This window comes from Microbacterium sp. HJ5, assembly GCF_054824025.1.
Genome location: NZ_JSYE01000035.1, coordinates 1 through 57,671, shown reverse-complemented (window position 1 = coordinate 57,671; position 57,671 = coordinate 1). Strand labels below are relative to the sequence as shown.

Below are 57,671 nucleotides of genomic sequence, written 5' to 3'. Positions count from 1 at the left end.
TCCACGGCGTCGGTGTCGCCGAACCGCTTGGAGACACCGCGCAGGACGAGGACGTCTCCGGCGCCCGCCGGAGCGGTGAGGACTTCGGGCACGTCGTCCTCGTGCGCGGGCGCGACGTCTGTCGGCGCCGCCTCGGACTCGGGAACGGGCCGGGGCTCGGGCGCGGCCTCTGCGGGCGGCGCCTCGGGCGCGGGAAGCGGGGGCTTGGGCGGGATGATCAGCTCGTCCGCGGACGCGGAAGCGGCATCGAGGCCGGTGGGAAGCGGCGGCGGAGGACCGGGGACGGCCTGATCGCCGTCGGCCGGAGCATGCTCGACGGCCGGAGCGGGAACCTCAGGTCGCGTGCCCTTCGCCGCCTTCTTCTTCTTGGACGGACGCGGCGCGGGGCGCTCAGCGGGCGCAGCCTTCGCGATCGACGGCAGCGACACGATCCGCGCGCTGTCGTGACCGTCCGGTTCTTCCGGATCGATGTCGTTCGGCACCGGTAGAGAGGCTGTCACCGATCCAAGGTATCAAGCGGTCCTGCGGAAGGGGCAATGCGCCGGCCCGAGTCCCGCGAACACCGTTATGTCACGAAACGGCAACGGCGGGGCATCATTCTGCACGTTCCCAGGTGCCATCGCTACCATGGTCCCGGCACGAAGGGGTGTCGAGTCGGTGAACCGACCGTGAATCACGCACTTCAGGGAGCAGACCTTTGACCCTTCAGACCGTCATCCTCGCAGCCGGAATGGGCTCGCGCCTCGGCCGCAGCCTGCCGAAGCCGCTGACCGAGCTCAGCGACGGCCGCAGCATCATGCAGCAGCAGCACGACAACATCCGCGCGGCGTTCGGCGCCGGGGCGAAGATCACCACCGTCGTCGGCTACCGCGCAGAGACCATCGTCGAGGCGTTCCCCTCGGTCGACTACGTCTACAACGACCGCTACGACCAGACCAACACCTCGAAGAGCCTCCTCCGCGCCCTCGCCAAGACGGGCAAGGGGGGCGTGCTCTGGATGAACGGCGACGTCGTCTTCGACCCGATGGTGCTCGGCCGCGCGATCGAGCTCATCGAGCGCGACCAGTCGTTCGTGACCGTGAACACCTCCAAGGTGAGCGACGAAGAGGTGAAGTACACCGTCGACTCCGAGGGCTTCATCAAGGAGCTGTCCAAGACCGTCAAGGGCGGCATCGGCGAGGCCGTCGGCATCAACTACATCTCGAGCCGCGACAAGAAGGCGTTCATCCGCCACCTCACGCGCGTCGACGACCAGGACTACTTCGAGCGCGGCCTCGAGCTCGCGATCGCCGAGGACGGCGTGCTGCTCGAGCCCCTCGACATCTCCGACCTCTACGCCGTCGAGGTCGACTTCGCCGAAGACCTCGAGCGCGCGAACCTCTTCGTCTGACCTGTCAACCCCGAGCGCTCGCTCAGGGTTCGGAGCATAGGATCGGCCCGATGGCCGACAAGGTGCACCGCATCCACTCCCTGCCCACGGATTCGCCGTGGCAGGGCGGGCTGCCGCCCGCAGGTTCCGACGAGCACCCCCGCACCATCCGCGCCCTCGACCGTGTGCTGGCGATCCAGCGTCCGGTCGTGCTCGCGCACCTGCGCAGCATCCGTCTGCGCCATCCGGATGCCTCGACGGCCGACATCGTGCGGATCCTCGAGCGGCGCTACCTCACCGCCGTCACGACCGGCGGCGCGGCCGTGGGCGCGACCGCCGTGGTCCCGGGCATCGGGACGGGTGTCACGCTGGCGCTGAGCGGGGTCGAGACCGTGGCGTTCCTCGAGGCCACCGCGCTCTTCGCCCAATCGGTGACCGAGGTGCACGGCATCCCGGTCGCCGACCCCGACCGCGCACGGGCGCTCGTGCTGACGCTCATGCTCGGCAAGGAGGGGGTCGACCTGGTGTCGCAGCTCGCCGGCCAGGCGATGGGCAAGGGGCCGACGCGCGACCGGTACTGGGGCGAGCTCGTCACCAAGACGATCCCCCGCGCCGCGATGGGGCCGCTGGTGGATCGGCTCAAGACGTCGTTCATCCACCAGTTCGCCGCCCGCGGCGGGGCGTCGTGGATCGGTAAGGCACTCCCGTTCGGCGTGGGCGCCGTCATCGGCGGAGCCGGGAACAACATCCTCGGACGCCGCGTGCTCGTCAACTCGCGCCGTGCCTTCGGCCTGCCGCCGGCGATCCTGCCGCCCGAGCTCGAGCCGCGGCCGGGCGCGATGCGCCTGGAGCGCGCCGCGAGCCGCACGATCCGGCATGCCGGCGAGGCGATCGTCAAGGGCGCGAAGAAGCTCCGGCCCGCAGCGCGTCGCGCGCTGCCCGCGGGAGCCGACGACGCCGACGACCTCGGCGACGACTGAACCCCTCCGCACGTACGCCTGTATCAGGCATCCGCTCACCGCCCTCGATCTGGTGAACACGTCCCGCGCGGGAGTACTCTCGCCGCGGGGAGAGAGGGTGAGGGGCAATGGCGTCCGCTGAAGATCGTCAGCACCTTCCGAAGGAGTTCCGCGCGGTCGAGCCGGAGCCGGACCTCGTGCCGGACGCGCCGAAGCCGATGCCGCAGGGCGAGAAGGGCCCGTCGCGCTCCCGTGCGAAGAAAGGGCCCGCGCCGACCTCGGAGCCCTCCGCAGGACCCCCTTCCGAGTCCTCCCCCGAGCCGCCGCAGGGCGCCACCGCGCCGCCCGCCTTCTCGCTTCCCGACATGCCGACGACGGTGTCGCTGGTCACCGACTCCGTCGTCACGCGGCCCCTCGCCGAGCGCATGGCGTCGGCCGCCGCCGACGAGCCGATCGGCGTCGTCATCGAGCTGCGCACAGACAGCGGCATCCCCCTCGACGACGCGGTCGCGGAGCTGCTCGGGCTCGTGCGGATCGCCGCGGCGGGGAGGGATGCCTCGGCCTGGCGCACCGGCAGCTACGTCATGGCCGCTCTGACCTCTGCCGAGATCCACGCCCTCGTGCGCATCGACGCCGACAAGGGCTCGAGTCCCCGCTCGAACCGGCAGGAGGCCAAGACTGCGCCGCGCAGCTTCATCAACCGCGTGTGGCCGAACTTCGAGGTGCGGGCGACGATCCACCGGTCGGTCATCACCACGAAGGCCGACGCCGCCGTGCGCTCGTTCGACGCGACCGGCGACGGCATCGTATGGGCGGTCCTCGACACCGGGATCGACGCGAAGCACGCGCACTTCCGCACCTACGACACCCTCGGGCTGCCCGAGGGGCTGCGGCCGCGCAGCTTCGTGCCGGGCACGACCGACGCCGCCGCCCTCCAGGATCCGAACGGCCACGGCACGCACGTCGCGGGAATCATCGCCGGAGGGCAGACCGCGACGCCGCGAGGCAGGAAGATCGCGGCGGCGACCTGGTACCGCACGGCGGAGGGCGCCACGGGCGTGGAGCGGGTCGCGCTCGACCGCATCAGCGGGACGGCGCCGGAGGCGAAGATCCTGCCGATCAAGGTGCTCCGCGACGACCGCACCGGCGACCTCGCCTCGCTGCTCGAGGCGCTCGAGTACATCCAGGAGCTCAACCGCTGGGGCCGCGAGCTCAACGTCCACGGCGTGAACCTGTCGCTCGGCTACCCGTTCGACCCATCCTGGTTCGCCACGGGCCTGTCCCCGGTCTGCCGGGAGGTCGACCGGCTCGTCGCCAACGGCGTATGCGTCGTCGTCTCGGCGGGCAACACGGGCTACGGCGCGGCGCGCGACACGTCGGGACGCGAGATGCGGCTCGGGTTCGGCATGACCATCAACGATCCCGGCAACGCCGCGCGCGCGATCACGGTCGGCTCCACCTCGCTCAAGCCCTACTCGACCGGCGTCTCGTACTTCTCGTCGAAGGGTCCGACGGGCGACGGCCGGCTCAAGCCCGACCTCGTCGCTCCCGGCGAGCGCGTCGTGAGCGCCGGTGCCGGCGAGCTGCTGGCGAAGGCGCGCGCGAACGTGCGGCTGAAGGCCGGCGAGAAGGCATCCGACATCACCTATGTCGAGGACTCGGGCACATCGATGTCGGCGCCGCACGTCTCGGGCGTGGCCGCCGCGTTCCTGTCGGTGCACCGCGAGTTCATCGGCAAGCCGGACGAGGTCAAGCGGGTGCTGATGGATTCCGCGAGCGACCTCGGCCGCGAGCGCACGTTCCAGGGCCGCGGCCTCGTGGACGCGATGCGCGCGATCCAGAGCGTGTAACCCGCCCCGTGAGGGCACGAGAAGACAGACCGGAGGCATCATGAAGCTGCCGTACGCCGACGTGGAGTTCGACGACAAGGGCGCACTCGTCCATCCCGAGCAGGTCGAGGAGGTCGAGAAGCTGCTCGCCGACAGGCGGCCGACCGACGTGATCGTCGTGTCGCACGGCTGGAACACCACCGCGGGGCAGGCCCGCGAGCTCTACGACCGCCTCGTCGACTCGATCGTCGCCGTCCGCCCGCGCGTGGCCGGCGCCGGAGACCGGCGCTTCACGGTCGTGGGGGTGGTGTGGCCGTCGATCCAGTGGGCGCCGGACGAGAACTCCGGTGCGGGCGCCTCTGTCGGCGGCGACGTGGCGGCGCTCGAAGCCGAGATCGGTCAGCGCATCGAGGACCCGGCGGTGCGGGCGAAGCTCACCGCGCTCGCACCGCGGCTCGAGTCCTCCTCCGACGCGCAGGAGGAGTTCGTGGCCGCGCTGCGCACCACGCTGCCCCGCTCGACGAAGGGCGAGGACAAGGCCGGCTTCGACGCCCTCAAGAAGGCGCCGCCGGCCGAGGTGCTCGACGCGGCGAGAGGAGGGGGCGAGACGGATGCCGCGCCCGCGGCGGTCGGCGGAGCGGCATCGATCGATCCGGCAGGACTCGCGCCGCTCGACGACGGCGGCGGCGCCGGGTTCTTCGACAGCATCGTCGGCGCCGCGCGCAACCTCGTCAACGTGTCGACCTATTACACGATGAAGGAGCGTGCCGGCGTCGTCGGGCAGAAGGGCATCGCGCCCCTTCTCGAGCGCATCCATGCCGAGGCGAGGGGTGCGCGCCTGCACCTGGTCGGCCACTCGTTCGGCGGCAGGGCGGTCACGGCCGCCGCGCTGGCCACGTCTGCGCCCATCGCGTCCCTGTCGCTGCTGCAGGCCGCATACAGCCACTTCGGCATGGCGAAGGACTGGGACGGCTCGGGCAAGAGCGGAATGTTCGCCAAGGTGCCCGCCAAGGTGTCGGGCCCGATCATCGTCACGCACACCCGCAACGACAAGGCCGTCGGGATGGCGTACCCGGTCGCCTCGCGCCTCGCGCGCCAGATCGGCGTGGCCCTCGGCGATGCCGACGACCCGTACGGCGGCATCGGGCGCAACGGCGCCCTCAAGACCCCGGGCGGCGTGGCGGCGACGCTCCTCGACGTCGGCGGCACCTACGATTTCAGCGCTCACGACGTGTGGTCGCTGAACGCGGACGCGTTCGTCTCGGGCCACTCCGACGTCACCGGCAGGCAGGTGGCGTACGCCGTGCTGTCGGCGATCGTGAGCGCCTGACAGCGCCGCGGCGCGCACAATGGTCGTATGGGACTGTTCATACAACGACCCGAGCAGAACGAGGAGTGGGCGGGACTGCCGTCCGAGCCCGCGCGTGCGGAGACCGAGGCGGAGCGCCTGGCCGAGGCGGCTCCGATGGTCGACGCGCTGGGACTGGACGGCTTCGGCAGCACGGCCGGCGGGGCGGTCGAATCCATCGTGATCCCGGTGACGCGCACGGTCGAGGTCGCGCAGCCCGCGGTCACCGACGGCGACGGCGACGACGCTGAGGGCGACGACGACACCGACGAACACGCCGACACCGACGCCTGACGCGGCGCTGCTGGCCCCGCGCCCGCCGTCGGGCCTACGCTCGGAGCCATGGACAGCACTCTGGCGTGCCTGGCGGCGTGGATGCCGCGGCAGCGGTGGTACGCCGCGAAGGGACGCCTGCCGAGCCTGAGGCTCGTCTCATGGTGGGATCTCGAGCCCGCAGCCGCCGAGGACGCCGGCGCGCGCATCCGCACGTTCCTCGTCGCCGACGAGGGGGCGTTCCCCACGGTGCTCTATCAGCTCCCGGTCGTCTCGCGCGCGACCGAGACGGTCGACGCCCCGCCCGATCACCTCATCGGCAGCCCTGAGCCGGGCACCACATTCATCGACGGCCCGTTCGACCCCGCGTACGCCCGGGCCCTCATCAGGCTGGTCACGCTGGGCGGCACCGGCAGCGGTCCGCGCACGGTCGCGACCGGCCATCCGGGCGGCGACGTCCCCGCCGACGAGCCCCGCAGCGCGAGCGTCGTGACCGGCGAGCAGTCCAACACATCGCTCATCTACCGCAGCAGCGGCATGCCGATCATCTGCAAGGTGTACCGGCAGCTGCACGCGGGGCTCAACCCCGACATCGAGCTGCCGACCGCACTCGCCGAGTCCGGCTCCGTCCACGTGCCCCGCGCGGTCGGCTGGGTGGAGGGCGCATGGCCGGATCCGGCGACCGCGCAGGGCACCGTCACCGGATCGCTCGCCTCCGCGCAGGAGTTCCTTCCCGATGTCGAGGACGCGTGGCGCGTGGCGCTGCGCGCCGCGGCACGCGCGGAGGACTTCCGCGGACCGGCACGCGCGCTGGGCGCGTCGACGGCCGAGGTGCACGTGTCGCTGGCGGAGCTGTTCCCCACCCGCGAGACGCTGCCCGCGGACCGCGAGGCGACGGCGGCGTCCTGGCGGCGACGGCTCACGATCGCGATCGCCGAGGTGCCCGAGATCGCCGAGCGCCGCGAGGCGATCGAGGCGGTCTACGAGCGCGCCGCCGGAGAGCCGTGGCCCGCGCACCAGCGGATCCACGGCGACTACCACCTCGGTCAGGTGCTGCACGTGCCGCGTCGCGGGTGGGTGCTGCTCGACTTCGAAGGAGAGCCGTTGCGTCCGATGGTCGAGCGCACGCGCGCGGACCTCGCGCTGCGCGACGTCGCGGGGATGCTCCGCTCCTTCGACTACGTCGCCGGCTCCATCCGCCTGGACGATCCCGACCGCTCCCCCGAGGCTGCGCGCGAGTGGGCGCGCGCTGCGCGAGATGCGTTCCTCGAGGGGTACGCCCTCGCCTCCGGCGCGGATCTCGACCACGACAGCGCGCTCCTCGCGGCGCTCGAGCTCGACAAGGCCGTGTACGAGGCGATCTACGAGGCCCGCAACCGACCCACGTGGGTCACGATCCCGCTGCGCGCCATCGCCCGGCTCGTCGAGCGCCCGGCGCCGGTCGGCTGACTCAGCCCTCGACCGCGTCGTCGAGCTCGGCCTCGTCGGGATCGGGCTCGTCGTCGTCGGCCTCCTCGACCGATCGCGCGTACCAAAGGTCCCACTCCTCCATGAGGTGCCGGACGGCGCCGTGGAAGCGCTCGGTCGCAGCACCCGGCGACGCGTCGCCGAAGTAGTGGCGCACCCACTGCTCGAGCCGCTCGACGGCGTCGGGGTCGGCGAGCACGCGCTCGGTCTCGGCGACGATCGACGGCGCGGCCGAGGCATCCAGCCATTCGCATGCCGACAGGTAGCCGTGCGTGTCGATCGCGGCGGCGGGGTCGGCGGGGCGCGTGATCATGAGCGGCCGATCGGCGGCCAGCCTGTCGTAGACCATCGCCGAGATGTCGACGATCGCCACATCGGCCGCGGAGAGCTGCCACCCGAGGTCGGGACCGTCGTCGTAGACGTGGCGGGCGGACGGGTCAGCGGCGTTCGCCGCCGCGATCGCGGCGACGATGCGGCGATTGGCCGCGCCGTACTCGGGGTCGACGACGCCGGAGCGCGGGTGCGGACGATAGATGAGGCGATGCCGGCCCGTCGCGAGCAGGGCCGACGCGAGCGCCTCACCGTGCGTGATGACCGATCCGTAGTGGGCCGAGGGCCGATCGCCCTCCCACGTCGGGGCGTACAGCACGACGGTGCGCTCGTCGGGCGTGTAGGGCAGGGTGCCCGAGTAGTGGTCGGCCTGCGGGCGCCCGATGGCGATCGTGCGGCGCTCGATGTCGTAGTCCCACAGCACCCGTGACAGGCGCTCGCGCGCCGCGTCGCCCGCGATCAGCGCGTAGTCGTACGCCTTGTACTGGTTCGTGGTCATGTACATCTTGTCGGACTCGCCGTGGTTGATGAACACGTGCCAGCGCCGGCCGTACCGGAACATCTGGAAGTTGCGGGTGTTCTGGTTCACGTAGAGCACGACGCGGATGTCCTGCCTCGCGATGAACCGCTCGAGATCGCGCACGGTGGGCACGAAGGCCACCGGCGGGGAGTCCTCGGCGAGCAGCGCCTGAGCGCCCGTGGCCGCACGGCTCAGCACGACGACGGGCCAGATCTTCGACAGCTCGGCGAGCGGCTTGTACCACTGCCGCATCTGGTACATGTTCACCGCGCCGTCGGCGAAGTACACCGCGACGCGGTAGTGGAATCGCGGATGCTGCGGCCGTGACGCCAGGGTGCGGCGAACGTCCTTCACAGCCGACCGGCTGCGCACCGCCTTGCGGACGAGCGCCACCGCCTTCTTCGCATCCGAGACCAGACCCACGCTCCCAGCCTACCCAGGCGACACGTGACATGATCGACCCGTGCAGGTCGAGCAGCGTGGGCGCAGGGACGCTCCAGAGGTCCCACCCCGCGCCGGAGTGACCTACGTCATGCCCGTGCTCAATGAGCGCGCGTACCTCCGCCGCGCGGTCGAGACGGTGCTCGCGCAGGATGCCGAAGGCCCCGCCGAGCTGATCCTGGCCCTCGCGCCCTCCACCGACGGCACGACCGCGCTGGCGCGGGAGCTCGCGGCGGCCGACGAGCGCATAGTGCTCGTCGACAACCCCGCCGCCGACATCCCGGTCGGGCTCAACCGCGCGATCGCGGCCGGCCGCTACCCCACCATCGTGCGCGTCGACGCCCACTCCGAGCTCGAGCCCGATTACGCCCGGCGTGCGCTCGCCACCCTGGACCGCGTGCGTGCCGCGAACGTCGGCGGCGTGATGCGGGCCGACGGACGCACGCCGTTCCAGCGCGCGGTCGCCCGCGCGTACAACTCCCCGATCGGACTCGGCGGCGGCGCCTACCACGGGGGCACCCAGGAGGGTGAGGCCGAGTCGGCGTACCTGGGCGTCCTGCGGCGCGCGGTGCTCGACGAGGTCGGTCTCTTCGACGAGTCGATCCGCCGCGGCGAGGACTGGGAACTCAACCTCCGCATCCGGCGTGCGGGGTATCGCGTATGGTTCGATCCGACGCTGTCGGTGACGTACTGGCCTCGCGAGAGCTGGTCGCGCCTCGTCCGGCAGTTCTCGGCGACGGGGCGCTGGCGCGGAGAGCTCGTCCGCCGCTTCGGGCGCGGCAATTCGCTGCGGTTCTTCGCGCCGCCGCTGCTCGTCGTCGCGATCCTGCTCGCCGTCGTCATCGGCGTGCTGCAGGCGACGGGCGTGCTCTCGGGGTGGTGGGCGGTCGCGGCATCCGTCGCCTATCTGCCCGTCGTCGCCTATGCGGCCCTCATCGTCGTCGTGGCACTCGGCCCCGGCGGCGGCCGGGGGTGGCGCGACAAACTGTGGACGCTCGCGGTGCTGCCCACGATGCACTTGTCGTGGGGCTGGGGGTTCCTCGTGGGCGTGCTGCGGGGCGCCCACGACACCGTCGACACGTCGCGGCTCGGCTCGCGCAACACCCCGCTGCCCTGACACCGGCGCGAGAACGCGATGTGCGTCACGGCCCGGGCGCGCGGATCAGTCGGCGTCGACGAGCCCCTGATCGATGATGCGAGACACGACGCGCTCCGCCGCGTGGCCGTCGTCACGCGCGTTGAACTTCTCGCGCCACTGCGCATACCGGCCGGCGTGCTCGCCGGTGTCGGAGGAGAGAGCGGCCACCAGGTCGTCCTGCGTGCGGACCACCGGGCCCGGCGCGTGCGCGGCGAGGTCGAAGTAGAACCCCCGCAGCTCGCCCCGGTAGTGCTCCATGTCGGGGACGAGGAAGTACATCGGCTTGCCGGTGACCGAGAAGTCGAACATGACCGACGAGTAGTCGGTGATGAGCGCATCGGCCGCGAGGAGGAGCAGCGAGGTGTCGGGGAAGCCCGTGACGTCGATCACGCGCGGGCCCTCGGCGTCGCGACCGGGCAGAAGCGTCCGTGAGTGGCCCCGCACCAGCACGACGGCGTCAGCGGCCTCGGCGAGCGCCGCCGGATCGACGAAGTCGACGATCTCGTCGCGGTCGTCGCGCCAGGTGGGCGCGTACAGCAGCACGCGCTCGTCGTCACGGATGCCGAGCGCGGCGCGGGTGACCGCGCCGTCGCCGTCGACGAGCACGTCGTTGCGCGGATAGCCCTCCACCCAGACGGGCCGCGACAGGAACGCGTACGCCTTGCCGAGGATCCGCGCGGCGTAGGGGTTCTGCGCGAGGAGCACGTTCCAGCGCCGCGACTCCCGGACCACGGCGGCCACGCGCCGCGGGTCGAAGCCCGGCCGGTGCAGGGCGAGCCGCTTGAGGGGTGTGCCGTGCCACGTCTGCAGCACGACCTGTCCGGCGCGCCGCGAGTACCGACGGCGCAGCCAGTCGTTGACGACGAGGAGGCGCGCCGAGCCGCGTGCCCGCCACCACTCGGGGCTGCCCTCGACGATCGGGATCGCCCCCTCGGGCACGGCGACCGAGAGGTCGACGACGCTCCAGTAGCGCGTTACGCCCGGGGCACGGCGCGCGAGTTCGCGGTCGATCGCGAGCGGGTTGCAGCTGGCGTTGCGCCCGTAGAAGCTCTCGAAGAAGACGGCGTTCTCGAGCCTGGCGCCGCGGTGGGCGTAACGCCGCTCGAGGGCGTCCTGACCCTCGCCGGAGTCGTAGGCCGGGTCGACGGGGGGCCCGATGCGCAGCGTCCATCCGTCGAGCTGCGCGCGGACGGTGCCCAGCTGCGTCAGCGCGAGGGGCGACGGATCGGCCGCAGGTGCGTCGTCCGCGCCCGTCACGGCGACCTGGTAGACCCCGGTCGGGAGCGGCAGCGCCGGACCGCCCCAGCGGGATGCCCGCAGCGGCAGGACCGCGCGCCACGTCTTGCCGCGCCCCGTGAGCGTCGCGCTCACGCGGGCGCGAGGCCCGACGAGCTCGACCGCCGTCGGTCGCGGCCCGTCGCCGGTGAGGGTGAGGGCCGGTCCGCCGTCGGTCGTGAAGCGGGCGTCGGTCATTCGGGTCCTTTCCTCGGCCGGGCGTCGTCGCCGACCCCGGCCAGGATCGCACGGTACACCCTTCGGGCGCTGCCGCCGTCGTCGAACGTGTGGACGCGCGCGCTGAGAAGCCGTGCGCGATCGAGTCGGCGCTCGCGTTCGCCGTCGTCGGTGAGCGTCGCCTCGAGCTGCGAGAGCACGCCGCTCCAGTCCGTCGCCCAGTCGTCGCCTGCGACGTCGGCGTAGCGCCCGTAGAACCCGCGGCGCTGCGCGTACTCCTCGACGTCGGGCGCGAAGAACACCACCGGCAGCGGGACCAGCGACGAGTCGAACGCCAGCGAGGAGTAGTCGGTGACGAGGACGTCCACCCCCGCGAGCAGCGGCGTCACATCCGGGGCGAGATCGCTGCCGAGTGCTCGCACCCGGTCGGTCCCGCCGGGCGGCAGGTACTCGCCCGCGCCCAGAGGGTGCGATCGCACCAGCAGGACGACGTCGAGGCGCTCGAGCGTCTCGGCGATGCGCTCCCACTCCCCGGGCGTCGGCACCGCGGGATCCTCCGCGCCGTCGCGCCACGTCGGCGCGTACAGCACCGCGCGCGCATCCGCGCCGATACGGCCGGCCAGGCGCTCGAGCTCCGCCCGGGCGGCGGTGCGCCGCTCGTCCGCGGCGCCGGCGGAGAGCACGTCGACGCGCGGCTCGCCGGTCACCGGGACGCGCGAGTCGGGCAGGGCGAAGGCCGACTCGAGCCGGCCGCGCACGAGATGGGATGCCGCGGGCAGCAGCGCGATGCGACGAGCCGCGCCGCGGAACATGGCCCCCAGCAGGGCCCGGGCCGGGGCGGCGAGGCCCAGCCGCGCGACCGCCCGCGGAACCCGGAGGGTCACGGGCGAGTCGAGGCCGATGCGCTTGAGCGGGATGCCGTGCCACAGCTGCACGATGTAGGCGCCCGAGACGGCGTAGCGGTTGACGTCGCCGAACCCGTGCGTGACCACGACGATCCGCGCGCGCGCCGTGCGCCACAGGCCGCGCGGCGAGGACTTGCGCGCGGTGGGGATGCCGCGGGCCGCGGCATCCGTCGCCTCACGCTCGGATCCGACGAGCCAGACCGCCTTGCAGCCGTCTGCCGCGGCGACCTGCCACAGGGCGAGCGCCCCGTCGCCGATGCCCGCACCGCAGCCGAAGACCCACTCGTCACGGGACCGCGGCACGAGGAGGGTGAGCATGCGCCCGGCGGCATACAGCGGGAGGGCTGCGAGCTTTCGCGCATTTCCCGCGCCGAACGAGAAGGACGCCACCCCGCGAGCCTATCGTCCCGCTTCGCGGGAGTGCTCTCGTGGGGTGGCGTCCTGCGCCGTGCGGCGCGTTACTGCTCGAGGGTCCCGAGCGTGACGTCGACCGTCTTGGTCTCGCCGTCGCGGACGAACGTGACCGTCGCCTCGCTGCCTGCGGCGGCGGCGCGGACCTGGGCGGTCAGGTCGACCGAGTCCGTGACCGGAACGCCGTTGAAGGCGGTGACGACGTCGCCCTTCTGCAGGCCCGCCTCGGCGGCGGCACCGCCCGAGACGGCCTCCTGGATGTAGGCGCCCGTGATGGTCGAGTCTTCGACCTGAGCGGCCGAGACAACGTTGGCGCCGAGCAGGCCGTGGCTCGCCTCGCCGTTCTCGATGATCTCGTCGGTGATGCGCTGGACGATGTCGGACGGGATCGAGAAGCCGACGCCGATCGAGCCGGAGCCGTCGGACGAGCCGCCCGCCGTCGCGATGGCGACGTTGATGCCGATGAGCTTGCCTTCGGAGTCGACGAGCGCGCCGCCGGAGTTGCCGGGGTTGATCGCGGCGTCGGTCTGGATCACGGCGATCTTGATCGACTCGCTGGGCGTCTGCTGCGCCTGGCCCTGGCCGAAGTCGAACTGGAACGGGCTGCCCTGCTCGCCCTCCGGCTCGCCTTCGCCCTCGCCCTGGTCGCCGCCGGCGTCGCCGCCTTCGGGCGCGGCCGACGAGGCGATCTCGATCGAGCGGTTGAGTGCGCTGACGATGCCGGTCGTGACGGTGTTGGCGAGGCCGAGGGGCGCGCCGACGGCGATCGTCGCGTCACCGACGTTGAGCTCGGACGAGGCGGCGAACTCGATGGGGGTCAGGTCTTCGGCGCCCTCGAGCTTGATGACGGCGAGGTCGTACGTGGGGTCGGTCCCGACGACCTCGGCGTCGAAGACGCGTCCGTCGGAGGTGGTGACGCGGATCGTCGCGTCGCCGGTCGCGCCGTCGAGGGTCACGACGTGCGTGTTGGTGACGACGTAGCCGTCCTCGGAGAGCACCACACCCGAACCTGTGCCGCTGCCGCCGTCGCCGGTGGCGGCGATCGTCACCACGCTCGGGACGGTCTTGGCCGCGATGGCGGTCGTCTGGTTGACGGCGTCGGTGTCGTTGACGGTCACCGTCGCGGGGCCGGCGGCGGGGACGACGCTCGCCGGGGGGAAGAGCTGCGCACCCGCGAACGACGTGCCGATTCCGGCCGCACCGCCCACGAGCGCCGCGGCGACGATGATGCCCGCGATCTTGCCCGCGCCGGACTTCTTCTTGGGTGCTCGGGGAGCCGCGCCCTGCGCGAGCGCGACGGTCGGCTGCGTGCCGGTGGCCGCCTGCCCGAAGGAGGCGCCCTGCTGCTGACCGGCGTACGCCTGCGGGTAGGCGGCGGGCTGGCCGGCGTAGCCCTGCGGGCGGGCGTAGGCCTGCTGATGGGCCGGGTACCCGGCGGGAGGGACGGGCTGCGCGGATGCCTGCTGCGCCGCGTGCCATGCGGCGGTCGTCGGCACGGCGGGCTGCTGCGGCGCGGGATGCTGCGCCGCGACGGGCTGCTGCGGCGCGGGCTGCGCAGGCGCGGCGGGGGTGGTCTCGGCCGAGGGCGCGACGGCGGGCGTGGTGTCGCCGGCCGCGTCGGCGGGGGTCTGGTCTGCGGGGGCGTTGCCCTGGTCGTCGCTCATGATTGCTCCTTCTGGTGCCAAGCACTCACCACATTGCCCACCCATGCTGTGCGTTTCTTATGCCGCCGATGGGATCCGTCTATGCAATCGTCCTGAGCGGGTCGAGTACCGTGAGTCCGATGCGACACATCCCCGGAGCATGGCACCGCACGGCGGCGGGCGCAGGGCTCGTGGGTTCCGACGGGACCATCCACCCCACCATCTTCGCCGAGATGTCGGCACTCGCGGCCGAAACCGGGGCGATCAATCTCGGGCAGGGCTTCCCCGACGAGGACGGTCCGGCCGAGGTGCTCGAGGCTGCACGCGAGGCGATCGCCCGCGGCGTCAACCAGTACCCGCCGGGTCGCGGCATCCCGGATCTGCTCTCGGCCGTCGCGGAGCACCAACGGCGGTTCTACGGGATCTCCCTCGACCCGGGCACCGAGGTGCTGGTCACGGCCGGGGCGACCGAAGCGATCGCGGCGGCTCTGCTCGCCCTCGTCGACGGGCCCGACGACGAGATCGTCGTGTTCGAGCCGTTCTACGACTCCTACGCCGCGATCGTGGCCCTGAGCGGGGCGCGGCTCGTGACCGTGCCGCTGCGCTGGCCGGACTTCCAGCCCGATCTCGGCGAGCTGCGTCGCGCCGTGGGCGACCGTACGCGGGCGATCCTCGTGAACGACCCGCACAATCCCACCGGCGCCGTGTTCACCGCCGAGGTGCGCGACGAGATCGTGCGCCTCGCGGAGCGTCACGATGCGATCATCGTCACCGACGAGGTCTACGAGCACCTCGTGTTCGACGGACCCCACGTTCCCATCGCCACCCTGCCGGGCGCGCGGGAGCGCACGCTCACGATCTCGTCGGGCGGAAAGACCTTCTCGACGACGGGCTGGAAGATCGGGTGGATCACCGGGCCGGCCGCCCTCGTGTCGGCCGTGCTCGCGGTGAAGCAGTTCCTGACGTACGTGAACGGAAGCGCGTTCCAGCCCGCGATGGCGACCGGCCTGCGCCTCGGCGACGCGTTCTTCGAGGGGATCGCCGAGCGCCTGCGGGCCAAGCGGGATCTGCTCGGCCGCGGTCTGCTCGCCGCCGGCTTCGAGGTCTCGATGCCCGCCGGCTCGTACTTCACCGTCGCCGACGCCCGCGCCCTCGGAGCGTCCGACGCCTCGGCGTTCTGCCGTGAGCTCCCCTCGCGCGCCGGCGTGGTCGCCATCCCGCTCACCGCCTTCACGACGTCCGAGCACCGATCCGACTACGCCACCCTGGTGCGGTTCGCGGCCTGCAAGCGGGTCGAGGTGCTCGAGGAGGCGGCATCCCGCCTCTCGCGCGCCCACTGAGGTCGCGGCCCGGCGCCGCTCAGTCCTCCCGCGGGACGACGCCGAACCGCCGAAGCCGCAGCGAGGGATTCACCCTCCTCACGCGCTGGACGGCTGAGGGGTCGAGATGCGCGACCGCCACATCGGTCGCGGTGCCGACAGCGGCGAGTTCCACACCCTGCGGGTCGACGATCATGGAGCACCCCACGCCCAGCGGCGGCGGGTGATCGGCGGCCGCCACGAACACGGTGTTCTCGATGGCGCGCGCATGGAGGAGGGTCCGCCAGTGGTGCTCTTTGAGAGGTCCGCGCACCCACTCGGCCGGCACCACGAAGACGTCCGCGCCGGCGTCCACCAGCCGCCTGGCGACTTCGGGGAAGCGGAGGTCGTAGCAGGTCATGAGCCCGAATCGCAGGCCGTCCAGGTCGAAGGTCTCGGGGACCGTGATCTCTCCCGGCTCGACCCAGTCCGACTCCCGCTGCCCGAACGCGTCGTAGAGGTGCAGCTTGCGGTAGGTCGAGAGCAGGCCCGATCCGTTCACGGCGACCACCGCGTTTCGCACGCGAGCGGGGTCGTGCGCCTTCTCGAGCAGGCCCGCGACGATGTGCACGTCGTGCTGCGCGGCGAGCGCCGTCAGGGCATTCACGAACGCGCCGTCCGCTTCCTGCGCGTTCTCCGCAAGGGACGCGTCGAACGGGTCGACGAAGTAGCTCGAGTACTCCGGGAACACCACGAGCCGTGCGCCGCGGGCGGATGCCGCCGCCGTCAACTGCGCGATCGAGGCGAGGTTGGCGTCGGTGTCGGCGGTCGGGGCGAACTGCGCGACGCCGATGCCGATCGCGTCCGCGGCGCTCATCGCGTCGTCCCGGATTGAAGGCGGGCGCGGATGATCGCGGGCGCGATCAGCCACAGCACCACGATCAGGGTGCCGAGGACGCCGAGCGCCCACCACGCGGCCGACGTGCCGACGACGACATCGAACACGAACGCGACCACGCCCACCACGAGGACCGACACGGTGAAGAGCGCGGTGATGAGCGCGGCATGCCCGTACGAGACGACCTCCGCCTTGGCCCGCTGCTGGAACAGCACGCGGTGCAGCGCGACCGGTGCGAGTGCGATGATCGCGCTCAGCGCCGACATCACGACCAGGGTGAGGTAGATCGCGCGCTGGCCCTCGGTGAGGTCTGCGAACGCGGGCTGGAAGGCGAGGGCGAGGAGGAAGCCGGTGAGGATCTGCGTGCCGGTCTGGAGGACGCGCAGCTCCTGCAGCACCTCGTTCCAGTTGCGGTCGGCGCGCTCCGTGGGCGTCTCGTCGCGACCGTCGTCGCGGTCGTCGCGGTCGTCGCGAGGGTGCTGGTCGCGGGGCGTCGGCATGCGTTCATCCTCGCCCTCCGGCCCTGCGCGGAGCAAGCGAAGGCACCCCGCGTCGCGACCCGCTCGAAAACCGTGCTAGGCTAACTTCTTGTGCCGCGGGGTGGAGCAGCTCGGTAGCTCGCTGGGCTCATAACCCAGAGGTCGCAGGTTCAAATCCTGTCCCCGCAACAGAAAAGAGAAGGGCCCTCCGATTCGGAGGGCCCTTCTCGCTTTCCGGATCGATGCGCCGCGAAGGCTCACTCCTCGATGAGCACGTCGCCCATCTCGTCCAGGAATCGCGCGATGACCTGGAGTTCTTCGTCGCTGTAGCGCATCGCCACCCCGCGCATCGACTGCAGCCGCTCCCCGAAGTGCCGGAAGAACGTGCGACGCGACTCGTCGGTGAGGACGATGACGCGCGCCCGCCGATCGCTCGGGTGCGGCCGCCGTTCGACGTGCCCGGAGGCCGTGAGGCGGTCGAGCAGCTTCGTCGTCGAGGCCGTCGTGATCTTCAGATGCGACGCCACATCGTGGGGGCTGACCGACTCACCGCGCTGCTCGCGCATGATCAGCATCCGAAGCGCCGAGAGGTCGGACGCGTTCATCTCCATGTCGTCCTTCATGCCGCCGTGCATGCGGTCCATGGCGTCGCTGAAGGCGCGGACCGCCTGCAGCACCTGCAGCACGGCCCGGTCATGCGCCGTCTGCGGCGCCCATGGCTGGACCAATGTGGACACTCCCTACGTACCCTTGTATCATCGGAGCCACCAGATCGCTAGCTAAACTAGCGAAATAGAAGGAGGATCCCATGACCGATGCTGACCACGTGGTTCTCCTCGATGACGAGGGCCAGGCGATCGGCACGGCCCCGAAGAGCAGTGTGCACGGCACCGACACCGCTCTCCACCTGGCCTTCTCCTGCCACGTTGTGAACGAGAACGGAGAGGTGCTCGTCACGCGGCGGGCGCTCGACAAGAAGACCTGGCCAGGAGTGTGGAGCAACTCCTTCTGCGGGCATCCCAAGCCGGCCGAGCCCGTGCTCACCGCCGTGCACCGGCGCGCCGAGTTCGAGCTCGGGATCACTCTCACCGAGATCGAGCTCGCCCTCCCCCTCTTCCGCTACCGCGCAACCGACGCGAACGGCATCGTCGAGCACGAGGTGTGCCCCGTGTACACGGCGCTGACCTCCGACGAGCCGGTGCTCAACCCGCTCGAGGTCGTCGATGCCCGCTGGGTCGACCCCGCCGAGCTCGCGGCGTCGCTGCAGACGACGCCCTGGGCCTTCAGCCCCTGGCTGGTCCTCCAGGCAGAGCAGCTGCACCTCTTCGACACCGTCTCGCAGCGACTCCGCGCGTCATGATCTCCGTTCCCGCCGACCCGGCCATCGACGCCGCGATCGAGGCATCCGTCGCCCGCATCACGGCGCGCGCGAGCGCGCTCGGTCCTCGGTTCGGTGCGCTGGGCGAGGCGCTCTCCCGTGCAGCGCAGGGCGGCAAGCGATTCCGGCCCGCGCTCGTCGCCGCATCGTTCCGCGCCTTCGGCGGCGACCCGTCATCCGCGCCGGGCCTGTACCCGGTGGCCGCGGCGTTCGAGCTGCTGCACACGGCGTTCGTCGTGCACGACGACGTCATCGACCACGACATCGAGCGGCGCGGCATCCCGAATGTGGCGGGCGAGTTCCGGCAGCGGGCTGAGGCGCAGGGAGCGGATGCCGCCGGCGCGGCCCTCCTCGGGGACGCGGCCGCCATCCTCGCGGGCGACCTGCTGCTGCACGAGTCGCTGCGGCTCATCGCGTTCGCCGACGTCGATCCGGTCGCCCACGAGCAGCTGCACGCCCTCGTCGACGACGCCGTATACGTCTCCGCCGCCGGCGAGCTCGCCGACGTCGAGAACAGCGTCGTCGCGGCCGATGCGACCACCGAGGACCTCTTCGACGCCGCTTTCAACAAGACGGCGGTCTACTCGTTCCAGGCGCCTCTGCTCGCCGGGGCGGTGCTGGCGGGCGCACCCGACCGCGCGCGTCGCCTCCTCGAGTCCGCCGGCGGCCGGCTGGGCCTCGCCTTCCAGCTCGTCGACGACCTCATCGGCGCCTTCGGCTCGGCCGAGCAGGCCGGCAGGGAGTCGGGCGGCGACCTGCGCGAGTCCAAGCGCACCCCGCTCGTCGCCCTCGCACGGCAGACCTCGACCCGCGCGCGGGTCGACGAGACGCTGGCGGTCGCCCACACCGGCCCGATCGCCGTGCGCGAAGCGCAGGTCGCCCTCAAGGAAAGCGGCGCGCCCGACCGGCTGCGACGCTATATCGACGAGACTCTGGAAGAGGTCCGGGCGGTCTCGCAGGAGACCGCGCTCCCCCCGGCTGCAGGACGCCTGCTGCAGGACCTCGCCGATGGCATCGAAAGGCGCATCCCGTGAGTCAGCGCACCGCCCGCCCGCGCACGGGCGCACCGACGGGTCTCGATCTGTACGACAAGACGGCGCAGGATGCCGCGGCCACGGTCATCGCGCGCTACTCCACCTCGTTCGGCCTCGCCTGCCGTCTGCTCGGAACGCGCCCGCGACCGCACGTGCGCAACATCTACGCCCTCGTGCGCGTGGCCGACGAGATCGTCGACGGCCCGGCCGAGGCCGCGGGGCTCAGCCCCGAGGCCGCCGGCCGCGTGCTCGACGAGCTGGAGAGCGAGACGCTCGCCGCTGTGGAGCGCGGCTTCAGCACCAACCTCGTGGTGCACGCCTTCTGCCGCACCGCACGCGAGTGCGGCATCGGCGAGGATCTCATCCGCCCGTTCTTCGCCTCGATGCGCACCGACCTCTCCACGCACCGCCACGACGACGCCTCTCATGACGCCTACGTCTACGGGTCGGCGGAGGTCGTGGGACTGATGTGCCTCCAGGTGTTCGTGAACGCGGGGGCGCAGCGTCCGCTCACCCCCGATCCCGCCCTCGTCGAGGGCGCGCGGCGCCTCGGCGCGGCCTTCCAGGACGTCAACTTCCTGCGCGACCTCGATCACGATGCGTCCGCACTCGGACGGGACTACCTCGGCCTCGGCGCAGGCGCCTCGACGCGCGAAGCCGTTCTCGATCGCATCGACGCAGATCTCGCCGCGGCGGCGGCCGTCGTGCCTCGGCTCCCGCCTGACTGCCGCCGCGCCGTCACCGCCGCGCACGACCTCTTCGCCGAGCTCTCGGCACGGCTGCGGGCCGCGCCGGATGCGACCGAGCGCGTCCGTGTCCCGGATGTCGTGAAGGCCCGCCTCGCCGCTCGCGCCCTGCTCGGATTCGCGCCGCGGGACGTGCGCGCGTGAGCGGCGGCGCACCGCGCCCGACGGGGCGCGCAGTCGTCGTCGGCGGCGGCATCGCCGGCCTCGCGACGGCGGCGCTCCTGGGCGCCGAGGGGTGGTCTGTCACGGTGCTGGAGGCGCGCGACGAGGTCGGCGGGCGTGCAGGCAGCTGGGAGCAGGACGGATTCCGCTTCGACACCGGCCCGAGCTGGTACCTCATGCCCGAGGTCTTCGAGCACTTCTTCCGGCTTCTCGGCACGACGGCGGAAGAGCAGCTCGACCTCGTGCCGCTCGACCCCGCGTACCGCGTGTACTCCGACCCGGGATCGGGTCGCGCGCCGCTGGACGTGCGGTCGGGGCGCGACGCCGCGACCGCCCTCTTCGAGAGCGTGGAGCCGGGTGCGGGCGCGCGGCTCGACGCCTACCTCGACTCGGCGGGCGACGCGTACGAGCTCGCCGTCACGCGCTTCCTCTACGACACGTACGAGACGACGGCCGGCCTGCGCGATCCCGCGCTCCTGCGCCGCGTCCCGCAGCTTGCACCCCTCCTGACGCGGAGCCTCGCCTCCCACGTCGAGCGGCGCTTCGACGATCCGCGGCTGCGCCAGATCCTCGGGTACCCCGCGGTCTTCCTCGGCGGCTCGCCGTATGGCGTGCCGAGCCTCTACCACCTGATGAGCCACCTCGACCTCGACGAGGGCGTGCTCTACCCCCGCGGCGGGTTCATCGAGATCATCCGCGCGATCGAGCGCCTGGCCGTGGCATCCGGAGCCGTCATCGAGACCGGCGCCCGCGTCGTCGCGATCGAGACCGCGGGCAAGAGCGCGACGGGAGTGCGGCTGGCCGACGGGCGACGCGTCTCGGCAGACCTCGTGGTGTCCGCGGCCGACCTTCACCACACGGAGACGGCGCTCGTCGAGCCCGGCCGGCAGACCTACCCCGAGTCGTGGTGGGCCAAGAAGGAGCCGAGCCCCGGCGCCCTCCTGCTCCTGCTCGGAGTCGAGGGCGAACTCCCCCAGCTCGCGCATCACACGCTCCTGTTCACCGAGGACTGGCGCTCGAACTTCGACGACATCTTCGGCGCGCACCCGCGCGTGCCCGACCCGGCCTCCCTGTACGTGTGCCGTCCGAGTGCGAGCGATCGCTCCGTGGCGCCCGCCGGACACGAGAACCTCTTCGTGCTCGTGCCCATCCCCGCCGATCCCTCGCTCGGCCGGGGCGGCACCGACGGCGACGGCGACCCGTCCGTCGAGGCGGCGGCCGACCGCGTCATCGCGCAGCTGTCGTCGTGGTGCGGCATCCCCGACCTCGCCGACCGGATCGTGGTGCGCCGCACCATCGCTCCCGGAGACTTCGCCGCCGACCTGAACGCGTGGCGCGGCAACGCTCTCGGCCTCGCGCACACACTCGGCCAGAGCGCGATGTTCCGCCCGCGCAACGCCTCGCGCAAGATCGCCGGGCTCGCCTACGCGGGCGGGTCCGCGCTGCCGGGGATCGGACTGCCGATGTGCCTGATCTCGGCCGAGCTCGTGGTCAAGCGCCTGCGGGGCGACCGCTCCCCCGGGCCCATCGCCGAACCCGTGAGGGTGTGACGTGCCGGGACTCTACCTGCTCACGATCCTCGTGTCGGCGACGGGCATCGCGCTGATCGACCGACGATGGCGCCTGGCCGCGTGGCGCGCTCCCGGCCGCACGGCAGCGGCCGTCGCGATCGGCGTCGCGTTCTTCCTCGCGTGGGACGCGGTCGGCATCGCGACGGGCGTCTTCCTCAAGGGCGACAGCGCCGCGCTCCTCGGCATCGACCTCGCGCCGCACCTCCCGCTCGAGGAGGTCTTCTTCCTCTCGTTCCTCAGTTACCTCGCCCTCGTGGTGTGGGGCGGCGCTGAGCGTCTGCTGGCGCGATCGGAGCGGACGGATGCCGCGCCCCCGCGCACTCGCGAGGGCGGACGCCCGTGACCTACACGCTGATCGTCCTGCCCTTCATCGCCGTGACCGCGATCGTCACCCTCGCCACCATCCGGCGCCCGCGCTTCGGCCGCCGCATGGCCGCCTCCGGCATCGCCGCCGCCGTGCTGGTGGTGCTCACCGCCGTCTTCGACACCGCGATGATCGCCGCCGGACTCGTCGTCTACCCGCCGGAGCACCTGAGCGGGCTGCGGATCGGGCTCGCTCCGATCGAGGACTTCTCCTACGCGGTGTGCGCGGCCTTCCTCGTGCCCGCCGTGTTCACGCTGCTCCCGGCCCGGACCGTGCGCTCCGAGGGCGAGACGTGACGGCGGCGACTCCGCTGCGGCCGGCCGCCGTGCTGCGCGAGCTGCTGGTCTCCTCGCGACCGGTGAGCTGGATCAACACCGCATACCCGTTCGCGGCGGCATATCTGCTGACGAGCCGGCAGATCGACGCGACGCTGATCGTGGGGACGCTCTTCTTCCTCGTGCCCTACAACCTCGCGATGTACGGGATCAACGACGTCTTCGACTACGAGTCGGACCTCCGCAACCCGCGCAAGGGCGGCGCGCACGGCGCCGTGCTCGACCGTCGCCTGCACAAGATCACGCTGTGGGCTGCCGGTCTCTCGTGCGCGCCGTTCGTCGTGTGGCTCCTGATCGTCGGCGATCCCCTGTCGTGGATCGTGCTCGCGGGGAGCCTCTTCTTCGTGGTGTTCTACAGCGCCCCGCCGCTGCGCCTCAAGGAGGTGCCGTTCGCCGACTCGGTCACGAGCAGCATCCACTTCCTCTCCCCCGCCGTGTACGGTCTCGTGCTCGCCGGGGCCGACTGGACCTGGCAGCTGGTCGCCGTGATCGTCGCGTTCGCGCTCTGGGGCGTCGCCTCGCACGCCTTCGGCGCGGTGCAGGACGTGGTCGCCGACCGCGAAGCGGACATCTCGTCGATCGCGACCGCACGCGGGGCCCGGTGGACCGTGCGGTTCGCCCTCGCCTGCTACGCGGCATCCGGTCTCGTGATGCTCGCGACCGCGTGGCCGGGCCCGCTTGCGGCTCTCGTCGCGGTGCCCTACCTCGTCGCGGTCTGGCCCTATCGCGACGTCACCGACGACACGGCCGTCACGGCGACCGCCGGCTGGCGACGGTTCCTGTGGCTCAATCAGCTCGCGGGGTTCCTCGTCACACTGCTGCTCATCTGGTTCTGGCTCCTGACCGCCTGAACCGCCTGGACCAGCCGAACGACGAAGGCCGGTCCCCACGCGGGGACCGGCCTTCGTCGGTGGAGTTTACGGCTCGAGCGCGCCCAGCTCGATGAGCTTCTCGACGGCGGCCGTCAGTCGCTCATCCGCCTCGGCGAACGCGGTCAGGTCGCCCGCCTGGAGCGCCTCATCGCGATCGAGCATCGCCTGCTGCGCGTCCTGCAGCGCCTCCTGGTACTCGTCGGACGGCACCGTGGGCTCTTCGGGATCGGTCGGCTCGGGCGTCGGGGTCGCACCCGGCGTCGGCTCGACGTCGTCATCACCCGCAGCCGCGCCGGAGTCGCCGCCGAACAGGGCGTCGAGCGCCTCGTTCAGGGTGTCCTCGAAGGCGATGTCGTTGCCGAACGACACGAGGACCTTCTGCAGCGTCGGCAGCTTCGTGGCGCCGGAGGACTGCACGAAGACCGGCTGCACGTAGAGCAGGCCGCCGCCGACGGGGAGCGTGAGCAGGTTGCCGTTGAGCACGTCGGACTGGCCCTGCTTGAGCAGGTTGATCTGCGACGAGACCTGCGGATCGGCGTTGAAGGTGTTCTGCACCTGTCCGGGGCCGGGCACCGTCGTGTCGGCATCGATCACCAGCATGCGCAGCTTGCCGTAGTCGGCCGCCTTCTTGCCCGCCTCGCTTCCGGCGTTGGAGTCCACGGCGAGATATCCCATGAGCACATTGCGGGCGTTGCCCGTCGTGGATGAGGGGATGAACGACGTGAACATCGAGTATGTCGGGGCGTCCTGACCCGGCATCTGCATCGTCAGGTAGTACGGCGGCTGCAGCTGCGAGTCGGCCTGCGGGTCGTTCGGCGTCTGCCAGCGGTTGTCGCTCTGGAAGAAGGACGTGGCGTCGTCGACGTGGTAGACGCCGAGCACCGTGCGCTGCACCTTGAACAGGTCGGTCGGGTACCGGACGTGGCTCATGAGCTCGGCCGACATCTCGCTGATGGGCTCGACCGTCGTCGGGTAGACGTTCTGCCACGACTTGAGGACCGGGTCCTCCGCGTCCCACGCGTAGAGCGTGACGGAGCCGTCGTACGCGTCCACCGTGGCCTTGACCGAGTTGCGGATGTAGTTGATGTCGTCGAGCGCGAAGCGCGGCGCCGGGTTCGACGAGTCGGAGATCGCCGAAGCGAGGCTCACCGTCGACGAGTACGGGTAGTTGGCGCTGAGCGTGTAGCCGTCGATGATCCAGACGATCCGACCGTCGACGACGCTCGGGTACGGGTCGCTGTCGAGGGTCAGGTAGGGCGCGACCTTCTGCACGCGCGTGAGCGGGTCGCGGTCGTAGAGGATCTGGGACTCCTCGTTGACGTAGTCCGAGAAGAGGATCTGCTCGGCCTGGAACTTGAGCGCGTAGATGAGGCGGTTGAACACGCTGCCGATGCTCGGGCCGCCGTCGCCCTCGAACGTCGTCTTCACTTCGCCGCCGCCGTCGCCGCCGGTCGGGTAGTCGAGCTCGACGGGCTCCGAGTCGGCGGGAGCGCCCACGATCGAGTACGTCGGCGAGTACTCGCCGAAGTACACGCGCGGCTGGAAGTTCTCCTGATCCGACAGGAAGCCCGCGGCGGGGATACCGCGCTCGAGGAACACGGGGTCGCCGTCACCCGTGCGGTCATTTCCCTTGGCGGCGACGAGGCCGTAGCCGTGGGTGTAGACGACGGCGGAGTTCTGCCAGTCCGCGGCGTTGCCGAGCTCTGCGAGGTCGAGCTCGCGGACCGACACGACGGTGTCCTGCGACACGCCGTCGATGTCGTAGCGGTCGACGTCGAGCGGGTCGGCGAACTGGTAGTAGCCGCGGAACTGCTCGAGCTGGCGCACGGTCGGCGAGATGATCGCCGGGTCCATGATGCGGATCTGGGCGGTCGTGGCCGCGTCTTCGCGCAACTGCCCGGCCTCGGCGTCGGTCACCGCCTGGAAGTCCTGCTTCTCGAGGGTGTCCACCCCGTACGCCTCGTGCGTCATGTCGACGTTGCGCTGGTAGTACTCGCGCTCGAGCGCGAGACGGTTGGGCTGCACCTGGAACGTGTTGACGACCCACGGGTAGCCGATGCCCAGCACGATCGCCGAGATGACGAGCAGCGCGGTCGCGATGAGGGGGTAGCGCCAACGGCCGATGATCGCCGTGATGAAGAAGAGGATCGCGACGATCACGGCGGCGAAGGCGAGGATCGTCTGGCCGGGGATGATCGCGTTCACACCGGTGTAGCCGGGGCCGGTGATGCGGTCGCCGGGCTCTACGAGCGTCTTGTAGCGGTCCAGCCAGAGGCTCGCACCCTGCACGAGCAGGTAGAGGCCGGCGATCACCGCGAGCTGGATGCGCGCGGACTTCGAGATGCGCAGCTCGCGCTGGCCGATGCGGACCGAGCCGTAGAGGTACGACACGAGCGCGGTGACGAGGAGGCACACGAGCAGCACGGCCGAGACGAACCCGATCAGTGCGCTGTAGAACGGCATCGCGAACATGTAGAAGCCGGTGTCGAGACCGAACTCGGGGTCGACGACCTCGGTGGCGACGCCGTTGAACCACAGCCAGGTGGTCTCCCACTGAGCGGATGCCGCGAACCCGGCGAAGAAGCCGAAGAAGACCGGGATGCCCCACATGGCCAGACGGCGCAGCGGCTCCACGACCTCTTGATAGCGGTCGAGCTGCGAGCTCAGACGGGCGTAGACGGGACGCAGGCGATACGCGAGCTGGATGGCCAGCCACACGGGCACCGCCATGCCGAGGAACCCGACGACGAACATGACCACGCGGGCGACCCACTGGGTGAGGAGCACCGAGTCGAACCCGAGCTGGTCGTACCAGAGGAAGTCCGCGTACAGGTTCGCGAAGGCGAAGAACGCGACAACGAGGGCCGCGATGATCGCGAGCGAGATGGCGATGATGCGTCGGGAGCGGGAGGGTGTGGCCGGGGTCGGCGCCGAGGTCGTGGTCACCGTCCCATCCTAGGCGGGCGGTTCTGGGGGGCCGCCGTGTCCGCGCTGGGCGTACTCCCGGAGATTTCGAGAGCCCGGGTCAGCCGGCCGTGCAGGTGGGGAGCGCGTCGAGGTCGCCGTCCTCGCGGACCGCGTCGAGCACGTCGAGCGCGTCGTCGAGCGTCTCGACGGAGAACACGCGCAGCCCGTCCGGCACGTGGCCGACGACCTCGTCGCAGTTCTCCGCCGGCGCCAGGAACCAGTCGGCACCGGCATCCTTCGCCCCGTAGAGCTTCTGACGGATGCCGCCGATCGGCCCCACGACGCCGTCGCCGGTGATCGTGCCCGTCCCTGCGACGTTCTCGCCGCCGTTGAGCTGCTCGGGCGTGAGCGTGTCGATGATGCCGAGGGCGAACATCATGCCCGCGCTCGGGCCGCCGACGTTGTTGAGCTGGATCGTCACGTCGATCGGGAAGTCGTAGTCGGTGATGAGGTTCACGCCGAGCAGAAGCGTCTTCTCGCCGTCGATCTCGGCCTCCTTGGGGGTCACCGAGACGGTCTCCTCCTCGCCGTCGCGCTCGATCGAGAGCTCGATGGGAGCGCCCTCGCCGTCGTTGACGATGTCGCGGAGGGCCGCGGCATCCGTCGCGGGTGCGCCGTTCGCGGCGAGGATGACGTCGCCCTCCTCGAGGATGCCGACCGCGGCGGACTCCTCGATGATCGAGTGCACGGAGATCTGGGCGCCGACGTCGTAGCCGAGCTCGGTGAGAGCCGCCGCGGTGGCGTCCTGCTGGGAGTCGACCATCATCTGGGCGCTCTCGGCGTTGCGGTCCTCGGTCGTGGTGCCCTCGGGGAAGACGGCCTCGATCGGCAGCACCGCCTTGCTCGGGTCGAACCACGCCAGCGCCAGCTCGAACCACGAGGGAGTGCGCTCGCGGTTGCCGACGACCTGCACCGTGAGGAGGTCGAGGGCACCGTCGGTCTCGAAGGTCTCGGCGCCCTCGACCGAGATGAGAGGCACCTTCTCGCCATCGGCCGACGTGGCGGTGCCGAGCGTGTTGTACACGGGCCCCGGTCGCTGGATCACGTACGAGGTCGGCAGGAACGTGATGACCAGCAGCACCACGAGGGCGACGGCCAGCGCCCACACGCCCATCACGGCGCCGCGGGGCATGCGCCGCCGCGGCGCGGGCGTGATCGTGACGTTCTCGTCGAACAGGGCCACGCGGGACCTCTCTCTGCCTGGTCGTTCGCGACCGGCGTAAGGAGTTCGAGGCTCGGCCGGGGAGTGCGATGGATGCTGCGACTAGCGTAGAGCGCGACGTCATGAACCGGCTGAAAGGCGGCTGAAGTGGCAGACGACGACCGCACTCCCGAAGAGGAGTTCCAGGAGCTCATCCGCCAGCTGTTCGGCGGCGGATCGGGCGAGCTCGATCCCGAGCAGCTCTCCGCACTGTCGGGGATGAACATCGATCCCGCCATGATGCGGACCGTGATGCAGCACCTCCAGGGTGCGTTCGCGGCGGGCCGCGGCGAAGGCGGGATCTCGTGGGATCTCGCCGAGCGCCAAGCGCTGCACATCGCCAATCAGGAGGGCCTGGGCATCACGGCAGGCCAGCGCACCGACCTCGACCAGGCGTTCGCCCTCGCGACGCTGTGGCTCAGCGAGGCGACCACGATCTCAGAGCTCGCCGAGCCCCCGAAGACGCTCACGCGCGGCGGCTGGGTCGAGGCGACGCTCCCGGTGTGGCAGCAGCTCGCCGAGCCCGTCGCGACGAGCATCGCCGACGCCCTGACCGCGGCGCTCAGCGAGCAGGCCCCCGACGACATGCAGGGGCTCGTCCAGGGCGCTGGGCGCCTCATGCGCACCGTCGGCGGGTCCCTCTTCGCCTCGCAGCTCGGCCAGGTCGTCGGCAGCCTCTCGAAGGAGGTCGTGAGCGGGGGCGACGTCGGCATCCCCCTCATGCCCGACGGCGAGGCGGCGATCCTGCCCCAGAACTTCGCCGACTTCGGCCGCGACCTCGAGGTTCCCGACGACCAGCTCGCCCTCTACGTCGCCACCCGCGAACTCGCTCACGCGCGCCTGTTCCGGCACGCCCGATGGCTGCGGCTGCACGTCATCTCGCAGGTCACGGACTTCGCGCGCGGCGTGCATGTCGACACCGATGCGCTCGAAGACCTGGCATCCCGCTTCGACCCGTCCCAGCCCGACGAGCTGCGCCGCGCGCTCGAGAGCGGCGCGCTGCTGCCCGCGCGGTCCGAGGCGCAGAACGCGGCGCTCGCGCGGCTCGAGAATCTGCTGGCGACCATCGAGGGGTGGGTCGAGGTCGTCACCGCGCAGGCGACGTCGCGCCTCCCGGCGGCCGACCGCATCGCCGAGGCCGTGCGCCGTCGACGCGCCGTCGGCGGCCCGGCCGAGCGCGCGCTCGGGTCGCTCGTCGGCCTCGAGCTGCGACCGCGACGCATGCGCGAGGCTGCGGCGATGTGGCGAGCGGTGACGGATGCCGTGGGCCCGGCCGCCCGCGATGCGCTGTGGGACTACCCCGATCTCATGCCCGGTGCGGACGACATCGACGACCCTGCAGCGCTCGTCGCACGCCTCGAGGCGCGGGCGCGCGGCGAGGAGCCCGCCCCCGACGAGTTCGACGACGCCCTGGCCCGCCTGCTGGCGGGCCAGACGCCGTCGGCGGAGGCTGCTGACGGGGACGCGGACTCGGAGGAGCGCCGTGCCGGTGGCACCGACGGCTCCAGTGGCACCGACGGCCCTGGCACCGACGGCCCCGGCGCCGACGGCCCCGGCGACGAGGACGACGCGGGCTCGCCGGAGGATCACCGCCCGGTCTGACCCTGCACCGCCTCCTCCCCAGGCTCGGGCGCCACGCCGGTCGAGGGTCCGGCCTTGTGGAAACGGCTCTTCGCCGCGCGGACGCTCGCCAGAATCGGTGCATGCTCCGGATCGACCCTGCCCGACCGCCGCTGTGGCGCACCGCGACCACCCTGCAGTTCGGCCTCGAGCCCACCGTCGTCCTGCATGATCCGCCACCCTGGCAGCAGCGCCTCGTGCGCGAGCTCGAGCGCGGCATGCCCGACGATGCGGCCGTGCCGTTCGCGGTGTCGCTCGGAGCAGCGCCGAACGCCGCGCAGGAGCTCGTCGGGCGGCTGCGCGCTGTCCTCGAGACGCCGCCGTCGTCGCCTCGACGCGTGATCGTGCAGACCGCCGGCGAGGTGCCCCGGGAACGCGCGGACACCGTCGTGCGCGCGCTCTCGCTCGGCGGCTGCGACGTCGAGCGCGCGCACGAGTACGATTCTCCCGGCGGGCGCTCCACCGGCGCGATCGTGGTCGTCGTCGCCCAGCATCTCGTCCCCCCGCCTTTCGCCGCCGCGCTGATGGCCGACGACCGCCCGCACCTGCCCATCGTCTTCACCGCGACGGGCGCCGATGTGGGCCCCTTCGTCGCGCCGGGGCGAACGGCGTGCCTCTCGTGCCTGGCGGCCCGGCGCCGCGACGACGACCCGCAGTGGCCGACGATCGTGGCGCAGCTGCTCGGTCGCCCGCTGCCCGATGTGGATCCCTCCGTCGACTGGGAGGCCGGTATCGTCGCCGCCCGGCTGCTCAGCGACGCGGAGTCGCCTCGTGCGAAGAGCCGCTCCCTGACGCTCCACGCCGGGTCGCTGCGGCGGACCGCGCGGAAGCACCGGCCGCACGCAGACTGCCGTTGCCGATCTCTCGCAGGAATCGAGACGGCTGCCGTTCCCGTACGCCTCGAGCCCACGAGACCGAGAGCGTTCGCGCGGCCCGCGTGATCGCGACGTAGGCCAGGCGGCGCTCCTCGTCGATCTGCTCGAACGTCGTCGCGTAGCCGATGGGGAGGAGTCCCTCGGCGAGGCCGACCACGTGGACGTGGTCCCATTCGAGGCCCTTCGCGGCATGGATCGTCGCGAGGGTCACGGTGCGCAGCGCCGGCTCGTCGTGCGCGCGTGCGCGCGCCGTCAGCTCGTCGGTGAACTCGCGCAGCGTCGTACCCGGCGGGGCTTCCTCGGCGAGGCGGAGGATCGCCGCGCGCAGCTCCCACGCGTCACGCAGCGCACCGCCCGCCTGCGGCGGCTCGTCGGTCAGACCGAGCGAGCGCAGCACGTCGCGGACGCTCTCGACGAAAGACCCCTGGAGGGGCGCGACGGACGCGCCGCGCAGTGCCATGATCCCCTGGCGCACCTCGGGCAGGTCGAAGAACCGGCGTCCGCCGAGCACGGTCGAGGCGATGCCGGCGTCGGCGAGCGCCCGCACGAGCTCGGCCGACTGGGCGTGCGCGCGGTACAGCACGGCGATGTCCCGCGGATCCGTCCCCGCAGCGATCTGCCCGGCGATCCGGTCCGCGACGCCGCGGGCCTCCTCCGCGTCGTCGCCGAACGCGACGACGCTCGGCGCGTCATGGGCGACGGCGCGCCCCGGAGCCGCCACGAGGTGCAGCGCGCCGGGGCGATTGCGCATGAGTTCGTTCGCGACCGACAGGATCGCGGCATCCGATCGGTAGTTCGTCTCGAGCCGCACGACACGGGCATCGTCGTGCCGGCTCGCGAACTCCAGGAGGAACCGGGCATCGGCGCCCGCGAACGAGTAGATGGTCTGACTGGCGTCGCCCACGACGCAGAGGTCATGCCGGTCGCCGAGCCAGAGCTCGAGCAGCCGGTGCTGCAGCGGCGAGACGTCCTGGAACTCGTCGACGGTGAAGTGCCGGTACTGCTCGTGGACGGCCCGCGCGACGTGCGGCTCGGCCTCGAGCATCCCCGCGCACGCGAGGAGGACGTCCTCGAAGTCGAGCTGACGGCGCTCGTCCTTGAGCTTCTCGTACGCTCGCTGGAGGGCGATGACCCGGTCGACCTGAAGGCGGCCGATGCCGTTCGGCCGCGCCGCGGCATAGGCGTCGATGCCGAGCATCGAGACCTTCCGCCATTCGATCTCGCTCGCCACGTCGCGCAGAGTGGGGGTGTCGGGGGTGAGCCCGATGCCGTCTGCGGCGTGGGCGAGCAGACGCACCTTGTTGTCGACGATGCCGGGCGCGGTGTCGCCGGCGAGAGTCGGCCAGAAGTAGTTCAGCTGCGCGAGCGCCGCCGCGTGGAAGGTGCGGGCCGACACCCCCTCGACACCGAGAGCGCGCAGGCGCCCGCGCATCTCGCCCGCAGCCTTCGCGGTGAAGGTCACCGCCATCACCCTGCCGGGCGAGTAGGCGCCCGTGTCGACGCCATGGGCGATGCGGTGCGTGATCACACGCGTCTTGCCCGTGCCGGCGCCCGCGAGCACGGCCACGGGGCCGCGCAGCGCCTGGACGGCCTCGAGCTGACGCTCGTCGAGGCCTGCGAGAGCGCGGCTCACGACTCCCCCGCGTGCCAGTCGCGGATGAGGCGGTGCGCGATGGACGCGCGCCCCGGCAGCACGATGTCGCCCTCGCCGGCGAGCCCGGCGCCGATCTCGTCGCGCGTGAACCAGCGGACCGCCGCGATCTCCTCGCCGTCCGCGCGCGCCGCGGCGTCGTCGGCCGCGGTCGCGAGGAAGCCGAGCATGAGCGAGCGCGGATAGGGCCAGGCCTGCGAGCCGCGGTACTCGATCGACGCGACGTCGATCCCCGACTCCTCGGCGACCTCGCGCCGCACGGCGCCCTCGAGGGACTCCCCCGCCTCGACGAAGCCGGCGAAGCAGGAGAAGCGATTCGCGCCCCACAGGGCGTTCGAGCCGAGGAGCAGGATGTCCGGATCCTCGGCGCTCGTGATCGCGACGATGACCGCGGGGTCGGTGCGCGGGAAGTGCTGGCGTGCGCACGAGGGGCACCGGCGCGACCATCCGGCGTCGCCGAGCATCGTGAGCGCCCCGCACGCGGGGCAGAACGGCGCGTCGATCAGCCAGCGCCCCAGGCTCAGCGCCTCGACGAACGCACCGGCATCCGCCTGCCCCAACGATCCGCCCACGGCACGCAGGCCGGCCCAGCCGGCAGGCGCCGCGAACAGCTCGTCCTCCTGAGCTGCGAAGACCGCGGTCAGGAGCGGGGTGCCGTCGTCGGCGCGCCCGAGGAACGCCCATTCGGCTCCGTCCGGGACAGCGGCCGGCGCGACCCACGACAGCGCGGACGGCGTGGAGAGCGGTGCGGAGTCGCCGGCGATCACCAGCACGCGGGCGGCCGCATCCGCTCGCGCCGCATCGATCAGACCGGGCGTCGCGCGCTCTTCGGCCGCGCGATCGACCGCGGCAGCGGCGAGCGGTGGGAGCCGGGTGCTGTCGGGCGCCGCCATCGAGGATCTCCGCTTCTTCGATCGGCGCGGCCCCGGCGGGCGGGCCGATCACGGGGACGGACCTGCTCGACGAGCCAGGGCGTGGCGCGGGGATGGACGAGCGCGGCCGACCTACCCTGGGCACATGGCACGCTCACCCTTCACTCTAGCCGCGTCCGTGACGTCGGCTCTGCCCCGGGTCGGCGTCGTGGGGGTCGGAGCACTCACCGAAGGCACCGGGGGCCGGTACGACTCGGCGATCGCCGACCTCGACGACGGTCGCCGCGTCGTCGTGCGCGCTCCCGCGGACTCCACCGCCATCCCCGAGCTCGCCGCCGAGGTGCGTGCCCTGCGCGCGCTGACGCCCGGCGTGCGCGGTCTCCTCCCGTTCCGCGCGCCCGAACTGCTGGGCGAGACGGGGCTGGGTGACGCACGAGCCGTCGTCGTCGACTTCCTCCCCGGCTACCGCGTCGATGCGGCGCATCTGCCGCCCGGACGCGGCGCCGCGACCTCGCTCGGCGCGGCGCTCGCCGCTCTCCACGCCCTCCCGCTGTCGATCGTGCGCACCGAAGGGCTGCCCGTGCGCACGCCGCAGCAGGTGCGCACCGACACGGCGCGGCTGATCGATCGCGCGCAGGCCACGCGGCGACTGCCCGTCGCGCTCGCGCACCGCTGGCAGCGGGCGCTCGACACCGACGAGCTGTGGCGCTTCGAGTCCGCGGTCGTGCTGGGCGGAGCCGGCGCAGCATCCTTCCTCTTCGAGGACGTCGACGGCGCTCCCCAGGTCACCGGGCTGCTCGAATGGCACGGCCTCTCCGTCGGCGATCCGGCGACCGATCTGCAGTGGCTCGCGTCGGCACCGGCCGCCGCCGACGACGTCTACGCGGCCTACGTGGCCTCGAGCGGACGCGCGCCGGACTCCCGGGCACGCGAGCGGGCGCGCCTGTACGCCGAGCTGGAGTTCGCATCCTGGCTCGTCCACGGTCACGAGACCGGTCGCGCCGACGTCATCGACGACGCCGCCGGTCTGCTCGAGACCCTGGCTTCGGGCGTGGCCGACGACGATCTCGTCGGCGACCGTCCGCTCGACGTCGACGACGCGATCGCACTGCTCGATCGGATGCCGGAGGCATCGGCCGCGGTGGTCGACACGTCGATGCAGACCGACGCCTACGACCCCGAAGAGCTGTCGCTCTGGGTGTCGACGGCGGCCGACGAGGACGCGCCCGAGCCCGAGGACACCGCCGAGATCGATCTCGGCTCGCTGAACGACGAGGTCCGACCGTCGCGACGCGGAGCGGACGACGTGTCGACCTCCCCGATCGCCATCGTGGGCGCGCACGGCAGCGACGAGCCGGAGGCGCCAGGCGGCTCCGTCAGCCGCGACGCCGGCGACACCGAGGTCCGCGACGGCCATGATGGCGACGCCGCGGCCGAGGCCGAGCGCGCGTCCGAGGCCGCTCTGCGCAGGTGGCTCGCCGAGTGACGGGCCGCGGGTGACCGCGACGCAGGCCCCGCAGGCTCGACGACCGTGGGTCCGGCGGCCGTGGATCCGACGACCGTGGACGCGGTCCCCGGCGCGCAGCACGAGGTGGTCCGCGACGACATGATGTCTGCGCGGTCTCAGGCGCGCAGCACAAGGTCGTCCGCGACGTAATAGAGCGCGACGTCGATCTGATCGAGCGGCACGCCGTGCTTGGCGTGGTACGCGGCGCGGTACAGCTCGAGCTGCAGCATCCGCTCGTCCTTCTCGGCGTCGGTTCGCGGAGCCGCGCCGGTCTTCCAGTCGACGATCTCGATGCGCCCGCCGCGGTCGTCGCGCCGGTAGACCGCATCGAGCTTGCAGATCACCACATGGGGGCGTCCGTCGAGCCCGGTGAGGGTGAAGTCGATCTCCGTCTCGACCTCGAGCGGACGCAGCGACGCCCACTCCGAGGCCAGGAAGCGAGCCTGGAGCGCCTCGAGGGCGGCCGCGTCCTCGACGGACGACGCGGTCCCCGGCAGCTCGTCATCGGACTCCCACAGCGCATCGTCGATCGACCCGCCGAGGCCCGGCCGCCCGGCGCGCTGCTCGACCCACGCGTGGAAGAGCGTGCCGAGCCGGGTCTGACGGAACGGCCGCTCCGGCAGGGGACGCGCGATGGCGGCGACGGTCCCCGCGTAGTCCGCGACGAACTCTTTGTAGCGCGACGCCGCGATGCGTGTCGGGGCGGACTGTACGGGCGTCCGTCGACGGGCTTCGCGCTCCGCGAGAAGGAGGGTCGCATCGGGATCCGGCTCCGAGCGTGGCGCCTCGAGCGCCGCCTCGACCGTGCGCGCCGCGTGCTCGACGCCGCGTCGGCGCGCTCCGAGCGGATCGATGGGCCACTGCAGCACGCGGCGCTCGCCGAGATAGGGGTTCTCACCGGGTTCATCCGGCGGCAGGGCGACCTCGAGTGCGTGCGCGATCTCCTCGTAGAACGCGCTCCGTACGCGTGCGCGCTTCGTGCCCGACCAGCTCGATCCGGTCAACAGCAGATGATCTCGGGCACGGGTGACGGCCACGTACGCCAGGCGACGGTCCTCGTCGAGCTGGCGCGCGCGGTTGGCGAGGACGAAGTCCTCGAACGCCGCCTTGAGCTCCTGCTGCGACTGCGCGCCCCGCCAGGCGAGCTCCGGAAGCCACGCCGAATCGCCGCGGAAGGCATAGGGAAGCATACCGAAGCCGAGCCAGGCCTTCGTGTCGCGGGGCGCGCTCGGCAGCTCGTCCTTCACGAGCCGCACGACCGCGACCGCATCCCACTCCAGTCCCTTCGAGCCGTGGATCGTCAGCAGCTGCACGACATCGTCCTCGGGCGGCTCCGTGCGCGGTGCGAACTCGTCGAGCTGTTCGGCGTGATCGAGCCACGCGAGCAGGCTCGAGAGGGATCCGGATTCGTCGGCGGCGAGGAAGGCGTGGAGCTCGTCGACAAACGCCCGCAGCTGCGCCGACGCGATGCGCGCCGGCCCTCGAGCCTCGTTGGCGGCGAGCTCGACGTCGAGTCGCAGCTCGATCTCGATCAGACGCACCAGCTCGGGGATCGGGACGCCCACCGCCTGTCGAAGACCCGCGAACACCGCCCCCGCCTCGCGGAGCCGCTCGCGCGCGTCGGGCGTGAAACCCTCGAGCCACCCGTGGCTCGGCGGATGGCGCAGCACGAAGTCGAGCGCGTCGACCAGCGAGCCGCCGTCGTCGCCGGCGCCCGATCGGATCTGCTCGACGACGTCGGGGGCGAGCGGCTTCAGCGCGGCGTCGTGGCGCGCGAGGCGTCGCGCGAGCGCGGCGAGCTCCCGCAGATCGGGGAGGCCGATCGCCCACCGCGGACCGGCGAGCAGGCGGATCAGCGCCGATCCGGCGCTCGGATCGCTCACCACGCGCAGCGCGCTGACGACGTCGACGACCTCGGGCGTCGACAGGAGTCCCCCGAGACCGAGGATGCGATGCGGGATGCCGCGGCGGCCGAGCGCGTCGCCGAAGCGGACCATGTGCTTCTTGCTGCGGAAGAGGATGGCGCCGCTGGTCGACAGACCGCCGCGGGTGCGCTCGCCGCGCACCTGGGCGAACCATGCGGCAACCCGGTCGGCCTCGGTGTCGAGATCGGAGTCGAACGCGAGCGACACCGCCCCGGACGGCGCACCGGGACGCGCCCGGAGCTCCTGCACCGGCACCGCCGCGGAGCTCGCAAGCGGGGCCAGCACGGCGTTGGCCGCGGTGAGGACGTCAGCGCTGTTCCGCCAGCTCGTGAGCAGCGCGTAGTGCGCGCATCCGCCCGCCGGCGCGAAGGCGGACGGGAACCCGCCGAGGTTGCCGGCGCTCGCCCCACGCCAGCCGTAGATCGCCTGGTGGGGGTCGCCGACCGCCATCACGCCCGTCCCCGCGAAGAGGGCCGCGAGCAGGTCCGTCTGGACGACCGAGGTGTCCTGGTACTCATCGAGGAGGACGACGCGGTATCGATCGCGCATCTCGGCGGCGACCGCGCCGTGCCCTGCGATGACCTCGAGCGCACCCGCCACCTGGTCGGAGAAGTCGATCACGCCGATGCGTCGCTTCTCGGCCGCGTATGCGCGCGCGAGGTCGGACAGCAGCGCGAGGGCCCCGACCTTCTCGTCCGCCTCCGTCACCTCGGCGTACACGGAGGTCCGCGCGTTCGTCGACGGCAGCTCGACCACGCGGTGGAAGCGGTCGGGGAAGGCCGCGAGCTCATCGAGGTCGACGAGGTTGTCGACGCCGTCGCGGGCGATCCGCAGCGCGGCGTCGATGATGCTGCGCACCGCTTCGCCACGCGTCTCGAGTCGCGGATCGTCGGACGCGAACACCACGCGGCGCATGAGCAGCCACGCGGCCGACTCGGACAGCACGGCGGCCTCGGCATCCCGCCCGATGCGCACCGCGTGCTCCCGCACGATCTGGTCGGCGAAGCTGTTGTAGGTGGACACCGTCGGGCGGTGGAGCAGCGAGTCGTCGTCGGCCTCGCGCGCCACGGCGCCGACCGATCGCGCGAGCGCCTCCATCGCCTCGTGGCGCGTCTGCGCCGCACGAGCACCGTCGCCGGCCGAGCGCTCGAGCTCGCCGAAGACCGCCAGGCTTCCGGCCTCATGCAGGGCAGGCAGCGCGGGGATGAGTCCGCGCCGCTCGAACTCTGCCAGTCGCGCGAGCCGGCGCTGGATGCGCTCCGCGAGCTCGCCGGCCGCCTTGCGGGTGAACGTGAGACCCAGGACCTCGTCGCGGCGCACGACCCCGTTGGCGACGAGCCACACCACGCGCGAGGCCATCGTCTCGGTCTTGCCGCTGCCCGCGCCCGCGACGACGAGCGCCGGCGCGAGCGGCGCCTCGATCACGGCGATCTGCTCGTCGGTCGGCGGGAACTGGCCGAGCGCGGCGGCGATCACACGCGCGGAGAGCGCGGGCGCCGCCGTCGACGGGGAGTCGGATGCCGCCGATGTCTGGTCGATGATCACGACGCGCTCACCGACCCGATCGTGTGGATCCTGCACAGCCCGTACGAGTGCTCGTCCCGGCAGTGCTCCTCGTAGGGCGCGGTGAACGATGTGCCGCGCATCGTCGTCACGGCGGAGCGCAGGCGCGCGAGGAACGCGTCGCGTCGCTCGTCGTCGAACGGCGGCTGCCACGGCGTCGCATAGTCGGACTTCGTCGCGGTCGGGCGCAGCACCAGGAGCTTCGCCCCGCCCGGCTCGCGCCCGGCTGCGGCGGGGATCGCCCCTGCTTCGAACGCCAGCTGGTAGGCGCCGAGCTGCGGGTTGTCGATCACCTTCGCGTCGGTCTGCGGTTCGCGCTTGCCGGTCTTCAGATCGATGATGACCACCGTGCCCTCGGGAGTCAGCTCGACGCGGTCGATGTACCCCGAGAGGATCGCCCCATACTCGAAGGCGTCGGCATCATCGAGCGGTATGGCCACCTCGAAGTGCGGCTCGGCGCCGATCAGTGAGCCCCCGGAGGCTTCGAACCGGCGCAGGTACAGGTGCAGGCGGCGCACGAGGTCGCGGGCGCGGGTCCTCTCGGCCCGATCGCGCCAGTCGGCCTCGAATGTCAGCTCGCTCCAGCGCGACTCGACCTCGGCCCACAGCGCGGCTTCTCCCGAATCGGCCGCGTGCTCCAGCGCGGCGTGCAGGATCGTGCCGAGCCCGGCCGTCGCGCCGCCGGGGTCGCCGCCGAGGTCGCCGATCACCCAGTTGAGCTCGCACTCCTCGAGGGTGTGCAGCCGGGACGGCGACACGCGCACGTCCTCCTTCGCCAGGTCGCGAAGCGGGCCGGCCGACGTCGGCGGAAGCACGCTGTACCACTCGCGAGGGTGGGCGCCGGGCACACCGGCGTCGGCGAGCAGGGCGAGCTGGCCTGCCGCGCGGGCCGCGCTGCCCCGCCCCGCGGGATCCGTGAGCACGCGCCGGTGGCGCGCGACCAGTCCGCGCAGCGACAGGGGGTGGTCGACGGTGTGGCGCTCGGGATCGGGGAAGAACTCGAAGAACACGCTGGGTCCGGAGTCGTCGTCGTCGACGGCGGTGACGACGACGCGCTCGGTCGCGCGTGACAGCGCGCGGGCCAGGAGGCGCAGCTCGTCGTGCATGGCGGAGCGCCGGCGGTCGAACACGCCCGGAGCGTCGTCGGCGGCTCGTGTCGCGGCGTCGGCCAGGCGCCACGTCTCGAGCAGGCTGCCGCGCAGGCGCGTGTTCGGCCAGACGCCGTCCTGCACCCCGGCGACGACCACCGTGTCGAACTCCAGTCCGAGCGCACCGGCGGGCGTCAGCAGCTGGACCGTGTCGTCTCGGACGGGTGCAGTGAGCCGGTCTTCCGCGACGCCCGAATCGAGGATGCCGCGCACGAAGACGCGGGGGTCGGCGTCGAGAGAGCGCTCGACGAACCGCTTGGCCGCCTGGAAGAGGGCCACGAGGGCGTCGAGATCGCGATTCGCCTGCTCGGAGAGCGGACCATGCCCGCGGGCGAGCTCGGTCCACGCGCGCTGGAGCCCGCTGCGGTCCCACGCCGCCCACAGCAGCTCGTGCGCCGTGGCCCCGCGGTCGAGCTCCTCGCGCAGGAAGAGCAGAGTCCGCGCCAGCGCCGCTGCTCGGCGCGCCTCCCGCGTGTCGACGAGGTCGAACTCGATCGGGTGCTCCATCGCCGACAGCAGCAGGTCGCGCGCCGGCCGCTCGCCGCCCGTCGCGAGCTCGGCATGACGCAGCGTCGAGCGCAGCCGGCGCAGCTCGATGGGGTCGAGTCGTCCGTACGTGCCCAGAAGCGCCGCCGACACATCGTCGAATGTGCGGTCGTCGCGCGCGACCAGTTCGATCAGGCGAAGGAGGTCGTTGACCGGCCGGATGGCCCCGAGCGCCCGTCCGGGGCCGCTGGACCGCGCCGGGACCTCGCGTGCCGAGAGCTCCGCCTCCAGCGCCGCGACCTGGCGCGTGTCGTGCGCGATCACCGCGCACGACCCCCAGGGGACGCCGTCGCGCACGTGCCGCTCGCGCAGGAGCCGCGCGATCGCGTCGTACTCCTCGGCGGGCGAGCGCAGCAGCAGGGCGCGCACCGTGTCGTCGGGCTCGACGCCGCTCCCTCCGCCGCGGTGGGCCACGACGCCCACCGCGCCGATGCGCTGGGTGACGCGCCGCACGAGCTCTGACTGCCAGGGCGTGCCACGATGCCGCTGGTCGAGGACGGTGATCGAGCCGAGACCCGCGGCCAGGCGGGCGAAGTTCTCGGGAGTGGCACCGCGGAAGGCGCCCGCCCCCACGTCGGGATCGCCGAACGCCACGACGGGGATGCCTCGCCCCCGGGCGGTCTCGAGCAGCTCGACCCCGCCGAGGGTCAGCTCCTGCGCGTCGTCGACGAGGATCACCTCGAGTCGATCGATCGCCGGCACGCCCTCGCCGCTCGTCCGGAGCAGTCCGACCGCCTCGCGGACGAGGCCGGCCGCGTCGCGATGCGCTCCGCGCATGTCGGCCCGCACGTCGAGGTACTCGCGCATGAACGACGCGAGCGATGTCCACACCGGGCGGTCCTGCCGCTGGGCGAGGTCGTGCAGCCGGGCGGGCTCGATCCCCAGCGTGGTGCATTCCGCGAGGAAGGTGCGCACCTCGGTGCGGAAGCCCGTCGTCGAGCGGATGCCCGGCCCCAGCCACTCCGGCCAGCGCGAGGCGAGCCCGTCCTGCTCGTCCTCGGCGTCTCCGTCGAGGAGGTCGTGGATCAGCTGATCCTCGTCGCCTCCGGTCAGCAGCTGCGGAGGATCGGCATCGACGGCGACGGCGTGAGCACGCACCAGCTGGAAGGCGAAGGATGCGACGGATCGCGCCATCGGACCGGAGGTCGCCCGCCCGACGGCGAGCGCGAGGCGGTCGCGCAGGGCGGTGGCTGTCTGGCGGGACGGGGTCAGCACGAGGATCGCGTCGGGGTCGAGCCCCGCCTGCACCAGCGCGGCCGCACGCGCGACGAGCGCCGTGGTCTTGCCCGTTCCGGGAGCGCCGACGACGACGGCCGACGCGTCGCGCGGGAGTGCGGCGATGGCGCGCTGCTGGTCGTCCAGCGCGGCCATCGCACCGGATCCGTCCCGCGACACCATGCCATCGACGGTAGCGCGCACCGGCGACACCGCCGTTCGCCCAGAGCGAGCGTGACGCGGCCTGGGCGCGTCCGCCCGTGTCGTAGAGTTGCCATGCGCCCGGGAACCCGGCGCGCGCAGCGGGAGAGAGGCAGTCACGTGGAGATCCGCATCGGCATCGCGAACACCGGACGCGAGCTCAACTTCGAGACGAACGAGGCCGCGGCCGACGTGAAGAAGTCGGTCGCCACCGCGCTCGACGCCGGCGCCACGCACATCATGCTCGCCGACAACAAGGGGAACAACTACATCGTCCCCACGGCGAGCCTCGCCTACATCGAGCTCGGGACCGAGGAGTCCCGCCGCGTCGGCTTCGTCGCCTGACCTCCCGCCGATGCAGATCATCCTCGCGGTCATCGTCGGCGCGGTCATCGGCCTCGCGATCCACTTCCTCGTCGCGCACCGGTCGACCCGCGGCGTCGTCGTCGGGCCCGTCCTCGGCGCCCTCGCCGCGGCTCTCGCGTGGACGATCCTGACCTGGGCCGGCATCGGCACCGACAGCATCTGGCTCTGGCTGTCGATGTTCGTGGCGCCGCTCGTGGTCGTCTATCCGGTGCTCGTCGTGCTGGCGCGGGTGCGTGTCGAGCACGACGCGGCCGAGCGCGCCCGACTCAAGATCGGCTGAGCCGCCGGGCGTGAGGTGAGGTCGCTCAGGCGGCCAGGCCCATCGCATCCATGCGACGGGAATGCGCGGCCATGAGCTCGGTGAACACCGGCTCGACCTTGGCCTCGTCGGCGACCTTGAGGGTCGCCGGGCGGAGGGCGGCGCGGGCGATGAGCAGGGTGTCGCCCACGAGACGCCTCCCCCACAGCGCCAGCAGCGACTTCCACTCGGGATCGCTCGCGATCGTGCGCCCGATGATCTCGACGATCGCCTCGCGGTCGTCGTCGGCGCGGAGGATCCGCGCCACGCGTCGGCCGGTGTCGGCGTAGCTCGCCGACAGGGCGAGGTAGAAGTCGTCGAGCATGCCCGCGGTGATGTGCACCGACAGCATCGTCTCCTGCGGCCGCACTCCGTGCGTCTCGCGACGAAAGGCATCGAGAGGCTCGCGGAACGGCAGCATGAGGTCCGTCGGATCGTCGCCCCGCTCACGGATGAGCGCGACGAGCTCCTCGTGCTTCGTGAGCGCGGCGCCGGCGGCGCGCGACAGCGCCTCCTTGTCGGAGAGCTCCGGCGTCAGGGCGATCAGCTCGCTGAGAGTCTCGAAGTAGCCGAGCTGCAGGTAGGCGGCCTGTCCGAGGAAGGTGTCGATCTCGGGGGCGAGCTCCTCGAAGTCGACGCGCGTGGCGTCGCCGAGGTCGTCACGGGACCGGAGCTGCAGCTTGCGCCCGGTCTCCTGACGCTGCCAGAACCACTTGACCACGGGCTACAGCCTAGGCTCGCGGCGTGCCGGGCGCGGCATCCGCTCTCCGGAAATGCCGCGAGACAGCGTCCTCCGGTATCGTTGACGGCGTCCCGGCGTCGGATCGGGACTCCCGCGCCTGTGGCTGAGAGAGGGCGTGGATCGCACTTCCGCCCGCGCCGGGTCCCCAACGACCGCGCCAGGGCACGGACCAGGCAGCATCTCACTGCCGGACAGGCTCACATCGTGACGACCTTCGCCGAACTCGGCGTCGACCAGGACATCGTCGATGTCCTCGCAGGCAAGGGCATCGTCGATGCCTTCCCCATCCAGGAGCAGACCATCCCCCTCGGCCTCCCCGGCCAGGACATCATCGGTCAGGCCAAGACCGGAACCGGCAAGACCTTCGGCTTCGGCATCCCGGTCGTGCAGCGTCTCGGCGCGAACCCCGAGCCCGGCGTCAAGGCGCTCATCGTCGTACCCACCCGCGAACTCGCGGTGCAGGTCTACGAAGACATGGACATGCTCACGTCGGGTCGAGCGACGAGCGTCGTCGCCATCTACGGCGGCAAGGCCTACGAGGGACAGATCGACCAGCTCAAGGCCGGCGCCCAGATCGTGGTGGGCACCCCCGGTCGACTGATCGACCTCAACAACCAGCGCCTGCTCGACCTCTCGAAGGCGACCGAGGTCGTGCTCGACGAGGCCGACAAGATGCTCGACCTCGGCTTCCTCGCCGACATCGAGAAGATCTTCCAGAAGGTGCCGCCGGTCCGCCACACGCAGCTCTTCTCAGCGACCATGCCCGGTCCGATCGTGGCGCTCGCCCGCCGGTTCATGACGAACCCCATCCACATCCGCGCGACGGACCCCGACGAGGGCCTCACGCAGGCGAACATCCGCCACCTCGTGTACCGCGCGCACTCCCTCGACAAGGACGAGGTGATCGCCCGCATCCTGCAGGCCGACGGCCGCGGCAAGACCGTCATCTTCACGCGCACCAAGCGCGCCGCGCAGAAGCTCGTCGACGAACTCGGCGACCGCGGCTTCAACGCGGCGGCCGTCCACGGCGACATGAGCCAGGAAGCACGCGAGCGCTCGATGGCCGCGTTCAAGGCGGGCAAGCGCGACGTCCTCATCGCGACCGACGTCGCGGCCCGCGGCATCGACGTCGACGACGTCACGCACGTGATCAACCACACGATCCCCGACGACGAGAAGACGTACCTGCACCGCGCCGGCCGCACCGGTCGCGCCGGGAAGACCGGCATCGCCGTCACCTTCGTGGACTGGGACGACCTGCACAAGTGGGCGCTCATCAACCGCGCCCTCGAGTTCGGCCAGCCCGAGCCGGTCGAGACCTACTCGTCGAGCCCGCACCTGTACAGCGACCTCGACATCCCCGCCGGCACCAAGGGTCGCATCGCGACGGCCCCGCGCACGCAGACGGTGAAGACGCAGGAGCCCGCCGCACCGCGTGACGGCAGCTCGTCCCCCCGCACCCGGCGTCGTCGGCGCGGGGGCGAAGGCGAGGGAACCTCGCCGACAGGACGGCCGTCGGCGGATGCCGCTCCCGATGTGCCCGCCGACCACGGCTCGCGCGACGCGGCCGACGGCGCGGGCACGCATGACGGAAGCGGCAAGGAGCACCACGACGGCAACGCCGCTCCCCGTCGCCGTCGCCGCCGCCGCGGCGGTTCGCGCGGCGGGGCGCCCGTCGCCGGCGCCTGAGGCCGCTGAGCCGGAGACGGCGCAGAGGCACGCACGAAGAGAGCGACCCGACGCGCCGCGCCGACTCCGCAGAAATGCCGGATCGCGGTCGAGGCGAGGCGCTATCGTGAGCGCAGGCGGCGCATGCCGCGCCGCCACCTCGCATGCAGAAAGGCACACATCGTGCGATTCATCGACGCCGTCACGACCGGCTACGAATACCAGGGCTTCTGGGGCTCCCTCGGAGACATCATCTGGTGGTTCCTCTGGGTCTTCGTCTTCGTGGCGTACCTGTTTGCCCTGTTCGCCGTGATCGGCGACCTGTTCCGCGACCACGAGCTCAGCGGCTGGTGGAAGGCCGTCTGGATCATCTTCCTGATCTTCGTCCCCTTCCTCACACTGCTCGTCTACCTGATCGCGCGCGGCAACGGCATGGCCAAGCGCGGTGCGGCCGAGGCCCGTCAGGTGCAGCAGGCGCAGGACGCCTACATCAAGCAGGTCGCGGGCGGATCGAGCGCGACCGACGAGATCGCCAAGGCCAAGGCCCTCCTCGACTCCGGCACGATCACGCAGGCCGAGTTCGACGCGCTCAAGGCGAAGGCGCTCGGTTGAGGCATCCGCTCTCCGCAGCGTGAGCGCCCTCGTCCTCCCTCACGGGTAGACGGGGGCGCTCCCCGTTGCGCGGTCGATGATCCTGGCGACCATGGCGTCCGAGGTGGTGTGCTCCCCCGGCTGGTTGGGCTTGCCCAGTCCGTGGTAGTCGCTCGAGCCGGTGACGATGAGGTCGCGCTTCTCGCAGAGAGAACGAAGGGTGCGGATGCCCGACGCGAGGTTCTCCCGATGGCCCAGCTCGAACCCCGCGAGGCCGGCGTCCAGCATCCGCTCCAGCAGCGGCATCGCAAGCAGACCCGCGCGCCCGGCGGGGTGGGCGATGACGGGCACTCCCCCGGCGCCGGCGACGAGTCCGACCGCGGTGACGGGGTCGGGTGCGTAGAGCGCGACGTAGTAGTCGCCGCGAGGACTGAGGATGCTCGAGAACGCCTCAGCGCGGTCGCGGACGAGGCCGCGCGCGATCAGGGCGTCGGCGATGTGCGGGCGCCCGACGGTCGCCCCGTCGCTGGTCTGGGCGAGGATGTCGTCCCACCCCAGGTCGTAGTCGCGGGAGATCCGGTCGGCCATGAGCCGCGCCCGGTCGAGCCTCGAGGACCGGATGCGCTCGGTCATGGCGCGCAGCGCGGGATCATCGGGGTCGACGAGGTACGCCAGCACATGGACGCTGCGCCATTCGTGGCGGGCCGAGAGCTCCATCCCGGGCAGGAACGTCATGCCGAGAGACGACGCGGCCTCGGCGGCCTCGGCCCACCCGGATGTCGTGTCGTGGTCGGTCAGCGCCGCGGTGCGCAGGCCGTGCCGGTGCGCGGCGGCCATCACCTGGGCGGGCGACTCGGTGCCGTCGGAGTGCACGGAGTGGAGGTGCAGGTCGCTCGGCCCCTCGAAGCGCTGCGGTCCCGGCATCCTCCGAGATTACCGCGGCGACATGCGGCCACGCGCTGACCGATCTCCCAGCCTGCTCGCATAGAGTCGCCGTCGTGCTTCGCCTGTTCGGGATCCTCGTGACCGTGCTCTGCGCGATCACGGCGGCCGTCCTGACCTGGCCGGGCTTCTTCCGCGTGGAGCGCTTCTATCCCGTCGCCCAGATGGTGTCCTTCCGCGGCATCCTGGTGCTCGCGTTCGCCGTCGCCGCCGTGATCGCCCTCCTCCTCGCCGTCGTGCGCCCGATCCGCGCCCTCGCACTGTCACTGGCGGTCGTCGCCGGCGTGGCGGCCGTGGCAAACGGGGCGATCGTGGTCTCCCGCGGAGGCATGGGCACCGATTCCCTTCCCGCCAAGACGGACGCCGCGGTCCGCATCATGACGTGGAACACCGCCGGCCCGGCGACCCCACCCGACACGATCGCCAAGATCGCGGTCGCGATGGACGCCGACATCGTCGCGCTGCCCGAGACCACGATCGAGACCGGCGAGCAGGTCGCCATCGCGATGCGCGAGCTCGGCCACCGCATGTGGGCCCACCACGCCGAAGACCCGTCGACCGAGTGGGACGCGGGCTCGACGACGCTGCTGATCTCGCCCGACCTCGGCGACTACGCCGTGATCGAGTCGTCGATCGACGGCACGAGCAACACCTCGACGGTGCCGAGCGCGGTCGCCATGCCCACCAGCGGCGAAGGACCGATCGTCGTCGCCGCCCACGCAGTCGCCCCGCGCCCGAGCTACATGCAGGAATGGCGTGACGACCTGCAGTGGCTGGCGGACCAGTGCGGGGAAGCGAACGTCATCATGGCGGGCGACTTCAACGCGACGGTCGACCACATGAGCGGCCTCGGGGTCGACGGGCGCACGCTGGGACTGTGCGACGATGCCGCGATCGCCACCGGGAACGGGGCGATCGGCACATGGTCGGCGGGGATGCCGTCGATGCTCGGCGCCCCGATCGACCACGTCATGACGTCGACGCACTGGAGGGCGACCGGCTCGCTCGTGCTGCGGTCGATGGACGACTCGGGCTCCGACCACCGGCCGCTCATCGTGCAGCTGGAGCCTGTGGACTGACCCCTCGGTCGTGTCGCCCTCGCGTGACAGACTGGAGGGCATGAGCACCACAGGCGACAGCGACACGATCGCGCAGACCGACGCCGAGACCCCCGCCTCGACGAGCACGAACCGACGTCAGCCCTATGGCCAGGGCTTCCTCGACACGATCTCCGAGGGCTGGGCCGAGCGTCCGGAGACGGCTCCCCCGGCCCGCGATCAGGCCGCCTACACCGCTGCCCGCCGTGAGGCCGTGTCAGCCGCCTTCCCCGGCAAGCGCCTGGTGATCCCGGCCGGTGACCTCAAGCAGCGCAGCAACGACACCGACTACCCCTTCCGCGCGCACTCCGCCTTCTCGCACCTGACCGGCTGGGCCTCCGACGCCGAGCCCGGCTCGGTGCTCCTGTTCGAGCCGCGTGAGGGTGCGGCGGGCCACGACGTGACGCTGTACTTCCGCGAGCGGGCCGACCGCACGACCGCGGAGTTCTATTCGGATGCCTCGATCGGCGAGTTCTGGATCGGCCCGCGGCCCGCCCTCGCGGGCGTCGCCGCCGACCTGGGCCTCGCGACCGCGCACATCGACGAGTTCGAGGCGCGCGACGGCGAGCTCGTTCTCGATGAGGACGACGACCTGACCCGCTTCGTGTCCGAGCTCCGCCTCGTCAAGGACGAGTACGAGCTCGCCCAGATGCAGTTGGCGGTCGACGTCACCGCGCGCGGGTTCGACGACATCGTCGCGAACCTCCCGACGATCATCGCGCACCCGCGCGGCGAGAGGATCGTCGAGGGCGTGTTCCACCAGCGGGCGCGCAGCGACGGCAACGCCATCGGCTACGACACCATCGCCGCCTCCGGCCCCCACGCGTGCTACCTGCACTGGACCCGCAACGACGGCGCCGTCGTCCCCGGCGACCTGATCCTCATCGACGCCGGGGCCGAGGTCGACAGCCTCTACACGGCCGACATCACGCGCACCCTGCCGGTGAGCGGCACGTTCACCGACATCCAGCGACGCATCTACGAGACCGTGCGCGAGGCGGCCGACGCCGCGTTCGCCGCGGCCCAGCCCGGCGTGAAGTTCCGCTCGGTCCACGAGGCCGCCATGCGCGTCATCGCCACGCGCGTCGCCGAGTGGGGTCTGCTCCCGGTCACCGCCGAGGAGGCGCTCGACGCCGACAGGGGCGGCCACCACCGCCGTTACATGGTCCACGGCACGAGCCACCACCTCGGCATCGACGTGCACGACTGCGCGCAGGCTCGTCGCGATATGTACTACGACGGCCTCCTCGAGCCGGGCATGGTCTTCACGATCGAGCCCGGCCTGTACTTCCAGATCGACGACCTCACCGTCCCGGAGGAGTACCGCGGCATCGGCGTGCGCATCGAGGACGACATCGTCATGACGGCCGATGGACCCGTGAACCTGTCCGCGGGCATCCCCCGCACCGCCGACGAGGTCGAGGCCTGGATCGCACGGCTCTCCGCCCGAGCGTGACCTACACCCCGCCGTCCTCGTTCACGACGCGCCCGACGCTGTCGGGCACGTTCGGCATGTCTGCGTCGACGCACTGGCTGGCGACCGCGACCGCACAGTCGGTGCTCGAGCGCGGGGGCAACGCGTTCGACGCGGCGACGGCGGCGGCCTTCGTCCTGCACGTCGTCGAACCGCACCTGAACGGGCCGGGCGGCGACCTGGTCGGGATCTTCCAGACGGCGGATTCGGCCTCCCCGACGGTCCTCATGGGGCAGGGGCCTGCCCCTGCCGGGGCGACGATCGACCACTTCCGCGGTGAAGGCCTCGATCTCGTGCCGGGGTCCGGCGCACTCGCCGCCGCTGTGCCGGGCGCCGTCGACGCGTGGCTGCTGCTCCTGCGCGACCACGGGACGTGGGAGCTCGGCGATGTGCTGGCCTACGCCATCGGCTACGCCCGCGACGGGCATCCGCTCGTCGCGCAGGCCGCCGCCACGATCGCACGCGTGGCCGAGCTGTTCGCGCAGGACTGGACGAGTTCCCGCGACCTCTGGATGCCCGGGGGCGTGCCGCCGTCAGCCGGCGACGTGGCGCGCAATCCGGCCTACGCCCAGGTTCTCGACGACCTCGTGCATGCGTCGTGCACCGTGCGCGATGACGGACCGATCGGTCGTGCCGCTCGGATCGACGCCGCCCGCCACGAGTGGAAGACCGGGCGGGTCGCCCACGAGTCCACGGCGTTCCTGTCGCAGCCGCACCGGCACTCGACCGGCGGAGAGCATCGCGGTGTCCTCACCGTCGACGACTTCGCCGGGTTCGACGCGGGCTACGAGGCCGCGGTCACACGCGAATTCCGCGGTCGCACCATCGCGAAGGCCGGAGCATGGACCCAGGGCCCGGCGCTGCTGCAGACGCTCGCGCTGCTGGAGCCCTTCGACGACGACCTCCTCGATCCGTCGCAGGAGGCCGGGGCGCACACCATCCTCGAAGCGCAGAAGCTCGCCCTCGCCGACCGTGACGCATGGTTCGGCGACACCGAGGTCGACCTCGACGCCCTTCTCGCTCCCGACTACCTGGCGGCGAGGCGGGAGCTCATCGGCGGCGGCGCCTCGGCCGAGTTCCGACCCGGCGACCTGCCCGGGCGCACGACCTTCCGCCCTCCACTGCGCACCAGCCACGGCACGGCCTCCGTGTCCAGCGGAGAACCCACCGTCGCCCGCAACGGCGAGACGCGCGGCGACACCTGCCACCTCGACGTCGTCGATCGGTGGGGCAACATCGTCTCGGCGACGCCGTCCGGTGGTTGGCTCCAGTCGTCGCCGACCGTCCCTTCGCTCGGCTTCTGCCTCGGCACGCGGCTGCAGATGACATGGCTCGAGCCGGGGCATCCGTCCTCGCTCGTTCCCGGTACGCGCCCGCGCACGACCCTCACGCCCACGCTCGTGCTCAGCGGAGGCGCGCCCGAGTTCGCCCTCGGCTCACCAGGCGGCGACCAGCAGGATCAGTGGCAGCTGCTCGTCCTGCTGCGGATGATCGTCGGCGGCTACTCGCCGCAGGAGGCGATCGACGCCCCGGCCCTTCACACGACCGCCATGCCCGAATCCTTCTGGCCGCGCACGTGGACACCGGCCGGAGCGGTGGTCGAGGCGCGCCTCGGCGAGGATGTCATCGCCGGACTCGAGCGGCGCGGGCATGCCGTGACGCGTGCGGGCGACTGGGCGCTGGGCAGGGTGTCGGCCGTGGGACAGGATGCCTCCACCGGCGTGCTGTGGGCGGCCGCGAATCCGCGCGGAATGCAGGGCTACGCGGCGGGTCGCTGAGCGCCGGGGATCACGCCCGCCGGCGCATCCACTGTGCCACCAGCGGCGCGAGCTCCGCCCCGATCTCGTCGGCCGGTCGCTTGCGTCCCTTGATCTCGAATGAATGCCCGCCGCCGTCCACCCAGAGGATCTCGGCGTCCTGACACGACGCGACGGCGGCCTCGAGCTGCTCGACGGGCTGGATGAACGGATCGTTCGAGCCCTCCACGAACAGCTGCGGCGGGACGACGTCGGGCAGGTGCGCGGTCCGCGCCTTCTCGGGGTCGCCCGGCGGGTGGAGCGGGTAGCCGAGGTACACCAGCCCGCGTGGCGCGATGCGGCCCTCGGCGGCGGCCATCGAGCCCATGCGTCCTCCGTACGACTTGCCCGACGCCAAGAACGGCAGGGCCGGCGCCGCCGCCGCTGCGTGCGCCTCGATCGCCGCCCACGTCGCGATCGAATGCGCGGCAGGCCCCGGCATCCGTCGCCCCGCCTCGATGTACGGGAAGTTGAATCTCAGCGTCGCGACGCCGCTCTCGTGGAGCGCCTCGACGAATCCCGAGAGGAACGGATGCCGGTAGCCGGCGCCCGCGCCGTGGGCGACGGCCAGCAGCGCCCACGCATCCGCCGGGATGCCGAGGGCGGCCGAGACCTCGACGGTGGCCTGGGGAAGCTCGACCGCGACGCGCAGATCGGCCTCCGGCGTGCTCATCGGCGCTCGGCGCCGCCGTCGCGGCTCGCGGGGGCGTGCGAGCCGGCGGCAGATCCGTCGGCTTCCTCGTCCGGCGACGGCCCGTCGTCGACGGCCGCGGGCTCCGGTGCGACCGCCGGATCCGATGCAGGGGCCGGGTCGGCGGAGAGGTCCGCGGCGTCGTCGCCGGGCGGGACGACCCGCTCGCCGTACTTCGGCGGCTCGGCCGGGTCGTCGCGAGGGGCGGCGGGCGGCGGCGCCGGCTGCTCGGCCGGAGCGTGCGGCCCGAGCACCTGTCGCGCGCGCTGGATGCTCGAGGCGGCGACCGTCACCTCGTAGTGGTCGGCGACCACCTGCATGACCGAGGCGTAGTCGCGGCGACGCCGCACGAGCGAGTAGGTGATGATGCTGAGCAGCATGCCGATCGCGATGCCGACGAACAGCACCCCGACGAAGGCCTGGATCGGCACCGAGGGCGATCCGATCACGAGGATGGCCGAGAACAGCAGGCCGAGCAGCACGCCGTTGATGGCGCCCGAGCGGGCGGCCGATGCGTAGCCGAGTCGCCCCGTCACGCGCTCGATCGAGCGGAGTCCCTGACCCACGATCGCGATGTCGCGGGCCGGCACCTCGGCGGCGATGAGCGAGGAGACGGCCTTCTGCGCGGCGTCGTACGTCGGGAAGCTCGCGACCGTCTGACCGACCTCGTCGGATCCTTGCGGGAACCTGCCTCCGATCATGCTCATCTCCCCATCCTCCCACGGGGTCCGGGCTACGCTGGAACGCGTGAGCACGCAGAGGGTATTCGTGGCGCGCCTGTCCGGGTGCTCCGTCTTCGACCCCGCGGGCGACCGGCTCGGCAAGGTCCGGGACGTCGTCGTCATCTATCGCAAAGACGATCCGCCGCGCGTGATCGGTCTCGTGGTCGAGATCCCCGGTCGTCGACACGTGTTCGTCTCGATCGGGCGTGTGACGTCCATCGCGACGGGCCAGGTCATCACGACGGGCCTCATCAACGTGCGGCGCTTCCAGCAGCGCGGCGGCGAGGTGCGCGTCATGGCCGAGCTGCTCGGCCGAAAGGTGTACCTGAACGACGGCACGGGAACCGCCGTCATCGAGGACGTCGCGATCGAGCGCAACCGCCTCGGCGAATGGGACATCGGCCAGCTGTTCCTGCGGCGGCCGCGCACCAGCGGCTCGCCCTTCGCGAAGGGCCCCACGACGTTCGCGGCCTGGCAGGACGTGCGCGAGCAGCAGAACCCGGGTGAGGCGCAGTCCGCCGAGCAGCTGGTGGCGACGTACTCCGACCTCAAGCCGGCCGACCTCGCGAACACGCTGCTCGACCTTCCCGAGGATCGTCTGATCGAGGTCGCCGAGGAGCTCCCCGACGATCGCCTCGCGGATGCGCTCGAAGAGATGCCCGAAGAGGAGCAGGTCCACATCCTCGAGGCGCTCGGCGACGAGCGCGCCGCCGACATCCTCGACGCGATGGAGCCGGACGACGCCGCCGACCTCCTCGGGCAGCTTCCCGAAGAGCGCTCCGAGGAGCTGCTGGACCTCATGGAGCCCGAAGAGGCCGAGGACGTCCGGGCGCTCCTGCAATACGGCCCCGACACGGCGGGCGGTCTCATGACCAGCGAGCCCATCGTCCTCTCCGCCGACGCGACCGTCGCCGAGGCTCTGGCGCTCATCCGCCGGCACGAGCTGCACCCCGCGCTGGCCGCCGCGGTGTTCGTCACGCTGCCTCCCTACGAGACGCCGACCGGGCGGCTGCTGGGGACGGTCCACTTCCAGCGGATGCTGCGGTACCCGCCGCATGAGCGGCTGGGCGCCATCATCGACGACACCCTCGACCCGATGCCCGCCTCCGCCTCGGCCGCCGAGGTCGCGCGCCTGCTCGCGAGCTACAACCTCGTGTCCGTACCGGTGATCGATCAGGCCCACCGCCTCGTCGGCGCCGTGAGCATCGACGACGTGCTCGACTACCTGCTGCCCGACGACTGGCGCTCGCACGGCGAGGCGAAGCCCGCGCTCGCGGTGTCGACGTCGACCTCGACGATCCCGAGGCGCGCCTGATGGCCCGCCGGCAGACGCGCCAGGTGGCGCTGGACGCACCGCGGGGTCGCTCGGGCATGCTGCAGCGCACGCCTCAGCCGTCCCGCGACCGCTTCGGGAGGTTCTCCGAGGCGTTCGCGCGAGGCATGGGCACTTCGGGCTTCCTCATCGGCATGACGGTCTTCGTCGTGCTGTGGCTGGCCTGGAACACCTTCGCGCCACGGGATCTGCAGTTCGATCCGCGCGAGTACAACTACACGCTGCTCACGCTGATCCTGTCGCTGCAGGCGTCGTACGCCGCCCCGCTCATCCTGCTCGCGCAGAACCGTCAGGACGACCGCGACCGCGTGCAGATCGAGCAGGACCGCCAGCGCGCCGAGCGCAACCTCGCCGACACCGAGTACCTCGCCCGTGAGGTCGTCGCGCTTCGCATGGCCGTCACCGACTTCTCCGACGAGGTCGTCACACGCGAGGTGCTGCGGGCCGAGCTGCGCACGCTGCTTGACAAGCTCGAGCTCCGCGGCGACACCGAGGACGGCACCGCGAAATGACGTCGCCGACTGCGGACGACGTCCGCCGGGCGGTCGGCGCCGTGCTCGACCCCGAGCTGCGGCGCCCGATCGGCGAACTGGACATGGTGCGGCAGATCGCCGTCGCGGGCGGGCGCGCCGACGTGGGGATCGTCCTCACGATCGTCGGCTGTCCGGCGGCGGACCGCATCACGTCCGATGTGCGGGCGGCCGCGGCATCCGTCCCGGGAGTGACGGACGTGGCCGTGGATGTGGGCGTCATGTCTCCGCAGGAGCGGCAGTCCCTCACCGAGCGGCTGCGCGGCGGACGCACTCGCGAGATGCCGTTCGGACCCGGCACGCTGACGCGAGTGATCGCCGTCACGAGCGGCAAAGGAGGCGTCGGGAAGTCGACGGTCACAGCGAACCTCGCCGCCTCGCTGGCGGCGCGCGGGTTCGCGGTCGGGCTCGTCGACGCCGACGTGCACGGCTTCTCGATCCCGGGTCAGCTCGGGCTCGTCGGCGCGGACGGATCGCCGCCGCAGCCGACGCGGATCGACGACCTCATGCTGCCGCCGGTGGCGCACGGCGTGAAGGTCATCTCGATCGGGATGTTCCTTCGCCGTGGCCACGGCGAAGGACCTCTCGGAGCCGTCGCCTGGCGCGGGCCCATGCTCCACCGCACCGTCCAGCAGTTCCTCACCGATGTGTACTTCGGCGATCTGGACGTGCTGCTGCTGGACATGCCGCCCGGGACGGGCGACGTCGCGATCTCGGTCGGCCAGCTCCTGCCGAACGCGGACGTGCTCGTCGTCACGACGCCGCAGACAGCAGCGTCCGACGTCGCGGTGCGCAGCGGCCTCGTCGCGCGACAGACCGGCCAGCGCGTCATAGGCGTGGTCGAGAACATGGCGGCGATGACGCTGCCCGACGGCACGTCCCTCGACCTGTTCGGCTCCGGTGGCGGGCAGGCGGTCGCCGACGCGCTGAGCGTCGAGGGGGCGCGGGTGCCGCTGCTGGCCTCGGTTCCGCTGAGCCCGACACTGCGAAGCGCCGCGGATGCCGGTACCCCGGCCGTGCTGTCGCACCCCGACGATCCCGCCTCGAAGGCGATCTCGAGCGTTGCCGCTGCCATCGCGGCGGAACCGCGCGGCCTTGCGGGGCGCTCGCTGCCCCTGCGACTCGGCTGATCCCTCGCCCGGGCTCAGGTGGCCTCGGAGTCGAACGGCGTCGGGCCGTCCTCGGGGCCGCGGAACGGCGAACGCACGGGGGGCGGCGGCGGGGTTCCGGTCGACGCGACGGCCGCTCCCGCCTGCGCGGCCCGCACCGTGGGCACCGGCGCGTCGTCGAGGAGGGCCTCGCGGATGATCCGGCGCGGGTCGTACTGCCGCGGATCGAGAGTCCGCCAGTCGACGTCGTCGAAGTCCTCGCCCATCTCGTCCCGCACGCGCGTGCGCGCCGACGAGATCCAGTCACGGGCACGGCGGGTGAAGCTGCCGAGGGACTCGGCGTATCGCGGGAGGCGCTCGGGGCCGACGATGAGCGCCGCGACCAACCCGATCAACAGCAGTTTCTCGATCGTGAGGCCGAAGAACATGAGATCAGGTTACCGCCGCGCCTGACCGATGAGCGCACACTCGCCCCGTAGGCTTTCCCGCGGAGGATCCCGTGGGAGAGCAGAACGCCAATCAGCGGTTCGCCGCCGAGGCGACCGTCGAGCCGGAGCACATCGCGAGGGCGCGCGCGCACGCGCTCGAGCTCGGTGCGGCGCCGGTCAGCCCGCCGGTCGGCGCGCAATGCGCGCTCATCGCCGCGGCATCCCAGGCCCTCAACATCGTCGAGATCGGAACCGGCGCCGGCGTTTCCGGTCTCTGGCTCCTGCGCGGATCCCCGCGCGCCACGCTCACGACCATCGACAAGGAGCCGGAGCACCTCGGCGCCGCACGGCAGGCGTTCGCCGAGGCGAAGATCCCGCCCGCCCGCGCACGCTTCATCACCGGCCGGGCGGCTGACGTGCTGCCGCGCATGAACGAGGCGTCCTATGACATCGTCCTCGTCGACGCCGACCCGGACGGTGTCATCGAGTACGTCGAGCATGGTCTGCGACTCGTCCGCGCCGGCGGAACCGTGCTCGTGCCGCGGGTGATGGCCGGCGGCGCGGTGGCCGATCCGGTGCGCCGCGACCCCGTGACGACGGCCTACCGCTCACTCATCCAGGAGACGCAGGCGTCGCCGGCGGTGATCGGCGCCCTCTCGATCGTGGGCGAGGGTCTCCTGCAGCTCACGACCGTCCCCTCCGACTGAACGCGTCGCCCGTGAACGCGAGAACGGCCGGTCCGAGGACCGGCCGTTCTGCGGAATTCGATCAGGCGGGGCTGACGACGCCGCCCAGGACGTCGTAGAGCTCCTTGGCCTCAGCGTCGTTGACGGAGACGACGAGACGACCGCCACCCTCGAGCGGCACGCGCACGATGATCAGGCGACCCTCCTTCACGGCCTCCATCGGCCCGTCTCCGGTTCTCGGCTTCATGGCTGCCATTGCGGCTCCTTTACATCGATGGTCTGCACCCACAAGTTTATCGTGAGGCTGGGACGCCTGGGCGACACTTGGGGACACCCAGTCTCAAACGGTCACGTCACGGGATCTGCCAGATCGCATTCCCCAGCCCGTACATGTTGTAGATCCACCACCACTGCCCCAGCAGGCAGGCGCCCAGCACGCCCACCCGCCACGCCGTGGAGCGCGGAACGGCGAAGGCGCCCCACAGCGGGGACAGCGGCACGAGGAGGCGGAAGATGCTCGACTGCGGGAAGAACACGAGAAGAAGGTAGACGAGGTAGCTCGCGCTCCACAGCCGGATCTCCATCCCGAGCCGCTTGACCGGCGGCACGAAGAGGAGTGCGGCGGCGACGCCGGCGACGGATGCCGCGAGCACGATGTAGCCCAGTTCGGCCGGCAGGCCCCACACGGCGCCGAACCAGAAGGTGCTCGCGCTGAGGAACCCCTCGAGCGGGAAGAACTCCGCCTCGCCGGGAATCCAGTTGCGCCGCCACGCCAGCTCGGTCGCGAGGTACGCGCCGCTGTCACCCGTGACCCAGCCGGCGAGGAGCTGCCACGAGAACCCGACGGCGACTGCCAGCAGTCCGAGGACCACGATGTGCACGATCTCCGGCACGCGCAGCTCTTCGCGCCGTCGCGAGAACCACCGCCAGATACCGAACAGTGCCAGGAAGAGCGCGAACGCCAGCACTCCGGGCCGCGTGTAACCCATCAGCGGGATGAGCACGTACAGCCACACGTACCGCCTGCGCACGACGCACCACAGCGCGAGGAACAGCCACAGCAGATTGAGCGTCTCGGCGTAGCCGACCTGGAAGAGCGCCGCCAGCGGACCCGACGCGAAGAAGACGACCGCCCACATCGCCGCGGTGTCGTCGATCTTCGCACGCAGAAGGTGGAAGAGGACGACGGATGCCGCGTACCCCGCGACCAGCGACACGAGGAACGCCCCGACGACCCACTGCCCGAACGGCATCCCCACGAACTTCGCCAGGAATGCGTACACGGGCATGAAGGCCCACGCGTTCTCAGCGACGGCGCCCGCGTCCGTGAGCGGCAGTTCCGATGGATAGCCGACCTCGGCCACGATCCAGTACCAGCGGGAGTCCCAGCCGAGGACGAGATCCCCCAGGCCCGGCTCGGGGCCGAAACGGGATTCGAAGCCTGACAGGTTCGCCGCGAGAAGAAGGAACGCGGTCGTGACGACACGAGCGACGAGGTAGATCACCGCAATGCGCAGCGCCACCGCCCCGGCGCCCGCCCTCTCCCGAACGGGGGTAATCAGCTGCTGGTCAGCCACGCGCGCAGACCACGCTCCACTGCTTCGATCTGCGCGATCGGCACTCGTTCCTCGTCGTGGTGGGCGAGGTGAGGATCGCCAGGCCCGTAGTTGACGGCGGGCACTCCGAGCGCGCTGAAGCGGGCGACATCGGTCCAGCCGTACTTCGGCCGCGGCTCGGCGCCGACGGCGGCGACGAACTCCTGCGCCAGCGGGGCATCGAGACCGGGGCGGGCGCCGACGGCGAGGTCGACGACGTCGACGTCGAAGCCCGAGAAGACGTCGCGCACGTGCTGCTCCGCCTCGGCGGCGTCGCGACTCGGCGCGAAGCGATAATTGACCTCGATCTCGCAGAGGTCGGGGATCACGTTGCCCGCCACGCCGCCGCCGATGCGCACGGCGTTGAGCCCCTCGCGATAGACGAGGCCCTCGACGGCGATGTCGCGCGGGCGGTACTCGGCGAGACGTGTGAGAACAGGCGCCGCCTTGTGGATGGCGTTCTCGCCGATCCAGGCGCGGGCGCTGTGGGACCGGACGCCGTGGGTGCGCACGATCGCGCGCAGGTTGCCGTTGCAACCGCCCTCTACCTCGCCGTTGGACGGCTCGCCGAGAATCGCGAAGTCCGCCTGGAACAGATCGGGGCGTGTGCGGGCGAGCCGCGTGAGGCCGTTCAGGTCGGCGTCGACCTCTTCGTGGTCGTACCACATCCAGGTGATGTCCACGCGGGGGGCCACGAGTTCGGCGGCCAGCTTGAGCTGTACCGCGACCCCCGCCTTCATGTCGACGGTGCCACGTCCCCAGATGTACTGCTCGCCCTCGAGGTCGAGATCGCGCGTCGGCACGTTCGCGTTGATCGGCACGGTGTCGATGTGCCCGGCGATCGCGACACGCTGCGCCCGCCCCTGGGACGTGCGCGCGACGATGGTGTCGCCATCGCGGAACACGTCAAGATGCGGGAGCGCCGAGACGGCCTCGTGGATCAGATCGGCCAGCACCTTCTCGTCGCCCGAGACGCTCGGGATGTCGCAGATGGTGCGGGTGAGGTCGGCAGAGGTCGCGGTGAGATCAAGTGCCGGCATCCCTCGAGTCTACCGGCGTGCGATCCTTCCGCTGTGGGGTTGTTAACGCG

The 57,671-nt window shown here is 71.9% G+C and carries 50 protein-coding genes and 1 tRNA gene (1 of these 51 running past the window's edge); 29 read left to right on the top strand and 22 right to left on the bottom strand.

All coding sequences use genetic code 11. The features are described from left to right. On the bottom strand, positions 1–500 hold the start of the coding sequence (locus tag OB08_RS15000) for an ATP-binding cassette domain-containing protein (RefSeq protein ID WP_461476107.1). It extends 700 nt beyond the left edge of the window; 500 of the gene's 1,200 nt are visible here — the first part of the coding sequence; it begins with the start codon at positions 498–500; its stop codon lies off the left edge, out of view. Between the two features lie 197 nt (positions 501–697). Between OB08_RS15000 and OB08_RS14995 the strand changes: the two genes are divergently transcribed. From OB08_RS14995 to OB08_RS14970, 6 genes are all read left to right on the top strand, one after another. After that, positions 698–1,390 (top strand): phosphocholine cytidylyltransferase family protein, encoded by a 693-nt coding sequence (locus OB08_RS14995; RefSeq protein ID WP_461476105.1) that lies wholly within the window; start codon positions 698–700, stop codon positions 1,388–1,390. A gap of 50 nt (positions 1,391–1,440) precedes the next feature. Next, positions 1,441–2,349, top strand: coding sequence for a hypothetical protein (locus tag OB08_RS14990; RefSeq protein ID WP_461476103.1), 909 nt, complete (start codon positions 1,441–1,443; stop codon positions 2,347–2,349). A 107-nt stretch (positions 2,350–2,456) separates the two neighbouring features. Further along, complete coding sequence (locus OB08_RS14985) at positions 2,457–4,178, top strand: S8 family peptidase (RefSeq protein WP_461476101.1); 1,722 nt, start codon at positions 2,457–2,459, stop codon at positions 4,176–4,178. Between the two features lie 40 nt (positions 4,179–4,218). Then, positions 4,219–5,487 (top strand): alpha/beta fold hydrolase, encoded by a 1,269-nt coding sequence (locus tag OB08_RS14980; RefSeq protein WP_461476099.1) that lies wholly within the window; start codon positions 4,219–4,221, stop codon positions 5,485–5,487. Positions 5,488–5,514: 27 nt separating this feature from the next. Beyond that, positions 5,515–5,799 carry a hypothetical protein gene (locus OB08_RS14975; RefSeq protein WP_461476097.1) on the top strand — a complete coding sequence of 95 codons (285 nt, stop codon included), beginning with the start codon at positions 5,515–5,517 and terminating at the stop codon, positions 5,797–5,799. A 48-nt stretch (positions 5,800–5,847) separates the two neighbouring features. Then, on the top strand, positions 5,848–7,227 hold the full coding sequence (locus OB08_RS14970) for a maltokinase N-terminal cap-like domain-containing protein (RefSeq protein WP_461476095.1): 1,380 nt from the start codon (positions 5,848–5,850) through the stop codon (positions 7,225–7,227). A gap of 1 nt (position 7,228) precedes the next feature. Here the strand turns inward: OB08_RS14970 and OB08_RS14965 are convergent, their stop codons facing one another. After that, positions 7,229–8,518: a CDP-glycerol glycerophosphotransferase family protein gene (locus OB08_RS14965; RefSeq protein ID WP_461476093.1), complete on the bottom strand. Its 1,290-nt coding sequence runs from the start codon at positions 8,516–8,518 to the stop codon at positions 7,229–7,231. Positions 8,519–8,627: 109 nt separating this feature from the next. On the opposite strand from OB08_RS14965, the gene OB08_RS14960 reads away from it, so the two are divergent. Then, a complete protein-coding gene (locus OB08_RS14960) occupies positions 8,628–9,653 on the top strand; it encodes a glycosyltransferase (protein ID WP_461476091.1) in 1,026 nt (341 codons plus the stop codon). A gap of 45 nt (positions 9,654–9,698) precedes the next feature. Here the strand turns inward: OB08_RS14960 and OB08_RS14955 are convergent, their stop codons facing one another. The 3 genes from OB08_RS14955 to OB08_RS14945 form a co-directional block, all read right to left on the bottom strand. Then, entirely contained in the window at positions 9,699–11,147 is a 1,449-nt protein-coding gene (locus OB08_RS14955; protein WP_461476089.1) for a CDP-glycerol glycerophosphotransferase family protein, read from the bottom strand. Beyond that, complete coding sequence (locus OB08_RS14950) at positions 11,144–12,421, bottom strand: CDP-glycerol glycerophosphotransferase family protein (RefSeq protein ID WP_461476087.1); 1,278 nt, start codon at positions 12,419–12,421, stop codon at positions 11,144–11,146. Before OB08_RS14950 ends, OB08_RS14955 begins: the two co-directional genes overlap by 4 nt. Positions 12,422–12,489: 68 nt before the next feature. Beyond that, complete coding sequence (locus OB08_RS14945) at positions 12,490–14,106, bottom strand: S1C family serine protease (RefSeq protein WP_461476085.1); 1,617 nt, start codon at positions 14,104–14,106, stop codon at positions 12,490–12,492. Positions 14,107–14,225: 119 nt separating this feature from the next. On the opposite strand from OB08_RS14945, the gene OB08_RS14940 reads away from it, so the two are divergent. Next, positions 14,226–15,425, top strand: a complete 1,200-nt coding sequence (locus tag OB08_RS14940; protein ID WP_461476083.1) for an aminotransferase class I/II-fold pyridoxal phosphate-dependent enzyme — start codon at positions 14,226–14,228, stop codon at positions 15,423–15,425. Between the two features lie 19 nt (positions 15,426–15,444). On the opposite strand, the gene OB08_RS14935 is transcribed toward OB08_RS14940, so the two are convergent. Both OB08_RS14935 and OB08_RS14930 read right to left on the bottom strand, forming a co-directional pair. Beyond that, positions 15,445–16,260, bottom strand: a complete 816-nt coding sequence (locus OB08_RS14935; RefSeq protein WP_461476082.1) for a carbon-nitrogen hydrolase family protein — start codon at positions 16,258–16,260, stop codon at positions 15,445–15,447. After that, positions 16,257–16,781 (bottom strand): DUF6328 family protein, encoded by a 525-nt coding sequence (locus tag OB08_RS14930; protein ID WP_461476080.1) that lies wholly within the window; start codon positions 16,779–16,781, stop codon positions 16,257–16,259. Before OB08_RS14930 ends, OB08_RS14935 begins: the two co-directional genes overlap by 4 nt. 94 nt (positions 16,782–16,875) lie before the next feature. Between OB08_RS14930 and OB08_RS14925 the strand changes: the two genes are divergently transcribed. Then, positions 16,876–16,949: transfer RNA gene (locus OB08_RS14925), tRNA-Met, on the top strand. Positions 16,950–17,017: 68 nt separating this feature from the next. Here OB08_RS14925 and OB08_RS14920 read toward each other — a convergent pair. After that, positions 17,018–17,497: a MarR family winged helix-turn-helix transcriptional regulator gene (locus tag OB08_RS14920; protein WP_461476078.1), complete on the bottom strand. Its 480-nt coding sequence runs from the start codon at positions 17,495–17,497 to the stop codon at positions 17,018–17,020. Positions 17,498–17,568: 71 nt separating this feature from the next. Between OB08_RS14920 and idi the strand changes: the two genes are divergently transcribed. Genes idi through OB08_RS14885 form a run of 7 tightly spaced genes read left to right on the top strand, consistent with a single transcriptional unit; the run spans position 17,569 to position 23,201 of the window. Continuing rightward, entirely contained in the window at positions 17,569–18,120 is a 552-nt protein-coding gene (gene idi, locus OB08_RS14915) for an isopentenyl-diphosphate Delta-isomerase (protein WP_461476076.1), read from the top strand. After that, on the top strand, positions 18,117–19,172 hold the full coding sequence (locus OB08_RS14910) for a polyprenyl synthetase family protein (RefSeq protein WP_461476074.1): 1,056 nt from the start codon (positions 18,117–18,119) through the stop codon (positions 19,170–19,172). The genes idi and OB08_RS14910 overlap by 4 nt, the downstream gene beginning before the upstream one ends. Next, positions 19,169–20,062 carry a phytoene/squalene synthase family protein gene (locus OB08_RS14905; RefSeq protein WP_461476072.1) on the top strand — a complete coding sequence of 298 codons (894 nt, stop codon included), beginning with the start codon at positions 19,169–19,171 and terminating at the stop codon, positions 20,060–20,062. The genes OB08_RS14910 and OB08_RS14905 overlap by 4 nt, the downstream gene beginning before the upstream one ends. Then, entirely contained in the window at positions 20,059–21,630 is a 1,572-nt protein-coding gene (crtI, locus tag OB08_RS14900; RefSeq protein WP_461476070.1) for a phytoene desaturase family protein, read from the top strand. The genes OB08_RS14905 and crtI overlap by 4 nt, the downstream gene beginning before the upstream one ends. A 1-nt stretch (position 21,631) precedes the next feature. Then, complete coding sequence (locus OB08_RS14895) at positions 21,632–21,994, top strand: lycopene cyclase domain-containing protein (protein ID WP_461476068.1); 363 nt, start codon at positions 21,632–21,634, stop codon at positions 21,992–21,994. Beyond that, positions 21,991–22,311, top strand: coding sequence for a lycopene cyclase domain-containing protein (locus tag OB08_RS14890; protein ID WP_461476066.1), 321 nt, complete (start codon positions 21,991–21,993; stop codon positions 22,309–22,311). The genes OB08_RS14895 and OB08_RS14890 overlap by 4 nt, the downstream gene beginning before the upstream one ends. Next, positions 22,308–23,201, top strand: coding sequence for a prenyltransferase (locus OB08_RS14885; RefSeq protein ID WP_461476064.1), 894 nt, complete (start codon positions 22,308–22,310; stop codon positions 23,199–23,201). The genes OB08_RS14890 and OB08_RS14885 overlap by 4 nt, the downstream gene beginning before the upstream one ends. A gap of 66 nt (positions 23,202–23,267) precedes the next feature. Here OB08_RS14885 and OB08_RS14880 read toward each other — a convergent pair whose 3' ends face one another. Further along, the gene (locus OB08_RS14880; RefSeq protein WP_461476062.1) at positions 23,268–26,168 is read right to left on the bottom strand and encodes a UPF0182 family membrane protein; all 2,901 of its coding nucleotides are present in this window, start codon (positions 26,166–26,168) and stop codon (positions 23,268–23,270) included. A 79-nt stretch (positions 26,169–26,247) separates the two neighbouring features. Further along, on the bottom strand, positions 26,248–27,372 hold the full coding sequence (locus OB08_RS14875) for a YlbL family protein (RefSeq protein ID WP_461476060.1): 1,125 nt from the start codon (positions 27,370–27,372) through the stop codon (positions 26,248–26,250). Positions 27,373–27,498: 126 nt separating this feature from the next. On the opposite strand from OB08_RS14875, the gene OB08_RS14870 reads away from it, so the two are divergent. Beyond that, positions 27,499–28,992 (top strand): zinc-dependent metalloprotease, encoded by a 1,494-nt coding sequence (locus OB08_RS14870; protein WP_461476058.1) that lies wholly within the window; start codon positions 27,499–27,501, stop codon positions 28,990–28,992. Positions 28,993–29,760: 768 nt separating this feature from the next. Here the strand turns inward: OB08_RS14870 and OB08_RS14865 are convergent. Together OB08_RS14865 and nudC are read right to left on the bottom strand one after the other, a co-directional pair. Further along, positions 29,761–31,518, bottom strand: coding sequence for an ATP-dependent helicase (locus tag OB08_RS14865; RefSeq protein ID WP_461476056.1), 1,758 nt, complete (start codon positions 31,516–31,518; stop codon positions 29,761–29,763). Then, positions 31,515–32,429 carry an NAD(+) diphosphatase gene (gene nudC / locus OB08_RS14860; RefSeq protein ID WP_461476054.1) on the bottom strand — a complete coding sequence of 305 codons (915 nt, stop codon included), beginning with the start codon at positions 32,427–32,429 and terminating at the stop codon, positions 31,515–31,517. The genes OB08_RS14865 and nudC overlap by 4 nt, the downstream gene beginning before the upstream one ends. 124 nt (positions 32,430–32,553) lie before the next feature. Between nudC and OB08_RS14855 the strand changes: the two genes are divergently transcribed. Beyond that, positions 32,554–33,894, top strand: a complete 1,341-nt coding sequence (locus tag OB08_RS14855) for a phosphotransferase (RefSeq protein ID WP_461476052.1) — start codon at positions 32,554–32,556, stop codon at positions 33,892–33,894. A 137-nt stretch (positions 33,895–34,031) separates the two neighbouring features. Here OB08_RS14855 and OB08_RS14850 read toward each other — a convergent pair whose 3' ends face one another. Both OB08_RS14850 and OB08_RS14845 read right to left on the bottom strand, forming a co-directional pair. Continuing rightward, positions 34,032–37,385: a UvrD-helicase domain-containing protein gene (locus tag OB08_RS14850; protein WP_461476050.1), complete on the bottom strand. Its 3,354-nt coding sequence runs from the start codon at positions 37,383–37,385 to the stop codon at positions 34,032–34,034. Then, positions 37,382–40,495 carry a PD-(D/E)XK nuclease family protein gene (locus OB08_RS14845; RefSeq protein ID WP_461476048.1) on the bottom strand — a complete coding sequence of 1,038 codons (3,114 nt, stop codon included), beginning with the start codon at positions 40,493–40,495 and terminating at the stop codon, positions 37,382–37,384. Before OB08_RS14845 ends, OB08_RS14850 begins: the two co-directional genes overlap by 4 nt. A gap of 138 nt (positions 40,496–40,633) precedes the next feature. On the opposite strand from OB08_RS14845, the gene OB08_RS14840 reads away from it, so the two are divergent. Together OB08_RS14840 and OB08_RS14835 are read left to right on the top strand one after the other, a co-directional pair. After that, positions 40,634–40,858, top strand: coding sequence for a DUF3107 domain-containing protein (locus OB08_RS14840; protein WP_461476046.1), 225 nt, complete (start codon positions 40,634–40,636; stop codon positions 40,856–40,858). Between the two features lie 10 nt (positions 40,859–40,868). Next, positions 40,869–41,159, top strand: coding sequence for a hypothetical protein (locus OB08_RS14835; protein WP_461476044.1), 291 nt, complete (start codon positions 40,869–40,871; stop codon positions 41,157–41,159). A gap of 25 nt (positions 41,160–41,184) precedes the next feature. Here OB08_RS14835 and OB08_RS14830 read toward each other — a convergent pair whose 3' ends face one another. Next, entirely contained in the window at positions 41,185–41,898 is a 714-nt protein-coding gene (locus tag OB08_RS14830; protein ID WP_461476042.1) for a ferritin-like fold-containing protein, read from the bottom strand. A gap of 225 nt (positions 41,899–42,123) precedes the next feature. Here OB08_RS14830 and OB08_RS14825 point away from each other — a divergent pair, with 225 nt between their 5' ends. Next, positions 42,124–43,608, top strand: a complete 1,485-nt coding sequence (locus tag OB08_RS14825; protein ID WP_461476040.1) for a DEAD/DEAH box helicase — start codon at positions 42,124–42,126, stop codon at positions 43,606–43,608. 162 nt (positions 43,609–43,770) lie between these two features. Continuing rightward, positions 43,771–44,199 (top strand): SHOCT domain-containing protein, encoded by a 429-nt coding sequence (locus tag OB08_RS14820; RefSeq protein WP_461476038.1) that lies wholly within the window; start codon positions 43,771–43,773, stop codon positions 44,197–44,199. Between the two features lie 39 nt (positions 44,200–44,238). On the opposite strand, the gene OB08_RS14815 is transcribed toward OB08_RS14820, so the two are convergent. After that, positions 44,239–45,102, bottom strand: a complete 864-nt coding sequence (locus OB08_RS14815; protein ID WP_461476036.1) for a PHP domain-containing protein — start codon at positions 45,100–45,102, stop codon at positions 44,239–44,241. Positions 45,103–45,176: 74 nt separating this feature from the next. Here OB08_RS14815 and OB08_RS14810 point away from each other — a divergent pair, with 74 nt between their 5' ends. Genes OB08_RS14810 through OB08_RS14800 form a run of 3 tightly spaced genes read left to right on the top strand, consistent with a single transcriptional unit; the run spans position 45,177 to position 49,469 of the window. Next, entirely contained in the window at positions 45,177–46,199 is a 1,023-nt protein-coding gene (locus OB08_RS14810) for an endonuclease/exonuclease/phosphatase family protein (RefSeq protein WP_461476034.1), read from the top strand. 40 nt (positions 46,200–46,239) lie between these two features. After that, entirely contained in the window at positions 46,240–47,673 is a 1,434-nt protein-coding gene (locus tag OB08_RS14805; RefSeq protein ID WP_461476032.1) for an aminopeptidase P family protein, read from the top strand. Beyond that, entirely contained in the window at positions 47,670–49,469 is a 1,800-nt protein-coding gene (locus OB08_RS14800; protein WP_461476030.1) for a gamma-glutamyltransferase family protein, read from the top strand. Before OB08_RS14805 ends, OB08_RS14800 begins: the two co-directional genes overlap by 4 nt. 10 nt (positions 49,470–49,479) lie before the next feature. On the opposite strand, the gene OB08_RS14795 is transcribed toward OB08_RS14800, so the two are convergent. Both OB08_RS14795 and OB08_RS14790 read right to left on the bottom strand, forming a co-directional pair. After that, complete coding sequence (locus tag OB08_RS14795) at positions 49,480–50,160, bottom strand: alpha/beta hydrolase family protein (protein WP_461476028.1); 681 nt, start codon at positions 50,158–50,160, stop codon at positions 49,480–49,482. Continuing rightward, on the bottom strand, positions 50,157–50,885 hold the full coding sequence (locus OB08_RS14790; protein ID WP_461476027.1) for a YflT domain-containing protein: 729 nt from the start codon (positions 50,883–50,885) through the stop codon (positions 50,157–50,159). The genes OB08_RS14795 and OB08_RS14790 overlap by 4 nt, the downstream gene beginning before the upstream one ends. 40 nt (positions 50,886–50,925) lie before the next feature. Here OB08_RS14790 and OB08_RS14785 point away from each other — a divergent pair, with 40 nt between their 5' ends. The 3 genes from OB08_RS14785 to OB08_RS14775 are packed head-to-tail and all read left to right on the top strand — an operon-like array spanning position 50,926 to position 53,893. Further along, positions 50,926–52,215 (top strand): magnesium transporter MgtE N-terminal domain-containing protein, encoded by a 1,290-nt coding sequence (locus tag OB08_RS14785; RefSeq protein WP_461476025.1) that lies wholly within the window; start codon positions 50,926–50,928, stop codon positions 52,213–52,215. Next, complete coding sequence (locus OB08_RS14780) at positions 52,215–52,745, top strand: DUF1003 domain-containing protein (protein WP_461476023.1); 531 nt, start codon at positions 52,215–52,217, stop codon at positions 52,743–52,745. Before OB08_RS14785 ends, OB08_RS14780 begins: the two co-directional genes overlap by 1 nt. After that, positions 52,742–53,893, top strand: a complete 1,152-nt coding sequence (locus OB08_RS14775; RefSeq protein ID WP_461476021.1) for an Mrp/NBP35 family ATP-binding protein — start codon at positions 52,742–52,744, stop codon at positions 53,891–53,893. The genes OB08_RS14780 and OB08_RS14775 overlap by 4 nt, the downstream gene beginning before the upstream one ends. Before the next feature lie 14 nt (positions 53,894–53,907). Here the strand turns inward: OB08_RS14775 and OB08_RS14770 are convergent, their stop codons facing one another. Further along, positions 53,908–54,300 (bottom strand): twin-arginine translocase TatA/TatE family subunit, encoded by a 393-nt coding sequence (locus tag OB08_RS14770; RefSeq protein ID WP_461476019.1) that lies wholly within the window; start codon positions 54,298–54,300, stop codon positions 53,908–53,910. Positions 54,301–54,371: 71 nt separating this feature from the next. Here OB08_RS14770 and OB08_RS14765 point away from each other — a divergent pair, with 71 nt between their 5' ends. Continuing rightward, positions 54,372–55,007 (top strand): O-methyltransferase, encoded by a 636-nt coding sequence (locus OB08_RS14765; protein WP_461476017.1) that lies wholly within the window; start codon positions 54,372–54,374, stop codon positions 55,005–55,007. Between the two features lie 61 nt (positions 55,008–55,068). Here OB08_RS14765 and OB08_RS14760 read toward each other — a convergent pair whose 3' ends face one another. From OB08_RS14760 to dapE, 3 genes are all read right to left on the bottom strand, one after another. Beyond that, on the bottom strand, positions 55,069–55,242 hold the full coding sequence (locus OB08_RS14760) for a DUF3117 domain-containing protein (protein ID WP_127474371.1): 174 nt from the start codon (positions 55,240–55,242) through the stop codon (positions 55,069–55,071). A 97-nt stretch (positions 55,243–55,339) separates the two neighbouring features. Beyond that, positions 55,340–56,563, bottom strand: a complete 1,224-nt coding sequence (locus OB08_RS14755) for a hypothetical protein (RefSeq protein ID WP_461476015.1) — start codon at positions 56,561–56,563, stop codon at positions 55,340–55,342. Continuing rightward, positions 56,545–57,621: a succinyl-diaminopimelate desuccinylase gene (gene dapE / locus OB08_RS14750; protein ID WP_461476014.1), complete on the bottom strand. Its 1,077-nt coding sequence runs from the start codon at positions 57,619–57,621 to the stop codon at positions 56,545–56,547. The genes OB08_RS14755 and dapE overlap by 19 nt, the downstream gene beginning before the upstream one ends. Positions 57,622–57,671 lie beyond the last annotated feature (50 nt).

Bases quoted from the DNA above. Each gene is read 5' to 3' on its own strand.
- OB08_RS14845 (WP_461476048.1), bottom strand. From the start codon at position 40,495: ATGGTGTCGCGGGACGGATCCGGTGCGATGGCCGCGCTGGACGACCAG.
- nudC (WP_461476054.1), bottom strand. From the start codon at position 32,429: ATGGCGGCGCCCGACAGCACCCGGCTCCCACCGCTCGCCGCTGCCGCG.
- OB08_RS14770 (WP_461476019.1), bottom strand. From the start codon at position 54,300: ATGTTCTTCGGCCTCACGATCGAGAAACTGCTGTTGATCGGGTTGGTC.
- OB08_RS14910 (WP_461476074.1), top strand. From the start codon at position 18,117: ATGATCTCCGTTCCCGCCGACCCGGCCATCGACGCCGCGATCGAGGCA.
- OB08_RS14930 (WP_461476080.1), bottom strand. From the start codon at position 16,781: ATGCCGACGCCCCGCGACCAGCACCCTCGCGACGACCGCGACGACCGC.
- OB08_RS14985 (WP_461476101.1), top strand. From the start codon at position 2,457: ATGGCGTCCGCTGAAGATCGTCAGCACCTTCCGAAGGAGTTCCGCGCG.
- OB08_RS14960 (WP_461476091.1), top strand. From the start codon at position 8,628: ATGCCCGTGCTCAATGAGCGCGCGTACCTCCGCCGCGCGGTCGAGACG.
- OB08_RS14935 (WP_461476082.1), bottom strand. From the start codon at position 16,260: ATGAGCGCCGCGGACGCGATCGGCATCGGCGTCGCGCAGTTCGCCCCG.
- OB08_RS14975 (WP_461476097.1), top strand. From the start codon at position 5,515: ATGGGACTGTTCATACAACGACCCGAGCAGAACGAGGAGTGGGCGGGA.
- OB08_RS14855 (WP_461476052.1), top strand. From the start codon at position 32,554: ATGGCACGCTCACCCTTCACTCTAGCCGCGTCCGTGACGTCGGCTCTG.
- OB08_RS14790 (WP_461476027.1), bottom strand. From the start codon at position 50,885: ATGAGCATGATCGGAGGCAGGTTCCCGCAAGGATCCGACGAGGTCGGT.
- dapE (WP_461476014.1), bottom strand. From the start codon at position 57,621: ATGCCGGCACTTGATCTCACCGCGACCTCTGCCGACCTCACCCGCACC.
- OB08_RS14945 (WP_461476085.1), bottom strand. From the start codon at position 14,106: ATGAGCGACGACCAGGGCAACGCCCCCGCAGACCAGACCCCCGCCGAC.
- idi (WP_461476076.1), top strand. From the start codon at position 17,569: ATGACCGATGCTGACCACGTGGTTCTCCTCGATGACGAGGGCCAGGCG.
- OB08_RS14815 (WP_461476036.1), bottom strand. From the start codon at position 45,102: ATGCCGGGACCGCAGCGCTTCGAGGGGCCGAGCGACCTGCACCTCCAC.
- OB08_RS14795 (WP_461476028.1), bottom strand. From the start codon at position 50,160: ATGAGCACGCCGGAGGCCGATCTGCGCGTCGCGGTCGAGCTTCCCCAG.
- OB08_RS14780 (WP_461476023.1), top strand. From the start codon at position 52,215: ATGGCCCGCCGGCAGACGCGCCAGGTGGCGCTGGACGCACCGCGGGGT.
- OB08_RS14760 (WP_127474371.1), bottom strand. From the start codon at position 55,242: ATGGCAGCCATGAAGCCGAGAACCGGAGACGGGCCGATGGAGGCCGTG.
- OB08_RS14980 (WP_461476099.1), top strand. From the start codon at position 4,219: ATGAAGCTGCCGTACGCCGACGTGGAGTTCGACGACAAGGGCGCACTC.
- OB08_RS14940 (WP_461476083.1), top strand. From the start codon at position 14,226: ATGCGACACATCCCCGGAGCATGGCACCGCACGGCGGCGGGCGCAGGG.
- OB08_RS14990 (WP_461476103.1), top strand. From the start codon at position 1,441: ATGGCCGACAAGGTGCACCGCATCCACTCCCTGCCCACGGATTCGCCG.
- OB08_RS14835 (WP_461476044.1), top strand. From the start codon at position 40,869: ATGCAGATCATCCTCGCGGTCATCGTCGGCGCGGTCATCGGCCTCGCG.
- OB08_RS14970 (WP_461476095.1), top strand. From the start codon at position 5,848: ATGGACAGCACTCTGGCGTGCCTGGCGGCGTGGATGCCGCGGCAGCGG.
- OB08_RS14955 (WP_461476089.1), bottom strand. From the start codon at position 11,147: ATGACCGACGCCCGCTTCACGACCGACGGCGGACCGGCCCTCACCCTC.
- OB08_RS14805 (WP_461476032.1), top strand. From the start codon at position 46,240: ATGAGCACCACAGGCGACAGCGACACGATCGCGCAGACCGACGCCGAG.
- OB08_RS14775 (WP_461476021.1), top strand. From the start codon at position 52,742: ATGACGTCGCCGACTGCGGACGACGTCCGCCGGGCGGTCGGCGCCGTG.